This is a genomic window from Bifidobacterium callitrichos DSM 23973 (assembly GCF_000741175.1).
Classification (GTDB): domain Bacteria; phylum Actinomycetota; class Actinomycetes; order Actinomycetales; family Bifidobacteriaceae; genus Bifidobacterium; species Bifidobacterium callitrichos.
In genome coordinates, this window is sequence record NZ_JGYS01000006.1 from 57,672 (window position 1) to 115,197 (window position 57,526).

General features: G+C 64.0%; 53 protein-coding genes, 4 tRNA genes and 1 pseudogene (1 of these 58 running past the window's edge). 39 read left to right on the top strand and 19 right to left on the bottom strand.

Going from position 1 to position 57,526, the window contains the following annotated elements; genetic code table 11:
* The 6 genes from BCAL_RS04455 to pstB form a co-directional block, all read left to right on the top strand.
* On the top strand, positions 1-555 hold the end of the coding sequence (locus BCAL_RS04455; RefSeq protein WP_043164621.1) for a sensor histidine kinase. 825 nt of this gene lie to the left of the window's left edge; the window shows 555 of its 1,380 coding nt (coding positions 826-1,380); its start codon lies off the left edge, out of view; it ends in the stop codon at positions 553-555.
* A 216-nt stretch (positions 556-771) separates the two neighbouring features.
* Positions 772-1,482 carry a response regulator transcription factor gene (locus BCAL_RS04460; RefSeq protein WP_043164620.1) on the top strand — a complete coding sequence of 237 codons (711 nt, stop codon included), beginning with the start codon at positions 772-774 and terminating at the stop codon, positions 1,480-1,482.
* Positions 1,483-1,713: 231 nt separating this feature from the next.
* Positions 1,714-2,847, top strand: coding sequence for a phosphate ABC transporter substrate-binding protein PstS (pstS, locus tag BCAL_RS04465; RefSeq protein WP_043164619.1), 1,134 nt, complete (start codon positions 1,714-1,716; stop codon positions 2,845-2,847).
* A gap of 192 nt (positions 2,848-3,039) precedes the next feature.
* A complete protein-coding gene (pstC, locus tag BCAL_RS04470) occupies positions 3,040-3,993 on the top strand; it encodes a phosphate ABC transporter permease subunit PstC (protein WP_043164618.1) in 954 nt (317 codons plus the stop codon).
* Complete coding sequence (pstA, locus tag BCAL_RS04475; RefSeq protein WP_043164616.1) at positions 3,990-4,985, top strand: phosphate ABC transporter permease PstA; 996 nt, start codon at positions 3,990-3,992, stop codon at positions 4,983-4,985. The genes pstC and pstA overlap by 4 nt, the downstream gene beginning before the upstream one ends.
* Before the next feature lie 52 nt (positions 4,986-5,037).
* Positions 5,038-5,817 (top strand): phosphate ABC transporter ATP-binding protein PstB, encoded by a 780-nt coding sequence (gene pstB / locus BCAL_RS04480; protein WP_043164614.1) that lies wholly within the window; start codon positions 5,038-5,040, stop codon positions 5,815-5,817.
* Between the two features lie 575 nt (positions 5,818-6,392).
* Here pstB and BCAL_RS04485 read toward each other — a convergent pair.
* The gene (locus BCAL_RS04485; RefSeq protein ID WP_043164612.1) at positions 6,393-7,787 is read right to left on the bottom strand and encodes an NCS2 family permease; all 1,395 of its coding nucleotides are present in this window, start codon (positions 7,785-7,787) and stop codon (positions 6,393-6,395) included.
* 289 nt (positions 7,788-8,076) lie between these two features.
* On the opposite strand from BCAL_RS04485, the gene BCAL_RS04490 reads away from it, so the two are divergent.
* The 6 genes from BCAL_RS04490 to BCAL_RS04515 all read left to right on the top strand — a co-directional run bounded on the left by BCAL_RS04490 (position 8,077) and on the right by BCAL_RS04515 (position 15,509).
* Complete coding sequence (locus BCAL_RS04490; protein WP_043164611.1) at positions 8,077-8,790, top strand: alpha/beta fold hydrolase; 714 nt, start codon at positions 8,077-8,079, stop codon at positions 8,788-8,790.
* 255 nt (positions 8,791-9,045) lie between these two features.
* The gene (rplJ, locus tag BCAL_RS04495) at positions 9,046-9,567 is read left to right on the top strand and encodes a 50S ribosomal protein L10 (protein ID WP_043164609.1); all 522 of its coding nucleotides are present in this window, start codon (positions 9,046-9,048) and stop codon (positions 9,565-9,567) included.
* A gap of 124 nt (positions 9,568-9,691) precedes the next feature.
* The gene (rplL, locus tag BCAL_RS04500) at positions 9,692-10,075 is read left to right on the top strand and encodes a 50S ribosomal protein L7/L12 (protein ID WP_043164607.1); all 384 of its coding nucleotides are present in this window, start codon (positions 9,692-9,694) and stop codon (positions 10,073-10,075) included.
* Between the two features lie 280 nt (positions 10,076-10,355).
* Positions 10,356-11,702: a variant leucine-rich repeat-containing protein gene (locus tag BCAL_RS04505; RefSeq protein WP_043164726.1), complete on the top strand. Its 1,347-nt coding sequence runs from the start codon at positions 10,356-10,358 to the stop codon at positions 11,700-11,702.
* Positions 11,703-11,709: 7 nt separating this feature from the next.
* Positions 11,710-15,309: a helicase gene (locus tag BCAL_RS04510; protein WP_043164605.1), complete on the top strand. Its 3,600-nt coding sequence runs from the start codon at positions 11,710-11,712 to the stop codon at positions 15,307-15,309.
* Complete coding sequence (locus BCAL_RS04515; RefSeq protein ID WP_043164604.1) at positions 15,309-15,509, top strand: hypothetical protein; 201 nt, start codon at positions 15,309-15,311, stop codon at positions 15,507-15,509. Before BCAL_RS04510 ends, BCAL_RS04515 begins: the two co-directional genes overlap by 1 nt.
* Positions 15,510-15,538: 29 nt before the next feature.
* Here the strand turns inward: BCAL_RS04515 and BCAL_RS04520 are convergent, their stop codons facing one another.
* The 4 genes and pseudogenes from BCAL_RS04520 to BCAL_RS14070 form a co-directional block, all read right to left on the bottom strand.
* Positions 15,539-16,198, bottom strand: coding sequence for an SAF domain-containing protein (locus BCAL_RS04520; RefSeq protein ID WP_052401189.1), 660 nt, complete (start codon positions 16,196-16,198; stop codon positions 15,539-15,541).
* Between the two features lie 88 nt (positions 16,199-16,286).
* Positions 16,287-16,472 (bottom strand): FmdB family zinc ribbon protein, encoded by a 186-nt coding sequence (locus BCAL_RS04525; RefSeq protein WP_043164602.1) that lies wholly within the window; start codon positions 16,470-16,472, stop codon positions 16,287-16,289.
* 121 nt (positions 16,473-16,593) lie between these two features.
* Positions 16,594-16,908, bottom strand: a complete 315-nt coding sequence (locus BCAL_RS14065; protein WP_052401190.1) for a 5-formyltetrahydrofolate cyclo-ligase — start codon at positions 16,906-16,908, stop codon at positions 16,594-16,596.
* A gap of 70 nt (positions 16,909-16,978) precedes the next feature.
* Positions 16,979-17,218 (bottom strand): annotated as a pseudogene (locus BCAL_RS14070) (5-formyltetrahydrofolate cyclo-ligase); the annotation flags it as partial.
* A gap of 92 nt (positions 17,219-17,310) precedes the next feature.
* On the opposite strand from BCAL_RS14070, the gene BCAL_RS04535 reads away from it, so the two are divergent.
* From BCAL_RS04535 to dapC, 14 genes are all read left to right on the top strand, one after another.
* Entirely contained in the window at positions 17,311-17,982 is a 672-nt protein-coding gene (locus tag BCAL_RS04535) for a GNAT family N-acetyltransferase (RefSeq protein ID WP_043164599.1), read from the top strand.
* A 185-nt stretch (positions 17,983-18,167) separates the two neighbouring features.
* Positions 18,168-19,664, top strand: a complete 1,497-nt coding sequence (locus tag BCAL_RS04540) for a hypothetical protein (protein WP_043164597.1) — start codon at positions 18,168-18,170, stop codon at positions 19,662-19,664.
* A gap of 189 nt (positions 19,665-19,853) precedes the next feature.
* The gene (gene groES, locus BCAL_RS04545) at positions 19,854-20,147 is read left to right on the top strand and encodes a co-chaperone GroES (protein ID WP_034527158.1); all 294 of its coding nucleotides are present in this window, start codon (positions 19,854-19,856) and stop codon (positions 20,145-20,147) included.
* Positions 20,148-20,268: 121 nt separating this feature from the next.
* Entirely contained in the window at positions 20,269-20,979 is a 711-nt protein-coding gene (locus BCAL_RS04550; RefSeq protein ID WP_202961940.1) for an AAA family ATPase, read from the top strand.
* Positions 20,980-21,005: 26 nt separating this feature from the next.
* The gene (locus BCAL_RS13555) at positions 21,006-21,239 is read left to right on the top strand and encodes a hypothetical protein (protein ID WP_202961942.1); all 234 of its coding nucleotides are present in this window, start codon (positions 21,006-21,008) and stop codon (positions 21,237-21,239) included.
* Between the two features lie 142 nt (positions 21,240-21,381).
* Positions 21,382-25,671, top strand: coding sequence for a transglutaminase domain-containing protein (locus BCAL_RS04555; protein WP_043164592.1), 4,290 nt, complete (start codon positions 21,382-21,384; stop codon positions 25,669-25,671).
* A gap of 255 nt (positions 25,672-25,926) precedes the next feature.
* A tRNA-Tyr gene (locus BCAL_RS04560) sits at positions 25,927-26,008 on the top strand.
* Between the two features lies 1 nt (position 26,009).
* A tRNA-Thr gene (locus tag BCAL_RS04565) sits at positions 26,010-26,081 on the top strand.
* 4 nt (positions 26,082-26,085) lie between these two features.
* Positions 26,086-26,159: transfer RNA gene (locus BCAL_RS04570), tRNA-Met, on the top strand.
* Positions 26,160-26,214: 55 nt separating this feature from the next.
* Complete coding sequence (gene rpmG, locus BCAL_RS04575; RefSeq protein ID WP_007053013.1) at positions 26,215-26,382, top strand: 50S ribosomal protein L33; 168 nt, start codon at positions 26,215-26,217, stop codon at positions 26,380-26,382.
* Positions 26,383-26,458: 76 nt separating this feature from the next.
* Positions 26,459-27,727 (top strand): UDP-N-acetylmuramate dehydrogenase, encoded by a 1,269-nt coding sequence (locus BCAL_RS04580; RefSeq protein ID WP_043164587.1) that lies wholly within the window; start codon positions 26,459-26,461, stop codon positions 27,725-27,727.
* Positions 27,728-27,915: 188 nt separating this feature from the next.
* Positions 27,916-29,442 (top strand): amino acid permease, encoded by a 1,527-nt coding sequence (locus tag BCAL_RS04585; protein ID WP_043164585.1) that lies wholly within the window; start codon positions 27,916-27,918, stop codon positions 29,440-29,442.
* Between the two features lie 105 nt (positions 29,443-29,547).
* Positions 29,548-29,871 (top strand): ferredoxin, encoded by a 324-nt coding sequence (fdxA, locus tag BCAL_RS04590; RefSeq protein ID WP_043164583.1) that lies wholly within the window; start codon positions 29,548-29,550, stop codon positions 29,869-29,871.
* Positions 29,872-30,056: 185 nt separating this feature from the next.
* The gene (dapC, locus tag BCAL_RS04595; RefSeq protein WP_043164581.1) at positions 30,057-31,247 is read left to right on the top strand and encodes a succinyldiaminopimelate transaminase; all 1,191 of its coding nucleotides are present in this window, start codon (positions 30,057-30,059) and stop codon (positions 31,245-31,247) included.
* A gap of 12 nt (positions 31,248-31,259) precedes the next feature.
* Here dapC and dinB read toward each other — a convergent pair whose 3' ends face one another.
* On the bottom strand, positions 31,260-32,531 hold the full coding sequence (gene dinB / locus BCAL_RS04600) for a DNA polymerase IV (RefSeq protein WP_043164579.1): 1,272 nt from the start codon (positions 32,529-32,531) through the stop codon (positions 31,260-31,262).
* Between the two features lie 276 nt (positions 32,532-32,807).
* On the opposite strand from dinB, the gene BCAL_RS04605 reads away from it, so the two are divergent.
* A complete protein-coding gene (locus tag BCAL_RS04605; RefSeq protein WP_043164578.1) occupies positions 32,808-33,755 on the top strand; it encodes an EamA family transporter in 948 nt (315 codons plus the stop codon).
* Between the two features lie 825 nt (positions 33,756-34,580).
* Here the strand turns inward: BCAL_RS04605 and BCAL_RS04610 are convergent.
* The 12 genes from BCAL_RS04610 to BCAL_RS04670 all read right to left on the bottom strand — a co-directional run bounded on the left by BCAL_RS04610 (position 34,581) and on the right by BCAL_RS04670 (position 42,251).
* Positions 34,581-34,967, bottom strand: coding sequence for a hypothetical protein (locus BCAL_RS04610; RefSeq protein WP_152600305.1), 387 nt, complete (start codon positions 34,965-34,967; stop codon positions 34,581-34,583).
* Positions 34,964-35,206, bottom strand: a complete 243-nt coding sequence (locus BCAL_RS04615) for a hypothetical protein (protein ID WP_193350933.1) — start codon at positions 35,204-35,206, stop codon at positions 34,964-34,966. Before BCAL_RS04615 ends, BCAL_RS04610 begins: the two co-directional genes overlap by 4 nt.
* Complete coding sequence (locus tag BCAL_RS04620; protein ID WP_043164575.1) at positions 35,203-35,436, bottom strand: hypothetical protein; 234 nt, start codon at positions 35,434-35,436, stop codon at positions 35,203-35,205. The genes BCAL_RS04615 and BCAL_RS04620 overlap by 4 nt, the downstream gene beginning before the upstream one ends.
* A gap of 132 nt (positions 35,437-35,568) precedes the next feature.
* Positions 35,569-35,760, bottom strand: a complete 192-nt coding sequence (locus BCAL_RS04625; RefSeq protein WP_043164573.1) for a helix-turn-helix transcriptional regulator — start codon at positions 35,758-35,760, stop codon at positions 35,569-35,571.
* Between the two features lie 439 nt (positions 35,761-36,199).
* A complete protein-coding gene (locus tag BCAL_RS04635; RefSeq protein WP_043164569.1) occupies positions 36,200-36,835 on the bottom strand; it encodes a hypothetical protein in 636 nt (211 codons plus the stop codon).
* A gap of 3 nt (positions 36,836-36,838) precedes the next feature.
* Entirely contained in the window at positions 36,839-37,171 is a 333-nt protein-coding gene (locus BCAL_RS04640) for a hypothetical protein (protein WP_043164567.1), read from the bottom strand.
* Complete coding sequence (locus tag BCAL_RS04645; RefSeq protein WP_043164565.1) at positions 37,152-37,403, bottom strand: hypothetical protein; 252 nt, start codon at positions 37,401-37,403, stop codon at positions 37,152-37,154. Before BCAL_RS04645 ends, BCAL_RS04640 begins: the two co-directional genes overlap by 20 nt.
* 300 nt (positions 37,404-37,703) lie before the next feature.
* On the bottom strand, positions 37,704-39,221 hold the full coding sequence (locus tag BCAL_RS04650) for a hypothetical protein (protein ID WP_043164563.1): 1,518 nt from the start codon (positions 39,219-39,221) through the stop codon (positions 37,704-37,706).
* Positions 39,218-39,853: a hypothetical protein gene (locus BCAL_RS04655; protein ID WP_043164561.1), complete on the bottom strand. Its 636-nt coding sequence runs from the start codon at positions 39,851-39,853 to the stop codon at positions 39,218-39,220. Before BCAL_RS04655 ends, BCAL_RS04650 begins: the two co-directional genes overlap by 4 nt.
* A gap of 7 nt (positions 39,854-39,860) precedes the next feature.
* Positions 39,861-40,073: a MerR family transcriptional regulator gene (locus tag BCAL_RS04660; RefSeq protein ID WP_043164559.1), complete on the bottom strand. Its 213-nt coding sequence runs from the start codon at positions 40,071-40,073 to the stop codon at positions 39,861-39,863.
* Between the two features lie 401 nt (positions 40,074-40,474).
* Entirely contained in the window at positions 40,475-41,956 is a 1,482-nt protein-coding gene (locus BCAL_RS04665; protein WP_043164557.1) for a tyrosine-type recombinase/integrase, read from the bottom strand.
* A 208-nt stretch (positions 41,957-42,164) separates the two neighbouring features.
* A tRNA-Ser gene (locus tag BCAL_RS04670) sits at positions 42,165-42,251 on the bottom strand.
* Positions 42,252-42,310: 59 nt separating this feature from the next.
* Between BCAL_RS04670 and BCAL_RS13930 the strand changes: the two genes are divergently transcribed.
* The 8 genes from BCAL_RS13930 to rpsI all read left to right on the top strand — a co-directional run bounded on the left by BCAL_RS13930 (position 42,311) and on the right by rpsI (position 50,218).
* Positions 42,311-42,436, top strand: a complete 126-nt coding sequence (locus BCAL_RS13930) for a hypothetical protein (RefSeq protein ID WP_274518247.1) — start codon at positions 42,311-42,313, stop codon at positions 42,434-42,436.
* Between the two features lie 147 nt (positions 42,437-42,583).
* Positions 42,584-43,999 (top strand): CapA family protein, encoded by a 1,416-nt coding sequence (locus tag BCAL_RS04675; protein ID WP_081887252.1) that lies wholly within the window; start codon positions 42,584-42,586, stop codon positions 43,997-43,999.
* A gap of 166 nt (positions 44,000-44,165) precedes the next feature.
* Positions 44,166-45,200 (top strand): D-2-hydroxyacid dehydrogenase family protein, encoded by a 1,035-nt coding sequence (locus BCAL_RS04680; protein ID WP_052119025.1) that lies wholly within the window; start codon positions 44,166-44,168, stop codon positions 45,198-45,200.
* 8 nt (positions 45,201-45,208) lie between these two features.
* Entirely contained in the window at positions 45,209-45,850 is a 642-nt protein-coding gene (locus BCAL_RS04685) for an IMPACT family protein (RefSeq protein ID WP_043164555.1), read from the top strand.
* Positions 45,851-45,867: 17 nt separating this feature from the next.
* Positions 45,868-46,506: a HEAT repeat domain-containing protein gene (locus BCAL_RS04690; RefSeq protein WP_052119012.1), complete on the top strand. Its 639-nt coding sequence runs from the start codon at positions 45,868-45,870 to the stop codon at positions 46,504-46,506.
* Between the two features lie 162 nt (positions 46,507-46,668).
* A complete protein-coding gene (malQ, locus tag BCAL_RS04695) occupies positions 46,669-48,834 on the top strand; it encodes a 4-alpha-glucanotransferase (protein WP_043164552.1) in 2,166 nt (721 codons plus the stop codon).
* 422 nt (positions 48,835-49,256) lie between these two features.
* Positions 49,257-49,706, top strand: a complete 450-nt coding sequence (gene rplM / locus BCAL_RS04700; RefSeq protein ID WP_043164549.1) for a 50S ribosomal protein L13 — start codon at positions 49,257-49,259, stop codon at positions 49,704-49,706.
* Between the two features lie 20 nt (positions 49,707-49,726).
* On the top strand, positions 49,727-50,218 hold the full coding sequence (rpsI, locus tag BCAL_RS04705; RefSeq protein WP_043164548.1) for a 30S ribosomal protein S9: 492 nt from the start codon (positions 49,727-49,729) through the stop codon (positions 50,216-50,218).
* Positions 50,219-50,323: 105 nt separating this feature from the next.
* On the opposite strand, the gene glgX is transcribed toward rpsI, so the two are convergent.
* A complete protein-coding gene (glgX, locus tag BCAL_RS04710) occupies positions 50,324-52,999 on the bottom strand; it encodes a glycogen debranching protein GlgX (protein ID WP_043164546.1) in 2,676 nt (891 codons plus the stop codon).
* 199 nt (positions 53,000-53,198) lie between these two features.
* On the opposite strand from glgX, the gene BCAL_RS04715 reads away from it, so the two are divergent.
* The 4 genes from BCAL_RS04715 (at position 53,199) to BCAL_RS04730 (ending at position 57,448) form a co-directional block, all read left to right on the top strand.
* Positions 53,199-53,600, top strand: a complete 402-nt coding sequence (locus BCAL_RS04715) for a VOC family protein (protein ID WP_043164544.1) — start codon at positions 53,199-53,201, stop codon at positions 53,598-53,600.
* Between the two features lie 257 nt (positions 53,601-53,857).
* On the top strand, positions 53,858-55,171 hold the full coding sequence (locus BCAL_RS04720) for an MFS transporter (RefSeq protein ID WP_043164542.1): 1,314 nt from the start codon (positions 53,858-53,860) through the stop codon (positions 55,169-55,171).
* Between the two features lie 119 nt (positions 55,172-55,290).
* Positions 55,291-56,331, top strand: coding sequence for an NAD(P)-dependent alcohol dehydrogenase (locus BCAL_RS04725; RefSeq protein WP_043164540.1), 1,041 nt, complete (start codon positions 55,291-55,293; stop codon positions 56,329-56,331).
* Between the two features lie 190 nt (positions 56,332-56,521).
* Entirely contained in the window at positions 56,522-57,448 is a 927-nt protein-coding gene (locus tag BCAL_RS04730) for a helix-turn-helix domain-containing protein (RefSeq protein WP_052119011.1), read from the top strand.
* Positions 57,449-57,526 lie beyond the last annotated feature (78 nt).

Consider the following 57,526-nt stretch of genomic DNA (forward strand, 5'->3'; position numbering starts at 1 on the left):
CAGGCCGATGCCAGCCATATCGAGCTCGATCTGTCGTTCGGAGGGGAGCCGGTTCCGCGCGAACATGCCAAGGGCGAGCCGGATGCGACGATCTCGTGCGATGAGGAGTCGATCACCACTTCGGTGAAGAATCTCATCGAGAACGCGATCCACTATTCGCCCGAACACACCACGGTGCGCATCGCCATCTCGGCGCACGACGGCAAGGTCAAGATCCGCGTCATCGATCAGGGCATCGGCATTCCGGCCGAATCGGTCGACCGTGTCTTCGAACGCTTCTACCGGGTCGATCCGGCCCGTTCCCGTCAGACCGGAGGCACGGGGCTCGGATTGGCGATCGTCAAGCACTGCGTGGCCGATTGCGGCGGCACGGTGTCCGTCTGGTCGCGTGAGGGCGAGGGATCCACGTTCACGATCGAACTGCCTATGGCCGAGGAGGAGGACGCGGGCACGGACGCCGAGACCTCTACGGACGATGTGCAGGACGCGGATGAGACGGCCGTAGCTTCCGGAACCGCGGATGCCTCCTCGCAGACTGCGCAATCGGCCGAATAGGCATCAAAAGGAACGTAGTCGCCATTTCTGGACGACGAAGTTGAAGTAAGGCACAGCCGGTTGAAATTCCTGTACTGAAGGTTCGTGGCCTGCCAATACGCCCCCAGAAGTTACGTAGCGCAAGACGAAGAGCGGATGAACATGCGGCGAACGGCTAGGATGGCTTAGGTAAGCTCACAGGATTTCCAGTGGTACCACTGGCAATGAAAGGTGATCATGACGCGCATTCTCATCGTGGAAGACGAGGAATCCTACAGGGAACCGCTGGTCTATCAGCTCACACGCGAGGGGTATGACGTGTCCGCCGCGGCCACCGGTGAGGAGGGTCTCGAGCTGTTCACCAAGGGCGGCATCGACTTCGTGCTGCTCGATCTCATGCTTCCCGGCATCGACGGCACCGCACTGTGCCGTCGCATCCGCGAGCAGAGCCGGGTTCCGATCATCATGCTCACCGCCAAGAGCGCCGAGATCGATAAGGTCGTCGGCCTTGAGATCGGTGCCGACGATTACGTCACGAAGCCGTACTCCTTCCGCGAGCTACTCGCCCGCATCCGTGCGGTCATGCGTCGCAACCAGCAGGCGGGCGGTGCCGCGGACGGCTCCGCCGCCGGCGACGACGTGCCGCTGACCTGCGGCGACATCTCGATGCAGGTCGGACAGCATCAGGTCACCGTGCGTGGCGAGAACGTGTTCTTCCCCCTGAAGGAGTTCGAGCTGCTCGAATACCTGCTGCAGAACAAGGGGCGAGTGATGACCCGTCACCAGCTCATCGATCGCATCTGGGGCTCCGATTACGTCGGCGACACCAAGACCCTCGACGTGCATGTCAAGCGAGTGCGCGCCAAGATCGAGGAGGACCCGAGCCATCCGAAGTACCTGACCACCGTGCGTGGCCTCGGCTACAAGATCGATCAGCCGGTCGCCTGAGGCGCTTCTTCTTAAAGATGCTTCTGACCGCGCCCTTGGCGCTAAGACGGCGCTAAGGGCGCAAACTACGCCGGTGCCCCTGAAAACGACGTAGGCACATATCTCGGATTGTTCATCATCCGTTCACCGGTTTCGGCCCTCACGACTTCCCAACGCCAATAGGCTTGTAGATGTCAAGAATTGACGGGCGGCCCTCTCATGGCCGTCAAGTTAGTTGAATGAGGGAAAGAAATGCGTAAGAACATCTTCGTGCGTACTATTGCCGCGATTTCCGGCATTGCTATGCTCGCTGGTCTTGCCGCCTGCGGCGACAACACGACCGCCAGCACCAGCAGCTCCAGCTCTTCCGACAGCTCCTCCAAGACCGAGCCGATCTCCGGCGACTTCCAGGGTGCTGGCGCCTCCTCCCAGCAGGCCGCCGTTGAGGCTTGGATCGCCGGCTTCCAGGGCACCAACCCGGACGCCAAGATCGCCTACAACCCGACCGGTTCCGGCGCTGGTGTCTCCACCTTCCTGACCGGCGCCACCGCGTGGGCCGGCTCCGACAAGGCCCTGTCCGACGACGAGGTCACCAAGTCCGAGACCGTGTGCGCCTCCGGTGCCGCCTTCGACGTCCCGGTCTACATCTCCCCGATCGCCGTCATCTTCAACCTCAAGGGCATCTCCGACGCCGGCAAGCACGTCAACATGGACGCTGCCACCATCGCCAAGGTCTTCGACGGCAAGATCACCAAGTGGAACGACCCGGCCATCGCCGATCAGAACAAGGACCTCAAGCTCCCTGACACCGCGATCACCGTCGTGCACCGCTCCGATAAGTCCGGCACCACCCAGAACTTCGTCTCCTACTTCAAGGATGCCGCTCCGGACGCCTGGACCTACGACCTGTCCGAGAACTGGCCGAACAACGTCGGCCAGGGCGCCAAGGGCACTTCGGGTGTCGTCTCCACCGTCCAGCAGGCTGATGGCACCATCGGCTACGCCGACTTCTCTCAGGTCGGCAAGCTCGGCACCGTCGCCGTCAAGGTCGGCGACTCCTACAACGAGATCTCCGCTGAGGGTGGTTCCAAGGTCATCGAGGACTCCAAGCAGGACGACACCGCCAAGGGTGACAACCGTGTTGTGATCAAGATCAACCACGAGACAACCGCCGAGGGCGCCTACCCGATCGTCCTCGTCTCCTACGCGATCGCCTGCCCGGCCTACAAGGACGCCAAGCAGGGCGAGTTCGTCAAGGCCTGGCTGACCTACATCACCTCCGATGAGGGCCAGAAGACCGCTCAGGATGCCGCTGGCTCCGCTCCGCTGCCGGCCAGCCTGACCTCCCAGATCTCGAAGTCCATCGAGGCCATCAAGACCAAGTGATGAGACTTCCGGCCGCAAGGCCGGAACGTACGAATCTTCGACAGACCACATAATCAAATAGCAACCACCAAGCAAGCCGCAGTCGTTCATAACGGTTGCGGCTTGCGGTCGGTCGAAGGTTCCCAACTCATTGCACACGTCTTTTCAATCCCATTTCCTCCACACGCAATTCCATTTCCGTAAGGAGATTTCGTGACTTCGCAAGACAAACCGGTTGTTGAACCGGTTACCGGCAAGACTGCCGACAAGGTCTTCAAGGGTGTGGCCTACGCCTGTGGCATCCTGATCCTCGTCGTGCTCGCCGCCGTGTTCCTCTTCCTGTTCTTCCGTGCGTGGCCGCTTATCGGCGGCGACCAGAAGGCGAATTCCGAGACCGTCGCCAACTTCACCGGCGGTGCCACCAGCAACTTCTGGGGCTATGTGCTCCCGCTGCTGTTCGGTACCGTGCTCGTCTCCGTGCTGGCACTGATCATCGCCTTCTTCGTTGCAATCGGCATCGCACTGTTCATCTCTCACTACGCGTCCAAGAAGGTCGCCACCGGCCTGAGCTACGTGGTCGACCTGCTCGCTGCAATTCCTTCCGTTATCTACGGTCTGTGGGGCGGTCTGATCCTGGTCCCGGCCATCTACCCGTTCTGGAACTGGGTGGCCACCTACCTCGGATGGATCCCGCTGTTCCAGGGCCCTGCGGCGAATCCGCAGCGTACCATCGGCACCGTCGCGGTCGTGCTGGCCGTCATGATCCTGCCGATCATCACCTCCATGTCGCGTGACATCTTCCTGCAGACCCCGACTCTCCAGCAGGAGGCCGCCTATGGTCTGGGTGCCACCAAGTGGGAGATGATCAAGCTCGCCGTCATCCCGTTCGGCAAGTCCGGTATCGTGTCCGCCTCCATGCTGGCACTCGGTCGTGCACTCGGTGAGACGATGGCCGTCTTGATGATCCTGTCCCCTGGCCTCACCTACTCCATCAAGCTGCTGCAGGCTTCCCAGAACCAGACCATCGCCGCCAACATCGCCGCGCAGTACCCGGAAGCCAACGATCTGGGCGTCTCCGTCCTGATCGGAACCGGTTTGATCCTGTTCCTCATCACCTTCGTGGTCAACTACGCCGCGCGTAAGATCACCGAGAAAGCGAGCGCATGATGGCTGAAGAAACCAAGCAGAAGAACCTCGACGGCGCTCCCGTCATCGACTTCGACAAGTTCGCTCCGAAGACCTCGTACTCCAACTACCGCAAGTACAAGGACTACTTCATGACGGGGCTCATCGTCCTCGCCTTCGTCATCGCCTGCATCCCGCTGGTCTCCGTCCTGTGGACGACGATCGTCAACGGTCTCAAGCGTCTGAACCTCAACTTCCTGTCCTTCAACATGACCGGTGTGGTCGGCGGCAACCCGACCCCGTCCGGCGGCTACGGTGGTGTTCTTCACGCCATCATCGGTACGCTGGAGATCACCGGTGGTGCAATGGTCATCTCCATCCCGATCGGCATCATGTGCGCCGTCTACCTCGTTGAATACGCGAAGGGCAGCAAGCTGGCGATGACGGTCTCCATGCTCGTCGACGTCATGAGTGGTATCCCGTCCATCGTCGCCGGTCTGTTCGCATTCTCGATGTTCACCATCGTGTTCGGACCTGGTACGATCAACGGCTTCGAAGGCTCCGTGGCATTGTCCCTGCTGATGCTGCCGACCGTCGTCAAGTCCTGCGAGGAAATGCTCAAGATCGTTCCGAACGATCTTCGTGAGGCCTCTCTGGCGCTTGGCGTCACCAAGCAGCGCACGATCACCAAGATCGTGCTGCGCACCGCACTGCCGGGCATCGTCTCCGGCTGCATCCTCGCCATCGCACGAGTCATCGGCGAGACCGCGCCTCTGCTCATGACCGCAGGCTACATCTCCTCGACGAACGTCAACCTGTTCTCGGGCCAGATGACCACCTTGCCTGTGTATGTCTACCAGGAGTACAGCAAGCTGCACGCCAACTGCCCGGCTGCCGCCACCTCCGCCTGCGTGGCCGACATCCCGATGGAACGCTCTTGGGCTGCCGCCCTCGTCCTGATCGTGATCGTCCTGCTGCTCAACCTGATCGGCCGTCTGGTCGCCAAGGTGTTCGCCGTCAAGACCGAGCGCTGATCGGTTAACCCGTTCGAATCGCTTCGAATTTCAAGGAATTAAGGGAAATATCATGGGACAACGTATTGACGTCAACCACGAGAACATCTACTACGGCGACTTCCTCGCCGTCGAGGATGTGAACATCAACATCGAGGCCAACAAGGTCACCGCCTTCATCGGCCCGTCCGGCTGCGGCAAGTCCACCGTGCTCCGCACGCTCGACCGCATGCACGAGCTCATCAACGGCGCTCACGTCGAGGGCGAGGTGCTGCTCGAGGGCAAGAACATCTACGACAAGGACATGGACCCGGTCGCCATCCGTCGTGACGTCGGCATGGTCTTCCAGCGCCCGAACCCGTTCCCGACGATGTCCATTCGTGAGAACGTGCTCGCCGGTGTTCGTCTGAACAACCGCCACATCTCCAAGTCCGACGCCGACGATCTCGTCGAGTGGGCCCTGCGCGGCGCCAACCTGTGGAACGAGGTCAAGGATCGTCTTGACAACCCGGGCATCGGCCTGTCCGGTGGTCAGCAGCAGCGTCTGTGCATCGCTCGCGCCGTCGCCGTCCACCCGAAGGTGATTCTTATGGACGAGCCCTGCTCCGCTCTGGACCCGATCTCCACGCTCGCCGTCGAGGACCTGATCAACGAGATCAAGAACGACTACACGATCGTGATCGTGACCCACAACATGCAGCAGGCTGCTCGTATCGCCGACTACACCGCCTTCTTCAACCTGAAGGCCGTCGGCCAGCCGGGCCACCTCGAGTACTTCGCGGACACCACCACGATGTTCAACAACCCGCAGAACGAAGAGGCCGAGCGTTACATCTCCGGCCGCTTCGGCTGATCGCGCGACGCGACTAAGCCGTCCCCTCAACGGGAAAGCCCTCGTACCGGTCCTCACCGGTGCGGGGGCTTTCCCGTTTGTTGGGGGCTCCCCGGTCTTCCCTGTGCGAGTGATCCATGTCGCCAGAAGGTAATGTGCGTTCTCCGAGGCTAATTACTTCACTCCCACAAGCAACGTATGCTGACTTCCTCCATTCGTACGGCCTTTGTGGTCGTAGGCCGGTAGTCACCCGTTTTCGTACGAATAGTGACTGTAAGCGTACGAAATAGGGTGATTGGGTTGCAATAGCCACTATCACCGTACACCTGTGTCGTCTCAGAGTACGTTGCCGGTGGGCTTCAACTGGTTGGCAACCATGTCCGTCCGGGATTGTCTCCGATCCTGTAGGATCGAACGTTTTGCACGTTTGACAGGCCACTTCAGCGTCCGATCCTGTAGGATCCGTCGAGAATATGGCTCTGGACTTGGCGTAAACATTCGATTCTGGAGGGTCCGTCGCGTACTGAAAAGCCCCCCGTGTGGCTCATGGCCATACAGGGGGCTTGTGAAACTGTGTCGATCGGACTAACCGACTATCAGAGCACCGCCATGCACACGAAGTCGATGACGAACAGCGCGGCGACGACCCAGATGAGCGGGTGGACCTCCTTGGCCTTGCCCTTGCAGGTCTTCACGATGCAGTACATGATGAAGCCGCCGGCGATGCCGTAGGAGATGGAGTAGGAGTACGCCATGAAGGCGGTGGCGAAGAACGCCGGAATCGCCTCGGAGATGTCGGCCCAGTCGATCTCCTTGAGGGAGGCGGCCATCATGCAGCCGACGATCACCAGCACGCCGGCGGTCGCGGCTGACGGCACGGCGGAGATGACCGGAGCGAAGAAGATGGACAGTGCGAAGCAGATGGAGACGACCACGGAGGTCAGACCGGTACGGCCGCCCGCTGCGATGCCCGCGGAGGACTCGACGTACGTGGTCGTGTTCGAGGTGCCGAAGATCGCGCCGATGGAGGTGGCGATCGAGTCGGCGAACAGGGCCTTGTCCATCTTGGAGGAGAAGCCGGAGCCGTTCTCCAGAGCTTTCTCATCCTCGAGGGAGAAGATGCCGGTGCGGCGTCCGGTGCCGAGGAACGTGCCGAGCGTGTCGAACGTGTCGGACATCGAGAACGCGAAGATCGTGACGATCACGAGCGGCAGCTTGGCCGGATCGGAGAACAGCGCCGGGAAGCCTTCGGCGCTGAAGATCGCGCCGAACGTGACCGGCAGCTCGGAGAAGGTCTGCGACAGCGACTGGGAGGAGCCGAAGTTGGTCACGCCGAACGGGATGCCGATGATCGTGGTGATGACGATGGCCAGCAGCATGCCGCCCTTGACCTTGAGCACGGTGAAGACGATCGCGAGCACGAGGCCGATGAGGAAGACCCACAGGACTTTGTCGTTGAAGTTCGCAAGCCCCGGGGTGGCGGCGACGGCACCGCCCTTGGCAGCGGCCTTCGGGTCGCCCGGCGTGAACTTGATCAGACCGACGTTGAGCATGCCGACGTAGGCGACGAACAGGCCGATGCCGCCGCCGATCGCCTGCTGCAGCGATTCGGGGATGGCCATGATGATCATCTTGCGGATCTTGGTGACGGTGATCACGATGTTGATCAGACCGCACAGGAACACCATGCACATCGTCTGCTGCCACGGGAAGCCGAGACCGAAGCAGACCGTGTAGGTGAAGAACGCGTTGAGGCCCATGCCGGCGGCCTGGGCGTACGGCACATTGGCGAACAGGCCCATGATGAGCGTGCCGATGATCGCCGCGATGATCGTGGCGAGGAAGACGCCGCCCCACGGCATGCCGGTGGACGACAGGATCTGCGGGTTGACGACGATGATGTACGCCATCGCGAAGAACGTGGTCAGACCGGCCAGCACCTCGGTCGAGACCGTCGTTCCGCTCTCCTTCAAATGGAAGAACTTCTCCATGTTTTCTTTCTTTTCCTTGGGTTGTGCGGGATCTCCGTCCGCCACGGTCACGTTCGCGCTGTCGCGATGGGTGGGGATCCCGGCGAGAATTGCGACTCGCCCCGGCCCTGCTTGCGGCGTGTCGATATGCGAGAAGCATATTGACAAACCGTCTTCGGCCGGAACCGAAGGTGATTATAGCGCGGCCCCATTGCGCGAAATCCGCGGGTCGAGAGATGGCCAGCATGGTCAACATGACAACTAGACTTGGGTCTCGGATATGCCGGAAGCACGACGAGGGGAGTGGCATATGGCCAAGCAGCCGGTCGAGGTGTCGATTCGCGCGTGGAAGAAGAACACGGTCAAGCCGGGGCAGGAGCACGGTCGCGTGCTGCTCATGCCCGGCACCGGCTACAACTGCGATCGCCCGCTGCTGTACTGGTCGGCGCAGGCGCTTGTCGAGGGCGGGTGGCGCATCGACCGTATGAACGTGGCGCATGCGTCCGACGATCTGTCCACCGTGATCCCCGTCATCAATCAGGCGATCGACGAGTGGGTGGCCTCGGTGCGTGCGGAGTCGCCCGATGTCAGGCTCCTGCTGATCGGCAAGTCCCTGACGACGATGACCTACCCGCATGTCGCCACGCGCTATGGTCTGCCGTTTGTGCTGCTGACTCCGGTCCTGCATCACGCCGACTTCGACCCGTCCGCCCGGGTGATCCCGGTCCCGCGCGTCGGCGACGACATCGTGGCCGAGTCGGACGCGCCGTCCGTGGAGGTCGCCAAGGCTTTGGTTTCCGGCGAGTCCAATGCCGATTCGCGTTACCCGGGCCCCGCTCCGCTGGTATGCGCCGGCACTGCCGACCCCTTCTACGACCGCGCCCGCGCCAACGCCCTGACCCCGCACGTCCACGAATACCCCGACGCCAACCATTCGATCGAGGTCCCCGGCCACTGGCGTCGCTCCCTCGACTACTTGAAGGAGGTCTCCGCCTCCGTCTCCCAATACGCCGCCACTTTATAGACGCGACACGCCGAAGCTTGTCGTTGTCGCAGCCAAGTCGTAATTTATCCCTTCGTAAACCACAGACCGTTGGTTGGAGCGTGCACGCGCTCCCGAAGTTTGGTTCGCCAAGCCAGCGCAGGTTGAGAGATGTAAGCCCGTTACGGGCAGCCGGAAACGGCCTTATGTTGCTCTGCCTGCGTGCAGGGCTTTTTTTCATGCCCGAATGGCGTGCCGGACCGGAACAGATCAACGGCCGATCTAGGAAGGAACGCCATGAAGAGGCCCGAAAAGGAAGCGGTGGTTGCCCAGCTTACGGCTCAGTTCCGTGCTGCTGACGCGATCTACCTCACCGAGTACCGCGGGCTTACCGTTCCGCAGGTCAGTGATCTGCGCGAAAAGCTAGGCCGCGATACTTCCTACACCGTGGCAAAGAACACGCTGGCACGCATCGCCGCCAAGGAAGCGGGCATCGAGGGTCTCGACGAGATCCTTTCCGGCCCGACCGCCATCACCTTCGTGAAGGGCGACTTCATCGAGGCTGCGAAGACCATCCGTGACTTCGCCAAGACCAACAAGGCCCTTGTCATCAAGGGTGGTTACGCCGACGGCACCGTGTACGATGCCGAGGGCGCTACCAAGCTGGCGGATCTCAAGTCCCGCCCGCAGCTGCTCGCCGAGTTCGCCGGCGACATCAAGGCTACGATGTCCAAGGCCGCGTACCTGTTCAACGCCCTGCCGACCAAGGCCGTGCGTACGATCGATGCGCTGCGCGAGAAGCAGGAGAAGGCTGCCTGATCATCCTGCCGGTCCGCGTGGCCGGCGCCCGATCGCACAGTCGGAACCATAAAGAGAAAAATTTTTTAGGTGACGGGCAACCTCTTCAACCCCAACCCGTCGCCATGATTGAAAGGAAGCCATTATGGCTAAGTTCACCCAGGATGAGCTGCTGGAAGCCTTCGGTGAGATGACCCTCGTCGAGCTCTCCGAGTTCGTGAAGGCCTTCGAGGAGAAGTTCGACGTTGAGGCTGCCGCCCCGGCCGCCGCCGTCATCGCCGCCCCGGCCGCCGGCGCTGCTGCCGAGGAAGAGGAGAAGACCGAGTTCGACGTCGTCCTCTCCGCCGTCGGCGACAAGAAGATCCAGGTCATCAAGGCCGTCAAGGCCATCACCGGTGCCGGCCTGGCTGACGCCAAGGGCATGGTTGACGGTGCTCCGACCACCATCCTCGAGAAGGCCAAGAAGGAAGACGCCGAGAAGGCGAAGTCCCAGCTGGAAGAGGCTGGCGCCACCGTCGAGCTCAAGTGATTGTCGCGGCTTGAAGCCGCACATCATCGCTCTACCTAGCGCAGGAAACCCCGCATCCGCTTCGTGCCGATGCGGGGTTTTTAGTTGATTCATGGGTGGATACTGCATCAAATGCGGCAAATGCCGGTGCGGCATGACACAATAAGAAATAGTGTGTGGATGCAGTTCATGCCTAACGCATACCCGTACGTGCCTGCACGAGCGTGCCCGTGGACGTGATTTAGGCGTGTGCGCCAACGCATGTGCCGTGAAGATGCAAGAGGAAAGGAAGGCCGACACCGTGAGTGACCATACGACGAGCCAGTGGCGGGTGAAGGTCAGTGGCGGCACCCAGGTCGGCGTCCGCCCGGGAGAGAGCCTGGAGATCGGCCGTAAGCCGTTGCGTCCGTTGCCGGATACCGGCGTCGCGCGCCTTGAGGTGGAGGATTCGGCCAAGTCCATGTCGAAGCGGCACGCGCTGCTCACCGTCACCGCCGAGGGTGACGCGCTGCTGCGTGATCTCAATTCCACGAACGGCTCCTATGTCGTCAACCCCGATGGCGAGCTGATGCGTCTTCCTGCGGGGCGCGACTTCCCGCTGCCGACGTCTCCGATCCGTCTGCAGTTCGGTGATGTGCCGGTCGATTTCGTGCGCGTCGACAAGCCCGAACCTGCGGTCAAGCCGTTCACGCCGCATGTGCCGAATCTGTTCGACTATTCGTCGCCGACGGCCACGCATCAGGAGCCTGATGCGGCCGATATGTCCGTTGCGGACATTCTTGATCTGCGTGCCGGCGAGCCGACCGCGGTGTTCGATGCGCAGTCCGCGCGTCCGGCCGCGCCGCTGACGCCGCTCAAGTCGTTGGCCGGTGTCGGTCCGGAGCATGACGAGCCTGTTCAGCATGCTCCGTCCGATGCGTCCTCCTCGTCAGCCTCCGATGACGAGCCTGCGTCCGATTTCCATATCGATATCGATTTTCCGACGATCGCGTCCGGTCCGGTGATCGCACCCGCATCCGGTGACGGCGACGCCAGTGACGCCGGTGACGTCGATGCCGCCGCGCCCACGGCCGAGAGCGGCGTCGCGTCCGCCTCCACGCCCGAGACGCCTTCCCTGTCCGATCAGGACGACGACCATGCCTCCGATTCGATGCCGCTGCGGTTGGGCGACGCACACGGCGGATCCGCGCCCCGCGATCTCTTCGCCGATGCCCGCGGCGTGGAACAGACTGTGGAACATGCCGTGGAACAGCCCGCTGAGACTTCGGAGACCTTCACCACACAGGACAACACGATGCCGCTGGTCAATCAGGTGGTGAACCAGAACGTCGTCGCCGACAACGCCTCCACCTTCGAGCCGGAGCCGGGCTCCGTGTTCGAGAAGGTCTCCAACGGCGACTTCGACCGTCCGCAGCCGCGCATCATCGAGGCAGGCGGATACACCTCCGAGGACGCCCGGCACACCACCGACATGACCAAGCAGTTCGAGATGGCCCGTCACCGTGAACTGCTGCCGTTCCTTGCGATGAACCCCGCCCTCTACGACGACCTGTACGCATGGCTTGCGGCGCAAGGCAACGCCGACATCGACGAGGCGCTCGCGCACAACGCGGGCTACCAGGATTACCGTGAAGCGGTAGGAAAGTGAGCGCACGATGAGCACACAGCTGACGCTTGACCGTCTGCAGGAGTGGCACGACAAATACCGTGCCTCCCTGGTGCCCTCCCCGCTGGAGAACATCAACCAGCTCGCGGCGCAGCTCGACCTGACCCATGCGCATCCCTCTGGCATCGCGCAGCTGTTCGCGTCCGGACATGTCACGCTCGAATCGCTGTTCCGCGACAACGGCATGCTGCGCGCCGCCGAGCGTCGTCTCGGTCGCGTGCTCGACGATCGCGCCGCGAAGAAGCGCGTCAGCGGCGTCGCCGAACTCTCGCTCGTCGTCGGTGTGGCCACGTGGAAGGGCAACGCCCTGCCAGTGCTGCTCTACCCGGTCTCCGCCGAGGCCAGCAATACGCTCGGCCATTCGTCGATCACCTTCACCGGCAACGTCGCGCTCAACGCGTCGTTCGTCTCCGTCATGCATTCGATCGGCGTCGATCTCGATGAGGACTATCTGTTCGACGGCTCCCACTACGCGTCCGGCACGCCGGAGACGTCGGCCGTGTTCGCCGCGATCACGAGCCAGATCAAGTCGCGTATCGCCGACTTCTCGATCGAACGCCACATCATCCTCGGCTGCTTCATGGAGCCCGCCGCGCAGATCCTCACCGAGACCCAGCACATCATCGACGATCTCGGCGACGGGCCCAGCGGCAATACGCTCCTCGACGCGATCGCCGGCGATGAGGACGCCGCCAAGACGCTGCGCAATGCCGCCATCCCCGAATACAGTCCGTTCGATGCCGATCCGCACACCGAATACGAGATCGGCGACGTCGACAACACCGTGCGCTATGCCGCGCAATTGGCCGCATCCGGCCATTCGATCAGCGTGGATGGCGCGCTCGGGCGCGACACCGCGGAGCAGGCGGCCGCCATCGCCTCCCGTTGCGTGATGAACGGACGCTCCGTGCTGTACGTGCCGGGCGTCGCCGAGCAGAAGCGCCGCTTCACGCAGGTGATCCGATCGAACGAGATGCAGGGCATGCTGCTCGACATCGCCGACGAGAACGCGAACGCAAGCATCGACCGTCAGCTCATCACCGCCGTCGGATTCCAGGAGGGCGTCGCCACCCAGCATTTCGACCAGCTGGCAGACGAGCTGGTCGGCGTGCGATCCCGCCTGACCCGCTATCTGGGCGACCTGCACGGTGTGAGCGACAAGTGGGGCGTCTCCGCCTACCAGACCATTCAGAACCTCGCCGCGATCTCCATCGCACCGACTCATCCGGCCACGCGCGTGCGCCTGACCGAGGCGGCCGCGCGCGGCATCAGCGGCCATCTGGATGAGTGGACCGCCAAGCTGCAGCGCGCCGGCGAAGTCGGCGAGTACACGATCGGACCGGACGACACCGCTTGGTACAAGGCGTCCCTCACCAGCGAGAAGGATGCCGTCGCCACCTACCAGCGCGTCATGGATCTGCTGCAGAAGGTGCTGCCGGCCGTGCGCGAGCATGTCGCCTCCACGGTGCAGACCTGCGGATTCCCGGTGCCCGAGACCGCCCGCGACTGGGGTCTGCAGATCATTGTCCTCAAAAACCTGCGTCGTGTGCTCGACGTGTTCCAGCCGGAGATCTTCGAGCGTGACGTCGATTCGATGATCGAGGCCACCAAGTCGAAGGCCGATCGCAAGGCCGAAGGCACCACGATGGGCTTCTGGGAGCGCCGCCGCCATGCGCGCGAGGCCAAGTCACTGCTGCGCGTCGGAGCTCAGGTCGAGGACATGCACGCCGCCCTCGTCGTCGTCAAGAAGCAGGCCGAGCAGTGGCATTCCCTGGTGCCGCACGGCGGATGGCCGGTGCTGCCGCCCAAGCTCGACCAGATGATCGCCGCACAGGAGACCATGGCGCAGGACATGGTCGCGCTCGACGCCGTGCTGAGCACCACGCCGGCCGGCGGCGAACTCGAGACCCGCAACTTCAACGACGTCGAGACGAGACTCAAGGCGCTGCTCGACGATCGCAAGGCGCTGGACACGCTGCCGGAGCGCTGCCGTCTCGAGAACGAGTTCCAGTCCGCGGGGCTCAACGATCTGGTCGCCGACTTCACGAACCGTCATATCTCCGGCGAGGCCGTCGGCGCCGAACTGCAGCTGGCCTGGTGGACCACCGTGTTCGAGGACATCGTGCGCTCCTCGCCGATCATCTCGAACCAGGATGGCTCCGTGCTGGCCAACGCCACCGAGCGGTTCGAGCAGGTCGACGTCGAGCATGTGCGCTCCGTCGGCCCGATGGTCGCCCAGGAGTCGATGCGCAGGCTGTGCGACATGCTGTTCGCCCGCACGCAGGAGGCGAATCTGCTGCACACGCAGCTCGCCGGCCGCGGACACGTCACGCTCGACCACATCCGTCGTGACCATCCGGCGATTCTGGCGGCCGCCAAGCCGATCCTCATGGCGACTCCGGACACGCTCGCCTCGCTCACGCATCCGCATCTGCTCGCCGACGTCGCCATCGTCGATGCCTGCGCGCACATTCCCGCGATCCAGCTGCTGAGCGTGCTGGTGCGCGTCAAGCAGGTCGTCGTCATCGCGCATCGCGGCACCGTCACCTGCCCGAGCCTGAAGCAGCTCATCGACATGCTGCCCGCCGTCGAGGTCGGCTCGCATCCGGTACGTCGCGCGCCGCGTCTGACCGCGTTCCTCGAGACCGAGGGCTACGGCGCCGTGCGCTACGACGTGACGACCGAAGGCGCGGTCGGACGCGTGGCCTACCACAAGGTCGAGGCCAGCGGCACCCCGGTCTTCGCCAGCGGTCTGGTCGAATCCAGCCAGACGGAGATCGACGAGGTGGTACGGCTCATCACCGAACGCGCCGCCAGCTTCACGATCGTGCCGGCGGGCTACATGCTCACCGTCGTGACGATGACCGAGGGATTCCGCGTCCGTCTCGGCTCCGAGCTGAAGGCCCTGGCCGGCAGGAACAAGTCGATGGGCAGCTTCCTGCGCCACGTACGCATCGTCGGCATCCGTGAGGTCGCCGGAGCGCAGGCCACCGATGTGATCTTCTCGATGTGCTATGCGAAGACCGCGTATGGCAAGCTGCTCCAGCAGTTCGGCGCCATTGAGGAGCCGGGCGGCAGGAACCTGCTGCTCGACGCGCTGGCCCTCGCCGATCGCAATGTCGACATCGTCTGCGCGTTCACCTCGGACGAGATGCTCGACGAGCGCATCCACTCGGCCGGTCCGCAGCTGCTCAAGACCATGCTCAAATGGGCCGAGCAGCTCACCGACGACAACGTGCGCCCGAGCGAGACCCAGAGCGGCAACAACACGCTGTTCAACGATCTGGCCGATCGCATCCGCTCGCGTGGTCTCAAGGTGGCCATCGACTACGGCTTCGACAAGGGCCTCAAGATCCCGATGGTCGTGGGGCTGAAGGACCAGCCGTATGCGCTGGCCGTGCTGACCGACGACGCCGGATACATGTCCATCCAGTCCACGAGGGAGCGTCACCGCATGCTCGCGGCCGACCTCATGACCCTCGGCTGGTCGGTTACCACCGTGTGGAGCGTCGGCGCGTTCGTCAACCCGGAGAAGGAAGTCGATCGCATCGTCGCCAAGCTCGGCGAGATCTACCGGGAGATCAAGTGATGGCCGAGTATTCCGCGCAACGTCGCACACCGCGCAAGCACAGGCGCGTCGTGCGGGAGGGCACCGAGCGCTTCGACGCCGACGGCGTCAAGCTGGAGCCCTCGGACATGATGACCGAGGGCCAGCGTGACGCCGATGACGACAAGCGGATCCTCGGGGAGCTGCCGCCTCACTGGGCGGTGTTCAACACCAACCAGTGAGGCGGCAGTGAGGCTCGTCTTTCGCTGCTTCACTGCTCCACCGCGACGATGGCACCGGCCTCGGCCGATTCCATGATGCGCAGCGCCGCATCCGGTTCCACCGCCACCTCGATCGTCGTGACGCCGGAATCCTCGGTGACGGCCCGTCCCATTACCAGCGCCTGATTCGTCAGCGTGCACAGTTCCGGCTGATCATCGGATCCATGCGGATCGAGGGTGTCCGACTGTCCGACGGCACAACCGACCGCGGACACCAATGAGACCACGTCTCCCGGCAGCAGCATCGACACGTCATTGGAGACCTCCACCTCAAGGGCGCTGCGGCCTCGGGGAATCACCGGGGCGTCGCGGACAAGCGGGGCATACAGCGGCTGATTGGTGCCGATATCTACCTGAGCGACCAGACCGACCGCATCGTCGGTCCTCGTCATCGCATCGGCGAAGGCCTGGGACGCGGGCACTTCGAGTATGGTCACGTCCTTGCGGCCGATGACGCTGCCGCGTTCGATCGAGCGGGACGCCACGACCACGGAGACGGTGGCGGTGACGGCCTTGAACGCGGACAGCGTGACGAACACGGCAAGCCCGACGCACAGCGCCGCGGCGAGCCGCACCAGACGCACGCGAATGCGGCGTCCGTACAGAGTGGGGCGCATAAGCCGCGCCCAGGGCGGGGTGTTCTTCGTCATACCCGCCATCGTCCGAGCGGCGCCGACTCCCCGTCAAGCCGAACGGACGATGTGGACGGAACCCCTCGGAGTCTTCACATAAGGCTGATCACTTCTTGCCCGAGTCGGTGCGGTAGAAGCCGCTGCCCTTGAACTCGATCGGCACGGCGGAGAAGACCTTGCGCACCTGCTCCTCATGGCATTGAGGGCACACGGTGATCGGTGCGTCATCGAACGACTGGTGCTCGGTGAAATCGTATCCGCAGTTCTTGCAACGGTAATGATAGGTAGGCAACGTGATCCTCCTGAATAACTGAAATAGCAGCGTCTGGCATGACGGCGCGGATGGCGTCCGTCGCGTGCGATGGCAACCGTACATATCCTAATCGCCGTCCGGACGCGTCGTGTTGTGGTGTTCAATCGAACAGCATGATCCCGCCCGGAGTGAGCGCTCCGTCCACCGGCAGATCATGCGCCTCGCGCGGCAGCGGATCCGCGTCGAGGGCGCGCACCTCCCAATCCCAGCACACCGCAAGCACAGGGCAACCGGGGGAGCGGTATCCGAGCGCCCGGTCGTACCAGCCTCCGCCGCGGCCCAGCCGGGTGCCGGAACGATCCACCGCCAGCGCCGGCACCAGCACCAGCGAGGCGTCTTCCAACGACTGCGGCGGCAGCGTCTCCCCTTCGGGCTCGTCGGGGCGATGATGCGCCGGCGAACCCGGCGCGTCCATACGGGCGAGCAGCCCGGTGGCGGCGAGCTCGCCCCAGCCTCACGTCGAGCCCCGCGCCCAGTCGCGGCACGAGCACGCGGTATCCGGCTGCGAGCAGCGCGTCGAGCAGCGGCCTCGTCTCGATCTCCGACCCCATCGACACGTATGCGGCCACCGTCACGCGTGTATCCGGCCCCGCAGGTGCCGGCAGCGGCAGCCGATCGGCCAGTGCGGCGAGCCGTTCGCCCGCCGTCATGCGTGCGGCGGGATCCACCAGCTTGCGACGTGCGATCGCCTCGCGACGCAACGTCCGTTTGCTCTCCTCATTCATGCGTCACAACATACGCATCCGTCGTTGCCCATCGATGTCGGAACGCGCGTCACTGAACGTGCGCTACCCCCGTGCGGTGGCACAATGGATCCGTGTCAGTATTCCAAACGCTCCGTGAAGTCTTCGCCCCGGAGGACCCGCACGCGATCCGCACCCCGATCATGCTCAGCGCACCGATGGGAGCGGTGCCGATCACGCTGCGCACGATGAGCCAGGACGATGCGGACGCATGGAACGAGGTGCGCTGGAGCAACGACGGCTGGCTGCGACCATGGGAATCGGGTGACCCGATGCATGGCCCGGGCATCACCTTCAACCAGTGGATAGCGGGCCAGCGGCGCAACGAGCAGCGCGGCGTCGGCATCGTATTCCTCATCGAGCTCAACATGCGCGTCGTCGGGCAGATCTCCCTCGGCGCCATCAACTACGGGGCGATGCGCACCGGCGTCGTCGGCTACTGGGTGTCGCAGGATCACGCGGGCCGCGGGATCGCCCCCACCGCGCTCGCGATGCTGGCCGACTGGGCGCTCGCCGACCCCACCGGGCCGCGTCTGCACCGTCTGGAGATTGCGATCCTGCCGGAGAACGAACGGTCGCTCGCCGTCGTGCGCAAGGTCGGCGCCCGGCATGAGGGATTGCGGCCGAACTACATGTACGTGGCCGGACGGTGGCGCACGCATGAGACGTTCTGTCTGCTGGCCGAGGATGTGGGTGAGGGGTTCGCCGCGCGACTGGTCTCTCGCCTCTCCCGCAAAGCGGCCTGATTCGTCCCTGATTCGTCCGATGGTGGTCGGATAATGGACAAGTTTGGGTGGATTTGGTGATGATCGTGTGATGTCCGTTCGGCGGGGCCGAGGATTCGATGCGAGGCGAGTCGCGGCGTCGCGTCGACCGACACGCCGAATTTCAATCTGGTGAATGTGACGGGCGTCTCCTATTGTATGTGCATATGGGTTACGAGCAGTTGAGCACCGTCATCGTGCTGATCATCGTACTCATAGGAGTCGTGGTCTGGCTGCCCATTCGTACGTCCAACAGCATGCGGCACGTGGAGGAACACCGGGATGATCGGTATTCGACGTCGCTGCATCTGGTCGACGAGCACAGCGGGACTCGATTCAGTGACGACACGACCTTTGCGAAAGGGGTACAGATGCAGCCGAGTGAGAGGCGCGCGAGCAAGCTCACCCCGGAACGTATAGCCGAGGTGCGGCGCTTGCGTCATGCCGCTGTCCGTCGTCGTCAGATGATCGTAGCCGCGTTGCTGGTGATCACCGTTGTCGTGCTGGTGCTCGCCATCACGCTGCATTTCAGCACGCTGTTCGCATTGATTCCCGCCGCCCTGACCGCCGTTGTGCTGGCGTTGGGCGCGCATGCCGCAAGTCAGGCCCGCGCATGGGAGCGCAAGGTGGCCGAGGCGAAGGCCCGGGAACGCAAGTCGAAGGCCGCGCGCGCCAAGGCTCGGAAGGCGGCTCAGGCGCAGGCGGCTCAGGCGCAGGCGGCTCAGGTCGGGTCGTCGCCGAGGGGCGAGTCCGCGGGCGATGCCGCCCCGACCGACGAGATGACCAGCCTCGAGATCCGCAGGGCGTTGCGTCAGGCGCAGATCGAGCAGAAGCGCGCGCTTGCCGAACGCGCCCGCAAGATCGCCGAGGCGCAGGCGCGTGTGGAGGCCGAGCAGGCCCGTCTGGCCGCGGCGCAGGCCGAGGCCGAGGCCCGCGCGGCCGCGCAGGCTCAGGCTGTTGCGCAGGCTCAGGCCGCTCAGGTTGCGCAGGCCGCCCAGGACCAGCAGACGTCCGCCGCGCCGACTGCATCGCCGGAATCCTCCGCCCCGCATACGCAGTCCGCGCCCAATGTCGGTGCTCCCGTCATGGTCGCACCTCAGCAGGCGGTCTCCGGTGCCACCGGCTCCCCGGTCGTCTCGAAGAACACGTCGAAGACGAAGGATGCGGCTGCCTCGCAGTCGGATGCCTCCGACCACACCACCGAACTTGCCGAGGTGCATCCCGCCCGTGCGCTGGACGCCTATGACATGGCCACGAGTCAGGACCTCATCTCCTTCTCGCTGGGCGAGGCACGTAACGTCGAGGCCGAGCCGGTGGCTCCGGAGAGCCGCGAGATCAAGTCGATGCGCCAGGTCGCCAAGGCCGAGCCGGTCGACGCCGAGCGCGAGCGCGAGCTCGCCGAGGAGGCCAAGGTCGAGACCGCGCCGGCGCAGCAGGCCGATGCCCATGTTAAGCATGAGGGCCAGCAGCCGGCCGAGGAGACTCAGTCGGCCGAGCCGGTCGCCGAGACGAACGGTGTCGGCGCGACCGAGTCCGATGCCGGCATGAGCGATGTCGAGGCGTTCCACGAGTCCGAGGAGCAGGCGAAGGTCGCGGTGCCCGCGGCCACCTCCGATTCGCTGGGCAACAACCTCGCCGCCATCCTCGCGCGTCGTGGAGCGTGAGCCGGCGTCGGTGAACCGGCTGGACCGGTCGCGATCTTTTCTCTCACAGCGTTAGCACTCGAGTTGGCAGAGTGCTAAAAAGCGCGCTACCATGTGAACCAGTGCTTGGGATCGCGCAAGTGATCGTCAGCCTCTTGGGCAGTCCTGGCGCAGAGACATCGAACTACGAGAAATACGAGGTGACCCACAGTGTCGATTAAGCTCACACCGCTGGAAGACAAGATCATCGTCAAGCAGGCCGAGGCCGAGACCCAGACCGCGTCCGGTCTGTACATCCCGGACAACGCCAAGGAGAAGCCGCAGCAGGGCGAAGTCCTGGCCGTCGGCCCGGGCCGTCGTGACGACAAGGGCGAGCGCATCCCGGTCGACGTCAAGGTCGGCGACAAGGTGCTGTACTCCAAGTACGGCGGCACCGAGGTGCACTACGAGGGTGAGGACTACCTCATCATCGGTGCTCGCGATGTCCTCGCCATCCTCGGCTGAGATCCAAGCCTCACGGACATATCGGGAAACCCCGTACGCCATCAGCGTACGGGGTTTCCCGTCTTTTCCGCTAGACTGTGCGCGTAGAGGGAACTCATCACATTCGTTGAAGTGAGGCATCATGGCGATCGCACCCGAGTCCGCAGGCATCGACGAGATCGCGCGTGTCCCCGCCCGCATCGCCGATGAACTGGAACGGGCGCTGTCGTGCTCCCGTGAGGTCGTCGATCTCGCCGTCACCACGTTCGCGGCCGGCGGACATCTGCTGCTCGAGGACGTGCCCGGAGTCGGCAAGACCACGCTGGCGCGCGCCCTCGCCCAGGCCGTCGGCGGACAGGTGCGCCGCATCCAGTTCACTCCGGACATGCTGCCCAGCGACCTGACCGGCGTGAACGTCTGGTCTCAGGCCGAGAACCGCTTCGTCTTCCATCACGGTCCGCTGTTCGCCAACGTCGTCATCGCCGACGAGATCAATCGCGCGAACCCCAAGACCCAATCCGCCATGCTGGAGGCGATGGGTGAGGGCAGCGTCAGCGTCGACGGCGTCTCCTACGACCTGCCCGACCCGTATTTCGTCGTAGCCACGCAGAACCCGATCGAACTGGAGGCACGTATCCGCTGCCCGAAGCACAGCTGGACCGTTTCATGGCGTGCACGAGCTTCGGATACCCCAGTGCCGAGGCCGAGTCCCACATGCTCACCGCGGCGGACTGGTCGCACCCGTTGGGCCGCGTCGAGCAGGTCTGCAGCCCGGACATCGCCATCCGCATCCGTAGCGCGGCGCGGCGCGTCACCATCGCCGAGCCGGTCGCCGACTATATCGTCGCCCTGACTCGTGCCACGCGCGAGCATGACGGCGTGAGGTACGGCGCATCCCCGCGTGCCAGTCTGTTCCTCGGGGCCATGGCGCGTGCCCGCGCAATGTTCGACGGGCGCTCCTACGTGCTGCCGGACGATGTGCAGCAGCTTGCCGTGCCCGTACTCGCGCACCGTCTCGTCCTCGACGATGCAGGCTATGGCAGCGAGACGCTTGCCACGGCCCGTGCGATGATCGCCGAACTCGTGCGTACCGTTCCCGCGCCCAGGGTGTAGACGCATGGCCGGCGCAACGGGGATGTCGACGAAGACGTCGGCAACGAGGTCTCAATCGACGGCGGCGTCCGCAACGGCGTCGGCCTCCGCGTCGCCGTCACCCCGATTGCGCAGGCACGGGCTGATCCGCCCTGCCCTGCCCATGCTGTGGCTGGTCCTGATCGGCGGCGTCCTGTGCTACATGGGGATGCTGCTCGACGAACGGACCCTGATGGCGGCTGCCGTCGCGTTGTGCGCCATGACCGTCGTGTCCCTGATCGGCGCGCTCGCGCAATGGCTATGGGGATTCCCCGCCGGCGAGCGAACCGTCACCGCGCAGTACGAGCGTCTTGATCATCACGGCAATGTGGTCTCTCATGTGATCGGCGAGCTTCCCGACCGGCGCGGTCTCTACCGCACGCACAGCGTCGTCGTGCGCTGGTACTCGCCGTTCGGCCTGTTCGCCGCAAGCAAGGTGGAAAAGGCGGCGGGAGAGACCCTGATCCTGCCTGATGACGAACGGTCCGTTCCCGCGGACGCGGCACGGGCGATCGGCAGACGCGTGGCGGGGTTGGCGCAATCCGAACAGATGGGCAGCGTGCGCGGCTATACGCCCGGAGATCCGATCAAGCTCATCTCCTGGAAGCACACCGCACGACGCGGCAAGCTGATGACCCGTGAGACCGGCCGGGATGAGCGTGCCACGCTGCTGCTGGCCGTGAACACGCGCGGTGCCGACGGTCTGGACGCTGAGCGCATGGACAGCGAGGTCGCGGCATTGGTGCCGTTCCTTGCAGGTATGGGACCGGGTATGGTGCCGGGTGCCGTGTCCGGTGCCGGCATGCGCGTGGTCGTCACCGACGGCGTCACCTTCCATGAGGGGGAATCCGCGGCAAGACGGTTTCTTGCCGCCGTATGCGTAGATGGCGATGCTGCTTGCGCGCCCACCGACACCGCTTGTGCGGCAGGGGTCAGTAGATTCGCCCAGAATCAGAGCGGCCCCGTCACGGTCGTGATCTGCGATGCCAGTGATTCCAAGGGTTTTGAGCATGCGCTGGAATCCACGCCGGTCGCCGATCGGCTGCGGATACTGACCCCCATGCGTCAGGCGACGGAACGATTCGCGCAAACGGTCCTCTCCGGCGCCCAGGCGTCCTCATCGACTGCGCAGACGGCACCGCGAACCGTGCAAACGCCGGTTCGGATCGCGCAGGCATTCGCTCGGATTGGGCGTCTGGCAGACAAGGTGCGCTCGATGGAGGCCGGCCCGATACTGCCGATCGTGATCTGCGCGCTGATGCTGCTCACCGTCTTCGCCCTCACCCTCAAAGGCCTGAGCGGCCTCGTCTCGCCGAGTGGAGCATGGATCTGGTTCGCGGGCGCGCTGCTGGCCGTCGCATCCATTGAGGCAAGCATCCCATGGAGCGTATTGCGGGCGCAGCGCACATGGCGCAGCCGCCTCCGTCTCGAGCTGATCCGTATAGGTGCGTACGCGCTGCTGACGGCGCTGGCCACCGCGATCCTGCTCGTCATCCGTCTGCATGATCTCACCGGCGAATGGCTGTTCAGCCGGGAGCAGGGTATCGGCGGCAGCTGGGCGATGGTCAAATACTCAGTCCTCGAAGGATTCAACGAACTGAACCTGCAGCTGCCGCCGCTCAAGGTCAGCATCCTCGGCGACATATTCCTCATCCTCGTCGTGGCCATCTCGGCCATCGTCATCCGCTGCCTGCTGACCGTCAGAGCCCTTATGCCGGCGATGGGTCTGCTGGCCGTCACGGCGCTCGCCGCCGACTATGCGATCGTTGGACATGTGACGCCATGGTGGCAGATCGCCGTGCTCGTCATGGCGTTCGCGATGGGCGTGTGGGCGCTTCGCCCGCGCCGGATGCGTCCGCCTGCGGCGATCGTCGCATCCATCGTGGTCGTCGCCATCACCTTGGCCGGCGGACCGAGCGCCGAGACGCTCGCCTATGACGTGCCGTTGTCGATCGGCGAAGGCGGCGGCATGTTCACGTCGAACACCGTCAGCCCGATGATCGACCTCAAACGCAATATCGCGGCCGGCTCCGACACCACCGTGCTGCGCTACCGCTCCTACCGGCGCATGTACCTGCGCATGACCACGCTCGACCAGTTCGACGGCGACACGTGGGGCTACAACAAGAATCTCGCCCTCGACGCGGGACTCTACGGCGCCGGCATCCAGCTCGGACGGAACGCGTCGGACGATCTGCGCATCGAGCAGCGCCGGGTGAACTCACCGCTGGCCGCATACATGCAGCTGCTCGGCTACTTCGGCTACGACGTGGCCGGCGTCAGCCAGGACACGCTCGAACGGTTCATGGGGTATGCGCGGGTGCGTGTCGACACGCTCAGATCCCGGTTCCTGCCGATGCCGGGATTGACCACCGACGTCGACGGGCTCGGCTCCGACTGGCTCAAGTATCAGGACGGCAGCGTCTACAACCGATCCGGATCCACCTCCTCGGACACCGCGTACACTGCATCCGGCTCCTATATCGACCCGATCCGCTCGTCCTCCGGGTTCAGTGAGCTCAACGTCATCGATGATACCGTCGCCAAGCTGAACAGCCAGAACGCGAACGAGGACGCCAATACGCAGCAGTGGATTCAGGCGCGCAGTGCCCTGCCGGGAGCCGGTCTGGGCGAGATCCGGCAGGACAGCGTGCTCATCCACGCCACCATCGGCTCCGATGGTGTGGTGCGTGGGCCGAACGACTGGGAGCTCGGCAGGGTGAGTACCTACGACATAGTTTGGGGCGCCGATGCGGGCCGGAACGGTCAGGACGGGCAGAGCGGTCAGGACGGTCAGGACGGCGACGGCCACACCGTCATCGGCGGCGCCGGCCGTCCCAGTGACATCACCTTCAACTCCACCGTCATCGAACAGCTGGGCATCGGCGAGGACGGCGTCATGCTCGGCTTCTCCGACGACGGCAGGAGCGTGACCATCGCCATGCCGATCAAGCAGTTCGACATCGGCACGATATGGAGCGACGAAACCAGCGAATACTATTCCTCGGGCGAGGACGGGCTGTCCCAATGGATGGGGGAGGCCTCCCAGCTGTTTGCGTCGATGGGCCTGAACAACATCAACGGCCGCTCGGAGAGCGGCCGTGCCAGCGCCACCAACCGCATGCTCAGGTGGATCCGCGACGCCGTCAAAGAGTCCGATGAACAGGCGCACTCCTCCCAGTACACCGCGTTGCCGGAGAGTCTGCCCGCCAACGTGAAGGCGATCATCGCTCAGGCGCAGGCCGCCGGAATCCCGATCAAGGGCTCCGGCTACGACAACCAGATTCGCGTCATGCGCTGGCTCGTCGACTACTTCACCAGCGCCGACAACCACTTCACCTACTCGCTCGACGCGCCCGACGGCGACGGCCGGTCGAACATGGAGGTCATCAACGCTTTCCTCGACCCGGACTCCGGCCATGCCGGCTACTGCCAGCACTACGCCTCCGCGCTTGCGGTGCTGGCGCGTGCGATGGGCGTGCCCACCCGCATCGTCCTCGGCTACAACTCCGGCTCCGACGACGAGAAGGATGCAGACGGCTATATTGCGGTCAAGTCCCGCCAGCTGCACGCGTGGGTCGAGGCCTACCTCGACGGCGTCGGCTGGGTTCCGTTTGACGTGACTCCCGCCAGCGAGCAGAACGGCACGCTCGGCGATGCGGCGTCCGCGACCGCGCAGCAGTCCCAGTCCACCGGCTCCTCCGATCAGGCCACCACCGACACGCAGTCCGATCAGAGCGACGCGAACGATTCCTCCTCCCAGTCGTCCTCCGATTCCGCCTCGTCCGATTCCTCGCAGGAGACCGATGGCCAGACGGAGGAGCAGACGGGCACGCGGAGGAAAGCATCCTCTTCCTCGGCCTCCGAGAAGTCCATATGGTCGCGGGCGTCCGCGTGGTTCGGCTCCCTGCCGATGTGGGGGCGTGCGTTGTTCGGCACGGGAGGCGCCGTGGCGCTGATCATGCTGCTTGTGTTCGCGCCCCGTGGCGTGCGCTGGTGGCGTCGTCGGCGGTGCATCGCGTTGACGCGCGCGTCCGCTGAGCAGCCGGATGACGCGGCGTTGCGCGCCCGCGCGTGGCGTGCGGCGTGGGAGCAGCTCAAACGCGAGGGGCGGCGCCGTGGCGTGCGCTGGTCCCCGTCCGATACGGACATGGCGATCGCCGCCCGCATCGCCGATGCATATGGACAGCAGTCCAGTGGGCGACGGCCGGATGGCAGTGCGAATGGCAGCACCTCCGTAGGCATGACCGGCGATGCGCCTGCCGGTGTCTTCGACGACACGCCGAAGACCGTCCTGCGCGTATCTCGAAACGCCGTCGCGGCCGCTTTCGGCGGTGAGACCGAACACGTCGGGAGGCTCCCGCATGATCTCCGACGCCTGTTCGTGGCGCCGCGACACGCCGATGGGCGATGATTCCCGGTCCGATTTCAGCTGCTCATGAGGCGCGTATGAGGCCTCGAAACCCTGTTTTAAGGCCTCGCGACACGCCGATGGACGCTTTTCGCCGAAAATTCATCTTTCGTTGGAATTCCAACGATTTGAGGATGTCAAAATGATGTTTTTAAACCCGATTCGCCGACACCGACTTGCGCGCTCGGAAATCCCATGGCATGATGTTCGAGTTGCCTGACGAGGTCAAAACAAACAAGACCTCCGAGAGTGACGACTGGCGGGTTTCCCAAGCGGTCAAAGGGAGCTGACTGTAAATCAGCCGCTTCGTGCTTCATAGGTTCGAATCCTATACCCGCCACGCCCCGATAGCTCAGTGGTAGAGCACTTCCTTGGTAAGGAAGAGGTCGTGAGTCCAATTCTCACTCGGGGCTCTCTGGCGGGGTAGCTCAGCTGGCTAGAGCGTACGACTCATAATCGTAAGGTCAAGAGTTCGAGCCTCTTCCTCGCTACAAATGCGCCCGTCGGCTGACGGGCGTTCCTTTTAGACTACAGAGGTGAATGAACATGGCTAAGAGCGCCGACATCCGTCCCGGCATCACGCTGGCATGCACCGAGTGCAAGGAGCGTAACTACATCACGACGAAGAACCGTCGTAACACGCCCGATCGCCTCGAGCTGAAGAAGTTCTGCCCGCGCTGCGGCAAGCAGACCGTGCACCGCGAGACCCGCTGAGCACGCTAAGGCTTTCCCAAGGAACCCGGCCCCAACAGGCCGGGTTCCTTGCGTTTTGCAAGTACGATAGTCAGTTATGACCAGCTTTGCAGAGATCACCACGATCGGAGTGGGCGGGCACATCGCCCGTTTCGTAGAGCCGACCACCCGCGTCGGCGTCATCGAGGCCGTTGAGGAGACCGATTCCAAGGGACTGCCGCTGTGCGTCATCGGCGGCGGCTCCAACATGCTCGTTTCCGATGAACCGTTCGAAGGCGTCGTCGTGCGCGACGCCCGCCGACGCATCACCGTGCCTGACGAGGCCGCGCCCGTCGAAGGGGAGGACCGCACCGTCCATGTCAACGCCGAGGCCGGTGCCAACTGGGACGATTTCGTGGCGTTCACCGTTTCACTCGGCCTCGAGGGCGTCGAGGGCCTGTCCGGCATCCCCGGCACGGTCGGCGCCTGCGTGGTGCAGAACATCGGCGCATACGGCCAGGAGGTCGCGACCTGCGTCGAATCGGTCGAGGTGTGGGACCGCGAGACCAAGACCACCTGCGAGCTCACGCCCGAGGACCTTCACTTCGGATACCGCTCCTCGGCGCTCAAGACGAGCATGTATGCCGCTCCGGCGACGCCCGCCGACCGGTTCTTCCCCACGCCACGCTACGTGGTGCTGTCCGTCACGTTCGCGCTCAGGCATTCGGCGAACGGCACGGTCGGTTTCGGACAGCTCGCCAAGGCGCTCGGCGTCGATGTGGGGGCGCGGATGAGGACGACCGCGATCCGCGACGCCGTGCTCGCCGTGCGCGCCTCCAAGGGCATGCTCGAGGATCCGACCCGCTATGTCGAGACGGCCATGATCGGCACCAAGCGCGAGGAGAACATCATCGCCGACTTGAGGCGTCTCGCCGACGGCGCCGCACCCGCCGGCCGGGACGGCCGAGACGGCCATGCCGGCCGGGACCACTCCGGACTGCCTGCGGCCGACTACGACCGCCACAGCTGCGGCTCGTTCTTCATGAATCCGATACTGACGCCCGAGGAGGCCGCGAAGCTGCCCGAGGACGCGCCGCGGTTCGCGGCGACGCTGCCCGACGGGGGCGAAGGCGTCAAGACCTCCGCCGCGTGGCTCATCGATCACGCCGGATTCCACAAGGGATTCGCGCTCGCCGGTGCATCCGGGAGGGACGGCGTCCCCGCCAGCCTGTCCACGCGGCACACGCTGGCGCTGACCAATCGTGGCGACGCCTCCTCGGACGACATCGTCGCCCTCGCCAAGGCCGTGCAGGCGGGCGTCAGGGAGCGCTTCGGCGTCGCGCTGGTCCCGGAGCCGGTGTGCGTGGGCATCGATCTGCGCCCGTGACATCGTGATCGTCCGTGGATCGTCCGTGGATCGTCCGTGAACGCTCCGTGAGCGCTCACGGACGATCCACGGCGTCCAGCATCCGGAAGGCTTGATACATTCCCGTAACGTTGTCTTCCGCAATGAACGGTTTTCGGCCTATACTCTCTACTCGAACAAATTCCGGAGAGCAGAAGGCCATAACCAACATGCAACTATTCCGAACCAAATCCGTCGAGCAGACCATCGCCGAAACCGGCGAGGAGGGTCGCACGCTCAAGCGCAACCTCACGTGGTGGGATCTGTCCATCATGGGCGTCGCCGTCGCCGTCGGCGCCGGCATCTTCTCGGTCGGCGCGCAGGCGGCCGCGTTCCACGCCGGCCCCGCCGTCATCATCAGCTTCCTGATCGCCGGCATCGTGTGCGGCGCGGCCGTCATGTGCTACGCCGAATTCGCCTCGATGATCCCGGTGGCGGGCTCCGCCTACACCTTCACGTACACCACGGTCGGCGAGATCATGGCGTGGATCATCGGCTGGGACCTGATCCTCGAGATGCTCATGGCGGGTTCCGTGATCTCCAAGTACTGGGGCGTCTACCTCAACGACTTCATGCGTCTGATGGGTTGGGACGCCAACACGAACATCGCCATCGGCTCGTTCAACCTCGACGTCGCCCCGATCATCATCGTCGCGTTCTTCACCACGCTGCTCGTGTTCGGCACCAAGATCGGCGCCCGCGTGGACGGAGCGATGACCGTGCTCAAGATCGCGATCGTGTTCTTCGTCGTGATCGTCGGCTTCTTCTACGTCAAGGCGTCCAACTTCACGCCGTTCATCCCGCCGAGCGAGCCCGCCTCCAACGTGCAGAGCTCCGCGGCCGTCGCCGGCGTGATGGGCCAGCCGCTGTGGCAGTGGGCCACCGGCATGACCCCGTCCATCTACGGTGTGCCCGGCATCCTGTCCGGCGCGGCGCTCGTGTTCTTCGCGTTCATCGGCTTCGACGTCGTGGCCACCGCCTCCGAGGAGACCAAGAACCCGCACAGGAACGTGCCGCTCGGCATCGGCGTCGGCATGGCGCTGATCATCGTCATGTACATGCTCGTCGCCGTCGTCACCACCGGCATGGTCTCCTACAAGGATCTCGCCAAGCAGGACAGCCCGTCGCTGGCCACCGCGTTCGAGCTGGTCGGCGCCAACTGGGCCGCCAAGATCATCAGTTTCGGCATCGTGCTGGGGCTCGCCACCGTCGTCATGGTGCTGCTGCTGGGCCTGACCCGCATCGTCTTCGCGATGAGCCGTGACGGCCTGCTGCCGCGTAGCCTGTCCAAGACCGGCAAGCACGGCACCCCGGCCGGCCTGCAGATCGGCGTCGGCGTGGTCGTCGCCCTCGTCGCCGCATGCTTCGACATCGGTGTCCTCTCCGACATGGTGAACATCGGCACGCTTTCCGCGTTCACGCTCGTCGCGATCTCCATCCCGATCATGCGAGCCAAGCGCCCCGACCTGCCGCGCGCCTTCAAGATGCCCGGCAATCCGTGGATTCCGATCCTCATCGGTCTGGCGAACCTGTGGCTCATGCTCAACCTCACGGTCCTGACCTGGATCCGTTTCGTCGTGTGGCTCGTCGTCGGCTTCGCGATCTACTTCGGCTACGGCTACTGGCATGCGCGACTCGGCAAGGGCGACCTGACCGACAAGCTCTCCGCCGAAACCGACAAGGCGGTCAACGGCTGAGTCAACCTGAGTCAACGGTTGACGCGGCAAGGGGCGCGGCGAATGCAGCACAGCGAGTCCGCGCGCGAGACTATCCTTAGAGCAGTTTGATCTAAGGAGGATCCGATGCCATACGTTGTCGCCCAGCCTTGCGTTGACGTCAAGGACAAGGCCTGCGTGGACGAGTGCCCGGTCGACTGCATCTACGAGGGCTCCCGCTCGCTGTACATCAACCCGAACGAGTGCGTCGACTGCGGTGCGTGCGAGCCGGTCTGCCCGACCGAGGCCATCTTCTACGAGGATGATCTGCCGGACGAGTGGGCTTGGTACAAGGATGCCGCCGCCAACTTCTTCGCCGAGGTCGGTGATTTCGGCGGCGCCTCCGCCCACGGCCCGATCGGCAAGGACCCCGAGCAGGTCGCGGCGCTGCCCCCGCAGAATCAGGACTGATCGCCTCCGATCGCAAGCGGGTACGGGCGTTTCCGTATCGAAATCCTCCCCATCTCGGGGAGGATTTTTCGTCAGGCGGCTATCCTTGTTGCACAACCGTTCCCGCTTTTCCGGTCCCGGCGCTCCATCGCGAACGCCCGGCAAGCCGGCGAGGCGGGACAAGCAGAGAGAAAGGCTTCACGCCCATGGGTTTCCACGCGTATTCATCGCCGTATGACTGGTCCCGCATCGCGGGCTACAAGAAGACCGCGCAGACGGTCGAAGGCGGCATGATCGACCTGTCCGTCGGCTCCCCGGTCGATCCGGTCCCGGCATCCGTGCGGGACGCCCTCGCGGGCGGATCCGACGCGGCGAACGCCCACGGATACCCCGTCACCGCAGGCACCGCCGACCTCAAGGGGGCGATCGACTGGTGGTTCCGCCACCTGCGCGGCGTGGACCTGAAGTCGATCAACGCGGCCGTCGTCCCCACCGTCGGCTCCAAGGAGGCCGTCGCGCTGATGGCCTCGCTGCTGCATCTGGGCGAGGGCGACGTCGTCGTCCAGCCGAAGGTCTCCTACCCGACGTACGAGATCGGCACCCAGCTGGCCGGGGCGACGGTGCTCAAGGTCGACGACGTGGCCGACGTGGAGTCGTGGCGGCACGTGCCGAACGTGAAGGCCGTATGGGTCAACTCGCCGTGCAACCCCACCGGTGAGGTGCTCGGCGCCGACTGGCTCGCCGACATCGTGGCGGCCGCTCGTTCGATCGGCGCGGTCGTCCTGTCCGACGAATGCTACGCGCTTATGGACTGGCGGTCGGCCACGACTGCCTCGATCGCTCCGGCCGCCGAATCGAACGAAACCACCGCGGCCGACGCATTCAACCTCTCCGCCACACCCTGCGCGCTGAACTCGCGCGTGTGCGAGAACAGCGCCGACGGCGTGCTCGTCCTCTACTCGCTGTCTAAACAGAGCAACATGGCCGGCTATCGCACCGCGCTCATCGCCGGCGATTACCGGCTCGTCACGGACATGGCCGAATACCGCAAGCAGATCGGCCAGATCATCCCCGGCCCGGTGCAGGCCGCCATGGCCGCCGGCCTGCGTGATGTCGAATCGGTACGCGAGCAGTGGCGCCGCTACCATGATCGGCTGATCCGACTCGTCGACGCCCTGCGCGCGCATGGCTATGACGCGGCGATGCCGTCCGGCGCACTGTACGCGTGGGTCAGGGCCATCACCGGCGACTGCTGGGCCGACATGGCCGATCTCGCCCGCATCGGCATCATCGCCAGCCCCGGCGAGTTCTACGGCGCTCCCGCATACCTGCGTTTCTCCGCCACCGCCACCGACGAGGCGATCGACGCCGCCTGCGCCCGCCTGCGCGCTGCGTGAGTGCCTTGCCTGCTACGCGCCGAACTTGACCGCTTGATTGCCGAACCGTTGCCGCACCGCATCCAGTGCGGCCTCGGCCCGGCGTCTTCGATCGCTCGTCGTGCTCGCATCGGCGCTTTCCGCCTCCTCGATCATGTCGTCCAACGAAGGCTGCACCGCCGTCGCAGCCGTGTCCGACAGACCGCTGGCGCTCATCCCCGCCAGCCGGATCAGCTTCGGCAATGGGGCGTCGCCCGCATCCATATCCATCCCCAGCATCTCATGCAGCAGACGCACGCACTGCGGATACAGCGCGCTCGCCGTATCCACCGGGCGCTGCAGCGTACGCGACCGCGTGCGATAGCTCAGGTCGGCGAACCGCAGCTTCACCGTGACCGTGCGCGCCACGAAGCCTCGGCGGCGCAGCGAGCCGGCCACTTCATCGCACGCCTCGCGCAGCAGACGACACACCACACGCTGATCGGTGGTGTCCTCAAGCAGCGTCTCCTCCGAGCCGATCGACTTCTCCACGCGAACCGGCGTCACCGTGCGATCATCAAGACCGCGCGACGCCATCCACAGGCCGTGCGCGGCCGCCGGAGAGCCGGTCGCCCGTTGCAGCGTCTCCATGCTCGTCGCCGCCAGATCGGCCACTGAATCGATGCCCCACGAGTTGAGCCGCTTCTCCAGCGACGGGCCGATGCCGGGAATGCCGCGCAACGGCATCAGCTGCACGAACTCGGCCGACCGGGCCTTCGGGATCAGCAGCATGCCGTTCGGCTTGGCGTTCGTCGACGCCATCTTCGCCACGAGCTTGTTCGCCGCGACACCCACAGAACAGGTCACATGGAACCGGCGCTCCACCTCGGCGCGGATCCATGCGCCGATCGCGCTCGGCCGTTTCCAGGCGAGCAGCGCGCCCGAGACGTCCATATACCCTTCATCGACTGACACCTGCTCCACCTGATCGGTGACGGCGTGGAAGACGGTGGTCATGATCTCGCGTGACACCGACCGGTAGTAGCGCATGTCCACCGGCAGGAAGACGCCGTCCGGGCACAGCTGACGGGCGCGGGCCGAAGGCATCGCCGAATTGATGCCGTACCGTCTCGCCTCATAGCTGGCGGCGGACACCACCGAACGCGGGCCCGTGCCGATGATCACCGGTCTGCCCTTGAGCTCCGGATGACGTGCCACCTCGAGCGAGGCGTAGAACGCGTCCATATCGATATGCAGCACGGTGCATCCGGTCTCGTCGTGCCCCCAATCGCGTTTGGCGGCGGCCAGTCTCGGTGCGGTGCTCATATCGCCGATTGTAGCTGTATGCTGAGGCTCCTCTCTTCGGATCTCGGTACCGCGGTCGGCCATGCCGTCCTGTTCACGACACGCTCAAGGCCGCTCGGCCAGGCCTACGGTCGTGAACAGGACGGCACGGCCGACCGCTCGTGTGTCTGGATTTTCTACCTTCCTACGTGGTTCGATCGTGGACTTCGTCCACTTTTCTGTCCGTATCATGACTGCGTATCGTGGGGGATCGGTGGCATTAGGCGGGGGAGCGCGGCTCGTGTAGCGTTGACGGATATGAAGAGAGCTGTGGTCGATGTGCTGAACCGTGTGCCTGTTGTCGTGATCGTCGTATGCGAGGCGATCATTATCTACTCGGCGACCGCCATCGCCAAACTCGCGTTCACGCAGCTCGACCCGCTGTACGCGGTGTGGTATCGTGTCGGATTCATGGCGGTGCTGTTGCTGCTATGGCGTCGTCCTTGGTCCGCGGCCAAACGCGCGCACCTGTTCCACCGCGATGCGCGCAGCTGGGGCTGGGTGGTGCTGCTCGGCGTGTCGCTCGTGCTCATGAACACGATGTTCTACGTCGCGATCAGCAACATGGACATGGGCATCGCCGTCGCGATCGAATTCGTGGGTCCGCTGTCGGTTGCCGTGATCACCGGACACAGCTGGCGCGAACGGGTCGGCATCGCCATCGCGGCGGTCGGCGTCGTCCTGCTCGCGGGCATCTCGCTCGCCAACCCGGACGGCAACGGCAACTTCCTCATCGGCCTAGTCGCGATCCTCATCGGCGGATCGATGTGGGGCGTGTACATCGTCACCGGCCGGCACATCGCCTCCGGTGGCAACTCGCTCGACAACCTGTGCATCGCGATCGCGATCGGCTGGGCTTTGCAGTCGCTGTTCCTCGGCGTTCCCGCAGTCCGGCATCTGGTACATCCCAAGGCGAGCGCCACGTGGGCGCTCGAACCTGCAGGGCCGCTGAAGCTGTTCGGTCTGTTGTTCGTCGTCTCGCTGCTCGCCTCGTTCTTCCCCTACGTCATCGAACAGGTCACGATGCGTCGCGTGACGCCGGCCGCGTTCTCCGTCATGCAGTCCATCAATCCCGCGGTCGCGATCGCGGTCGGACTGTTCCTCGGCGAGATACCGGGCGTCGCCGAGATGATCGGCGTCGGACTGGTCATCCTCGCCGTGATCGTCACCTTCTCCGGTGACAACACCCCGGCTCCGGGCGACTGATCATACCTTGGGAGATTTCAGGGTCATCATCCCCGAAACAGGGGGCGGCCATCCGCTCGGACTGGACAAGGATACCGGTGCCCTGAGCCGTCCTGAGCGTCCTGAGCGTCCTGAGCGTCACTTATTCCCGAAGTTCGTCCATTGCTCGGGAATAAGTGACGCCCAGAAATCGCCAGCGTCACATATTCCCGAGCAATGGGGTGATTTCGGAAAAAAATGACGCTGAGGAGCGAGAGAGGGGTGAAGGGAGCGCTGTGACGGTCGATTGAACGTGTGTCGGTTGGTTTGACGGGTGTCGGTTGGGTGAGCAGAGGGGCGATTGGCTGAAAGGTTGAGCCATGGGAACTTTTGTGGTGCTTTTGGGGCTCCGTGGCGAGCGCTGGAAGGCCTTGAAACCGTTGGAATACCGCCGTTTTCGGCATGAAAAAAGGGATTCACGGTTTCCCGTAAATCCCTTGATCGCGGAGTGAGGGGGATTCCACACTGACATGCCATGAGGTATTGGAAACATTGGTGTTGTGGCATTCGGTGAAAAACCGTTACCACTCTATTTCCCACTTAACACGCCGAAAACCACGCGCGGCCACGCGCCGTTACGCTTCTCCATTGCTCCTACGATACCCTCGTCGCGCTCGCCGACGGATTGCATATCCTCGCGCGCGACCCCCGGTCGATCGGTCGGAGGGGGAGGCCCACCGCATGCGGTACAGTGGGCCGGCCTTGGCTGTCTCGGATATTCCACCGCCCTATCCGCGTCGCGCTCGCCGGCGGGTATGGTGCGGCCCGGCGTCCGTGTGGATCGCCGGGCCGTTGTGGTGGGATGGGTCAGTGTGGTGTTATTGGCAGACCGACATTTTGCTTGCTTGTTGGTATCATTCCTGCGAGTTCGGCGCGATGCTCGTCGGTCCATGCGGCGACCACGGCGAGGTCGTTCAGCCATGCCCGCAACCGTCCCGTGTGGTCGGCGAGCTGGTTGAGCTGTTCGACTGTGGGGTCGGTTATCTCCGAGGTGCCGCCGGGGCTGAGCGAGCTGGACACGGCACCGTCGGCGAACACGTCGATATTGAAGTCGAGGTTGAAGTCGTCGTTGTCGCTGGAGAACACGACGAGTTCGGTATCCTTCGAGTCGCGTTCGGGGTATACGTCGAACCTCCAGCCGGGCGTGTGCTGCAATTGGAGGCGGGGGAGCGGGGGAGTTGTCCGCGTGTTCATGCCGTCGCCTCCCCCTTGAACGGTACCCACGCGCGGCCGTCGGGCAGGATCGCGCCGTGGGCGTAGTCGAGCGTGGCTTCGTTCACCTGTGCCTCCAGTCGTTCCTCGTCGCTCTGACAGTCGGGGCATAGGTAGCCGGTCACGCGGCCGGCCTTGAAGACGACGTTCCACTGTGCCGCGTCGGCCGCGTTCTCGCGGAAGCGGCGACGGCAGCGGCTGCATTTAACGACTCGGCTCATCGCGTCGCCTCCCCGGTCGGGCGGGTGTGAGGCTTGCGCGTGCGGCCGTTGCCGTGCTCGGGGTTCGGTTCGGCGTGTGCGGAGCCGTCCGGCGCGTGCGCGGCCGTGTAGTTCGCGGCTATGGCCTTGGCCTCGCGCAGGTTGTTGGTGTGGTAGATCGCGGCGCGCGTGTTCCCCGTCGCGTCCGTGGCGACCACGCGGTATCTGAATGCGGTGGTGATGATGCTCATGGTGTGTTTCCTTCCTGCCGGGAAGGGGTCCACGGTATGATCGTGAGCGCCCTTCCGGCTGATTTTCCAGTGTGTTTCCGGTTCGGCGTCGGCCTCGGGGTGGTTCCAGCGCTCCGGGGCCTTTTCCGTTGGTTAGTCTCCGATGTGGCGCAGGTCGTCGCAGTCGAGCGCGTCGGCGAGCGCTATGGCCCGTTCCAGTGGCATGTGTCTCCAGTCCTTCGCGCCCCGCTCGTACGCGCTGATGACCTGTTGCGGTACGCCGCTCGCCTTGGCGAGTTGCGCCTGCGTCCAGCCCTTCGCCTCACGGAGCTCTCGTAGTGTCATTGATCACCCCCTTTCGGGTTTACCTTCCCCCATTATACATAGTTAACTATGTATTGTCAAGTAGTTAGGTATGTACCGTGAGGCGGGGTCGGGTATGGGGCGGACGCACCCGTGACGGAATGTTTGATTAGCGAAAACCTGCGAGCCGCCTCGCCGGCGGTCCGACGCATGACGTTGGGGGATACCCGCCCCGTCGCGCTCGCCGACGGCCTCGCGCGATGGGGCGACTTCGTTCGGAGGGGGAGGCCCACGGCCATGCGGACAGTGTTTCGCCGGCCGGGCGGCTTCGGGATTCTACCGCCCCTTTCCCTGCGCGTGCTCCCGGTGACGTGGGATCGCGCGCGGGAGAGGATCTAATGCGATGCCGGATCGCAGCGTCTGCCGGCTGTTTTCAGTGGTGCTGCTCGATCCATTCGGTGGCGTCGGCGCAGTCGTTCAGCTATGGGGCAAGGCTTCGTTCGCACTGTCGAGTGATCCGTGCGAGCTCGTCGGAGCCGCGCAGGTCGAACGCGCCCACGGGTTCGAGGGGGACGATTGTCTTGTACATCGCGCCTTTGTCTTCGTCAGCAGCGGTCAGGCCGGCCGTGAACTTCATTCCGAGTGGTTGGAAGGTGGAGGCGAAGCGCAGTCGCGCGCCTCCCAGCTCATAGTTCGTGAAGCCGGGCGAGTGCAGGGCGAAGAGCGGACGGCCGCAATCGTTGTCGGGCGTGTACTCCGGGCGTACTTCGAGGTCCAGTGGCGGCTCGATCCCCGGATTGTCGGTCTCGAAGCGTCGGACGACGTTAACGAGGTCTGTGAGCCATGTCAGCAGCGCGGGGGTTGTACCCGCGAGCTCCCGAAGGCGGGCGGGGTTCATATGATCGAAGTCCGGTATGCACACTTCCGAGCCCGTGAGCGTGCACCACAGTTCCTTGCGGTCGTCGTCCATTTCGACGACGAGCGACATGCCCCATTCGGGGAGGTCGCTCTTGAACACAGTCTTGGGGTTGTCGGCCCCCGAGAAGAAACCGCAGTCCCAATTGACGTATCCGGGGGTGTGCCTGTAGGCCGTGGTCGTGTTGTCGTTGTTGTTCATGATTCAGTCCTTTCGGTTGTTTTGCGTGTGTCGCGGGTCGGGCCGGTCCCATTTCGGATCGGCGTTGCGGGTGATGGGCGAGAGCTGCTGCGCGAGCTGGAGCATGCTCGCGGCCTGCACCGACGCGGCGAGCGGGTCGGCGGGCACGTGGAACGTGAACGTGTCGGCTCCGGCCGTGATCGCGTGGGCGGCGGCGCGCAGCAGGGAGCCGGCGAGCCGGCGGGCGTCGCGTCGCTGCTGCTGCACGTCGCCTATGAACATGGCCTTGACGTCGCGCGTGTCGGCGAGCGCGAGGGGATCGCGTCCGGCGTCCGGCCTAGAGGCGTTCGTCGTCATGGTGACCTCCGTCGTCCCGTGGCGTCGCGTCGGGGTCCATGCCTTTGAGTTCGTTCAGCATGGCCTCGATGCGGGTGAGTAGTTCGACCTGCCGGTCGGCCTGCGCTGAGATGTGGTTCACTGTCTCGGCTATGCCGATGATTGCAATGGCGATGACGGATAGTATCTGTCGGTCGGTGGCTACGTTGTCCGTGTGGTCCTCCAGTCGTTGCCGGATAGTCTGATAGTCCATGTGGTTTTCCTCTTTTCGTGGTGTGTGGTGGTTGTGTCGTGTGGTGGTTGGGGGTGGTGTCGGGTAGGTAGGCGGATGCCGTGTGCCGGTTGGGGGTGTGCCTACCTGCCTACCTGCCTACCCGTTGCGGGAGTAGGGTTCACGGTTGCCTACCTGTTTGGCCTACCTGCCTACCGCGTGGCGTCGGCGCGTTTCGAGTAGGCGGGTAGGCGGATATGGTAGGCGGGCGGGAGGCTAGTGTTTCCAACGGGTAGGCGGGTAGGTGGGTAGGCGAGGCCCTAACTATCTCGGCTATGCGGCCTACCTGTTGGGCAACGTCCACATGGATGTGAGCGTGGTTCCACCTGCCTGCGTGCATACGATGCGCGGCGGCGACGCCTTCGCCATGTCCTCTATCGCATGGACTACGTAGGTTCTCCATTTCTTGCCCACGCTGTTGCGTATGGCCTTGCCCGTGTACGAACGCCCCTGCCGCTCCCGTTTCGATAGGAACGCCGTGACCTTCGCGGGGGTCTCGGCCTCTAGGTCAGCTTGATCCTCCTCGGCCTCGCGGATCGCGGTCCGTTTGAGTCGCGCCCGGTCGGTCTCGCGCGCCTGCCGGCTCTCGCGTTCCATGTCGAGGCAGCGGCGGCGTACCGACTGCGAATAGGCGAGCACTTCGCCGGCGAGCGCCCAATCGTCTTCCGTCACGGTCATGGGGTCCTCGCGGTCGGGGTCCAGCCACGGCAGCAGGGCGGCGACCTTGAGGCGTACGAGGTTGCCGTGTGCGTCGAGGTCGTCGCCGGCCTCGCCCACAAGGTTGCGGCGTCTCGCCTCGAACGTTTCACGTCTCACCGTCTCGGGGTATCGGATCATGACGAGCGGGTACGTGCTCCCGTGGTCGATCATGTTCCACCTGTCGCCCTGCCGGTACAGCGACTGTATCGACTCCGGGCTGTCGGGGAACCGTGATGTGTCGTCTATGAGCGGTTTGACGTCGCCGGGGGTCCATTGGTCGTATGTGATCGCGTACCGGCGGTCGTCCTGCGTGTCCGCACATAGGAACCGTTGCGGCAGACCCATATCGGCCTCGTCGAACAGTATCCCGGCCTTGCCGTACTGGACGCCCACTATGAGGTTCAGCCGGTATCCGAAGGACGGGGCACGGAACGTGCCCGCAGAGTACTTCGTGCGGCTCCCAAGCGGCTCCCCGCTCCACGCCTTGGTCAGCTCGCCGGCCAATGTGCTTCCCTGTCGGGCCATGACGGCACCCAACGAACTCACCTCCGGCATGGACAACAGTGCGCGCGTGTTGGCGCAGCGTAATAGGGTGCGCGCCTGCCGGCCGTCGGCGTCTCCGCTTTCGTCGGCCACGCGCTCGCAGAACATGGTGACTATGCCCTCGCCCGATCCGGGCGGGTCGATCACGGCACCCCGCATGTCCGGTATGAGCTTGGCCGCGACGCTTTCGGACGCGCCCTTGCCCTTGCCGCTCGGGCCGACCAACGCCACGAACAGGTTCAATGAAGCGCAGCGCGCCCCCACGAACGGCGGTATCACGACATGGGGCGGCAGTAGGTTGGACACTCGGGCCAATACCGCCATGAACGAACTCCACGGCGCGGCCTGCGATTGCCGGGCCGTGTCCCGTATCTGCCTCAGATACGGAGCCCGGTCCCAAAACGCCTCGAACCTGTCGGTGTCGTCGTCCGTCATGTCGGCGAGTGCTGCGGCGTTCATGTCCTGTTGTTTAGCCTCGGGCGGCAGTGTGGCGAACGTCTCGCGCATCATGATCGCGCTCGTGGCGTCGTCGGTGTCGTTCGTATATGGCGGCGTCATATGGCCTCGCCCCCGGTCAGCATTTCGGCCACGGTGGGCCATGTGTCGCCGGCGAGCGCTCCTATGGTCTCGGGGATACGCGCGTAGCGCTCGCCGACGGTCTGGAGGATCGCCGGCCGGTATCGGCGTGCGCTGTCTGCGATGCGTTCGCGTACATAGGCCGCGTCGTATCGGGAGCGGTCGGGGAGGTTGATCGCGTCGAGTATGCCGTACATGCGCCGGTCGGTGTCGGTGCCGGTGATGCGGATACGGCGATGGCCGGTGGCGGGTGAGGCGTCCACTCCTATGATCCCGTTGGGTAGCAGTTGGGCTATCCCGCCTATGAGGCAGCATGCGGCGGGGTCTCCCAGCCATGCGTCGAACCGTACGGGCATGGCGTGTATGTGGCTTGCGTACACGTAGAGTGCGGCCATGCGGGCCGTCTCGTCCAGTTTCGGGGAGATGGTCAGCAGGTAGGGGCCGTAGGCGCGTTCGATGAGATGGCCGGCCGTCATGGTCAGCACGTACCCGATCCCGTTCGGATCGGAGTCGTCGCGTGCACGGCCGTCCGCGAGCGCTGCGCGGGTGATTTGGGTGTGTTCGTCCAGCCCCTTGAAGTTGTTGGCTTCAGGGGTTTTATTCGTGGTCGTCATGGTTGGTTCAGGCTCCTACGAACTTGTCGAGGGAGGCTGTGGTGACCATGATCCGGTTACTGATCTTGATGGCCTTGAGCTTGCCTTCGCGGATGAGTCGCATGGTCACGCGGTCGTCAGTGAATCCGAGTGATTTGGTGGCGGACTTCAGCGGTTCGAGCCTGACGCGGGATGTACGGCCGTTCGGCTCGCCGTATGAGGCGGTGGTTGTATTATTCATGGTTGACCTTCCTAATGGGTAGTGGGGCGCGTTTTCGCGCGCCCCGGTGGTGGGTCAGAACGCTCCGGAGGGCCTAATCTCCGGGGCGTTCACTTTTTCTGTGCGTGATGTTGCGTTTGTTAGACGTAACATCGCGGCGAGGCATATATTAGTGCATCGTGCGCGTTTGCTGAGAGCCAGTCGGGGGTGAAGAGCGTAATTCACGGTAGATAGGGCAGTGAATCAAACATTTTCCATGTTCGATTCTGCGTCCAGTTGCGCTTATTTGTGTCATATCGCGTGACAAAGTACCGTTTTGGGGGTACTTTGTGACGAATCGTGCAGCATGTGTTAAGAGTGTTTTACACTCGTGAATTGTTGCGCTTCACATTCAAGAATCTATCCGGTTTCGGCGTGTCGTCTCATACGTGTCCTTCCTCCGATCCAATCGCATTGGCCGACCGTCCGATGCTGGACATGGCGGCGAGCACCGCCCCGCGCCTCTCGGGCGGCAGTGACGCGAGCACCACGCCACGCGCCACCGCGTCCATCCCAGCAAGCACGCCGGCGAGCGCGACGGGGTTCGCGTCCACGGTGTCACCCGAAGCCGTTCCCCCGATGTCGGGCGCTGTCGCGCTCGCCGACGGTGTGCTCCTGCCGGTCTCGTAGTCGTTCATCCTTGTCATGACGTCGTTCATGTGGTCCTCGCCGGTGACCTGATAGCGTGATGCGACGTCCATGCTCACGTGCCGGCCCTGCCGCATGATTTCGGGTATGGTGGCACCTGCTTCGGCCATGCGGCTAAGACAGTCCTTGCGCAGGTCGTGCGGGCGCATGGTCTCCAGCCCCGGCACCTTCCTGCGGGCGTCCGCGAAGGCGTTCCGATAGTTTTGCGGGGTTATCCATGTGCCGGTCCGCTTGGATGTGAACAGCGGGGCGTCGGGGTTCGTGATCCTATGGGAGTCGATCCAGTCGGCGAGCGCGTCGGCGAGTGCCTGCGTCATGGGCACGTCCGCGACGCTTGAAACGGTCTTGGGCGTGGTGATAACCGTCTCGTACCTGCCGGTCTTCGCGTTCCTGACGCGCTGGACCTGCTGTCGCACGTGTATTTTCAGCCCCTTAAGGTCGATGTGCCTGCGGCACAGTCCCAGCGCCTCGCCCTCGCGCAGGCCGGTGCTGTCGCAGATGCGCGCCACCATCCGAACGTATTCGGGGAGGGCGTCCAGTAGGGCGTCGAGCTGTTCGCGGGTGGGACGTACCGGCGTATGCTTCACCTGCGGCTTGCCGACCCTGATCCGGCACGGGGATATGGGGATGAGCGTGTGACCCTCGTTGTCGATGGGCTCGGCGGCGGCGCTTCGCATCATGGTTTGCAGATGACGGTACACGTGCGCCCTGCGGTTGCTCAGGTCCGCGTCGAGCCGGGCCGTGGTGAACGAATCGAACCACGCCTGAACGACCTTCGGCGTGATGTCCGTCAATGCCATGTCGCCGAAGTATGGCAGTAGGTACAGGTCCAGCGACTCCCGGTATTTCTGTTTCGCGGTTTCCTTCAGGTCCGATCCGTCGGTCTTCTTGCGGTGTTCCACCCAGTCGGTGGCGAACTCGCGGAACGTGATCCCCTCGCGCTTCGCCTTGGCTTGCTTCAGCTTCTCAGGCATCCACGTGCCGGCGTGCACGGCCCTAAGGCTCTCGTTCAGCCACGCCTCGCCGTCCAGTGTTCGATCCAGCGCGAACAGCTTGGAAGTACGTGCGGGCAGTTTCACATCCGGCCATTTGGTGAACGCCCACAACGGCGTCACAAACGAGTACTCGACGTATTCGTACACCTTGCCGTTTCGCCTCACGCGCTTCGCGGTGCGCTTGCCTTCGCTCGCCCGCAGTCGCTTCCGTGGCCGTCCCATATCCGATCTCCAAACACCTAGGGTGGGAAACGGTTTGCACCCCGTTTCGTTACCACTTTGTTTACCACTTCCCCTGTGCATAACCACGCGCCCCTACGCACCCTCACGATACCCGTCTGCGAGCGCTGGAAGGCCTTGAAACCGTTGGAATACCGCCGTTTTTGGCATGAAAAAAGGGATTCACGGTTTCCCGTAAATCCCTTGATCGCGGAGTGAGGGGGATTCGAACCCCCGAGCCGCTAACGCAACTAACACCTTAGCAGGGTGCCCCTTTCGGCCACTCAGGCATCACTCCGTGTTGCATCAGACAGGCGTTGTCGCAGTCTGAAGCGCAACAGCATGTAACTATACACCATGATCGAGGTGCGACCCGCCAAATCGAAGAAAAAACAAAAAATCCGTCAGACGAATCAGAAATTCATGCGTCTGACGGCGCTTGCTATGAAGCTCTCCGGCACCGCCCTGTGTAAACACTTGTAGGCGGAGCCGGAGGTACGCCATTGTCCGTCCGTCTCCGCGGACTATTCTAGACCTAAACAACCGACGACACCCCCCGAATCGCTGTGATCGTCATGACGCAGTCTCATATCGGGGCGAGCCGTGAGGGCAGAGAGAGTGGGAGTCAGAATGGTCCGGAACAGTCGCCATAGCGGAAGATATACCGGTCGTCATACCGGTGAATACGGTCGTCACGCCCGTACCGGAGGCGGGAGCAGAGCGGCATCGCGCGCGATCGCCATATTGGCGGCCGTGCTCGCCGTCGCGCTTGCGGTCGCGCTCGGCGCCGGGGCGAGGGCGATGATCGAACGCTTCGGAACCGCACCCGCGCCGAGCGCCGCGAACGGGGCTGGATCCTCCGCCGGCGCGCTCGACCGCCCCCAGACCGCGCCCAAGCCGGTCGCCATCGAACACCACGGCAATTCGCCCGACTGCCCCGATAGGGACTGTATCGCGATGCTCGTCAACGGCGACCTGCTCTTCCATCCCAACCTGTGGAAGCACTTCGCCTCCGCCAACACCGCGGCGACCGACGGCACGGCGTTCGACTTCGACCCGCTGTTCGAGCCGATGCGCAAGTACATCCAGGCCTCCGACATCGCCGTATGCGAGTTCGAGACGCCGATCGCCCAGCGCGGCGGCCCCTACACCGGATACCCGGTGTTCAACATCCCGCCCGAGGTGGCCGATGCGGCGCGGCATGTCGGCTACCACGCGTGCACGCATGCGACCAACCACTCCTGGGATCAGGGCGCCGCCGGCATCGACCGGTTGTGGGACACGCTTGCGGCGAACGGCATCGCCCAGACCGGCTCCTACAAGACCGAGGAGGACTCCCTCAAACCTCTGGTCATCGACTCGCCGACCGGCGGCGGCAAGCTGGGACTCGTCACCGGCACCGTCTCGCTCAACGGCATGACCGCGGACGCCGATTGGCGCGTGGACCGTCTGCGTCAGAGCGGCGACCCCAACCACGATTCGGACATCCGCCGGCTCGTCGACAAGGCGAACAAGGCGCGCGAACAGGGCGCCGACGTGGTCGCCGTCGCCATGCACTCCCTGCAGGAGTACCTCGACTATGCGGACTCCTACCAGCAGTCCGAGGCGCACGCGCTCGCCGACACCGGCGCGTTCGACGTCATCTACGGCGCCGGATGCCACTGCGCACAGCCGATCGAGCATTACAACGGCACCTGGATCATCTACGGACTGGGCAATGCGGTGAGCGTCGTCAGCACGATTCCCGGCCATGACGTCAACAATCAGGGCGTCACCGCACGCATCCAGTTCGCGGGCCGCAAGGGCGTGAAAGGCTCGTGGCGGGTCAATCGCATCGATTGGGTGCCCAGCGTGAGCATGCGTCAGGGCTCCTATGCATGGTGCCCGATATCCTCCGACAAGCCGGACGGCGTATGCAATTCCGAAGCGGCGGACACGGCGCAGCGTCAACGCATCTCCAAGGTGATCTATTCGATGGGCGCCGATCCGAACGTCGTACGCGAATGGCGTCTCACCGACGAAACATCGTCGACATCGACCAAGTAGTCCAAATAGGCCGGATGAAAATACTAAGGTGGAGACCATGACCGAGAAGACCACGATCACACAGAGCAACGGCATACAGAGCAACGGCATCGGCGGCGCCGCAACGGCGTCCGCTCCGAGGGTATTCGAAACGCAACCCGAACGCGACGACCTACCGCTGGTCGTCATGCCGTCCGCCATCGTCTCGATCATCGCACCGTTCAAGGCAAGACTGGAGGCGCTGCGCGACATCGCCCGGGTGCGTATCTTCGAGGAGTTCACCGAGGACGCCGACACGATCGCGCGACGCGTGGCCGACGCCGACGTGATGATCAACGCCGGTCCGCACATTTCCGACGATCTGCTGCGCCGCATATCGGCAGGCGTTCGCGCAGGCGGCGAGGAGGGCGGCCATGTCAGGTGCATCGTCTTCTCCGGCACCGGCGTCGCCAGCTACATCAACCTCGCGCTCGCCCGCGAACTCGGCGTACGCGTCTGCAACGCCGAACACTACGGCGACAATGCGGTGGCCGAACACACGTTCGCCCTGCTGTTCGAACTGCTACGCCACGTCGGCGAACTCGACGACCGTATGAAGCGAGGCGGTTGGGGTGGGCCCCACGCCGACGGCCTCCAGCTCGCCGGCCGCAGACTCGCCATCATCGGACTCGGCGGCATCGGCTCCACCGTGGCGCGCATCGCGAAGGCCTTCGGCATGGAGGTCACGGCGTGGAGCAGCGGACACACGCCCTCCGCCCGATTCGCCGAACTCGGCGTCACCCCGATCGCGGATATGAACGAGCTCATCGCCGCGGCCGACGTCGTCTCCATCCACCTGCCGCTCATCGACGGCGCCACGCGCGGACTCATCACCGCCGACAATCTCGCGCATCTCAAACCCGGCGCGATGCTTGTCAACACCGCCCGCGCCGAGGTCATCGAACCCGGCGCGCTCGCGGCCCGTCTCGCACAGGGCGACGTGGCCGCGGCACTCGACGTGTACGATCGGGAGCCGCTGCCCGCCGACGACCCGTTGCGTGCGATGCCCGGGGTCGTACTCACCCCGCACGTCGCATGGCGCACCGATGGCGCGTTCTCGGACCTCACGCGCCAGATGGTCGAGGCCACGCGCGCCTTCCTCACCGGCGGCGAGGTCAACGTCGTCGTCTCCGAGCATGACGCCGAGCATGACGCCGTCGAATCCGGCGCACGGCGGAACTGAGCCGGCCGATGCAGACGATCCTTGACCCCGTGAACGAACCCGCGCATGACGCGTTCGTTGAGAAGAAGTCCGAGTTCATTGGCGACGCCGCGCACGTCGACACGCTCGACGAGGCGCTCGCCTTTGTTGAATCGATCCGCGAACGTCACCCCAAATCCCGTCACGTCGCCTATGCGGCCGTCACCGGCGGTGCCGACGGGCGTGTGGCCGAACGCATGAGCGATGACGGTGAACCGTCCGGCACCGCCGGCAAGCCGATCCTCGACGTGCTGCGTGCCAACGATCTGACCGACTGCGTCGTGGCTGTCACCCGCTATTTCGGCGGCATCCTGCTCGGCTCCGGCGGGCTCATCCGCGCGTACTCGACCGGTGCCTCGATCGCCGTCAAGGCCGCGCGCAAGGCCGCGATCGTGCCGTGCCGACGCTATCTCGTCTCCCTTGAGTACCCGCAGCTCAAGCGATTCGGGCAGATCCTCGCCGCCGTCGACGGCACGCAGTCCGACGAGACGTACGCGGCCGACGTCACGCTCGTCGCCTCGATGCCGCTCGACAACACCGCACGCTTCGAGGAACTCGTCACGGAGACCTTCAACGCGACCGTGACCCCGGAGCCTATGGACGTGGTGAACCGCGCGGTCGCCCTCGACTAGGAACTAAGCTGATACCCATGACCGATCAACAAGCCGACCAATCGACCGACCAGTCGACCGAGCAGCAGTTCGAACCGCTGACCGTCACCTACGAGCATCTGCGCCATTCCACCGATGCCGCCGAACTGTCCGAGTTCGCGCGTCGTGATCTGCCGGACCGGGCCGATCAGGCCGCGTTCTCCCGCGCCACCGCACTGCTGGAGGCCGTGGGCGGCAATCCGAACACGCCGGTCGAGGACCGTGTCTTCCTGGCGCAGACCATGCCGTTCCCGAACGTGCTGGTCAAACTGGCGAAGGACCCCGATCCGGCGGTGCGCAAGGCCGTGGCGGGCAATGCCGACGACAAGAACTGGCTGGTCGGACGCCTGACCAAGGACCCGGTGCCCGAAGTGCGCGACACCGCCCTGCGCAACAAGAAGACCTCATGGAAGATGCGTCTCGAGGGCGCACAGAACCCCGAGGTCGATGCCGCCACGCTCGCCTTCCTCGCCACTCTCGGCACCGAGATCGAGGAGGGGGCGCCCGCGGTGCTCTCCTCGATGGTACGCCGGGCGGTCGCGCTCAACCCGAACACCACCGACGAGACGCTGAACAAGCTCGCCGACGATCCTTCCGCAGAGGTGCGTCACGCTGTCGCCAAACGACGTAACGCGTGACCGTCTCGCCATAGTGCATCGCCAAGTTTCACGCGGTGTTTCACGCCGGTTCATCTGCCGTCCAGCGGAGTGTTTCCAAGACGTTTCCGAAGGCGTTTCTGCGGTCTCGCGCACGGTCGTGGCATAGGGCGTTTTTTCCGTGCGGGCGCTACACTTGGAACCATGACAGAGAGAACGGAAAGTGCGGAGCGTCTTGAGCGCCCGCTCATTCAGCTGGCCAAGCTTGTAGGCATCGGCACCAGTTATGTCGGCATGAGCAACGACTACCACGAGATCGATGATGACGTCCTCGTGGCGGTGCTCGCCGCACTCGGTGTCGACGCCTCCAGCGACGAGGCGATCGCGCAGTCAAGCAAGCGCATCCGTGATGCGCGTCGCACCCGACTGGTCGCACCGACGCTGCTGCACACGGTGGGTGAGGAGACCCGCATCCCGGTGAATGTCGGCGTGTTCGACATCCCGTCCGCCAAGATCACCCTGGAAGACGGCACGCGCTACCCCGGCAGGATCGCCTACGGTCCCGGCGACGGCTCCAAGGCCTACGTGCTCAACGACAAGTTCATCACCACCGCGGCGCTCATCATCCCCGCGGACCTTCCCGCCGGATACCACACGCTGCACGTCAGCGTGGCCGGCCGCAAGCAGGACGCCACGCTGATCAGCGCCCCCGCGCGAGTCGAGCTGCTCGACCAGATGAAGTACGGCCACCTGTGGGGATGGATGGCTCAGCTGTACTCGATCCGCTCCGCGAACTCGTGGGGCGTGGGCGACTTCGAGGATCTGTCGAATCTGCTGGTGGATTCCAAGAAGCACACGGGCAGCGACTTCATGCTCATCAACCCGGTGCACGCCGCCGAGCCCGTCTCTCCGCTCACTCCGTCCCCGTACCTGCCGATCTCCCGCGGTCTGGTCAACTTCACGTACATCCGTCCCGAGGCGATCGAGGAGTACCGGCTGCTCGGCAAGGAGAGCCTTGACCAGATCAACCAGCTGCACGCCACCGTCGAACCGCTCAACGGCGATTCCCAGCTGATCGATCGCGATGCGATGTGGCGCGCCAAGATGCACGCCCTGTGGATCATCTTCAAGGTCGGCCGCAGTCCGGTGCGTCAGCAGGAGTTCGACGATTTCGTGCATGAGGGCGGCGATGCCCTCGAAGGCTACGCCACATGGTGCCTGTGCTACGACAAGTGGGGCGCACCCAGCCGTGAGTCCACGAACTGGGAGCAGCGTCTCGACAAGAACTCCGCCGAAGTGGCCGCGCTGCGCCAGCAGTTCCCCGACACGCTCAACTTCTACCGCTGGCTCGAATGGATCGCCTCCCAGCAGCTCGACCGCGCCCAGAAGCGCGCCCGCGAGAACGGCATGCGCATCGGCATCATGGCCGATATGGCCGTCGGCGTCCACCCGCTCGGCTCCGAGGTGTGGTGGAACCCGGAGAGCTTCGCCAAGGGTGCCACAGTCGGCGCTCCGCCGGACATGTTCAACCAGCAGGGTCAGGATTGGAGCCAGCCTCCGCTCAACCCGATCGTGCTGGAGAACACCGGATTCGCCGCCTACCGCAATCTGGTGCACAACATGTTCTCCCACGCCGGTGCCGTGCGCATCGATCACATCCTGGGCCTGTTCCGCCTGTGGTGGGTCCCGGCCGACAAGAAGCCGATCGACGGCGCATACGTCTACTACAACTCCGACATCATGCTCGGCATCCTCGCGCTCGAGGCGTCCCGTGCCGACGGCGTGGTCGTCGGCGAGGATCTGGGTGTGGTGCCCGACTATGTGGCCGACTCCCTTAAGAAGCATGGTCTGCTCGGTTGCGCGGTCGAATGGTTCGAGCAGTTCGACGGCACGTTCCGCGCCCCGGCCGACTGGCGTCCGTACGCGCTCGCCTCGGTCAACACGCACGATCTGCCGCCGGCAGCCGGCTATCTGGAGTTCGAACACGTCAACATTCGCGAACGCCTCGGTCTGCTGACCGGCCCGAAGGAGGACTTCGAACGTTCCGCCAAGGCGGAACAGGATGCGATGCTTCGCATGCTGGTGGAGCAGGGCTACCTGCAGGATGCGCTCGCCGAGGACGTCAAGACCAACGAGGCTGCGGTCATCGAGGCGCAGTACCGTGCGCTCAAGGGCTCGCCGTGCAAGCTGCTCGCCGCCTCCATCACCGATGCGGTGGGCGAGAAGCGCGCGCAGAACCAGCCGGGCACCAACAACGAGTATCCGAACTGGCGCATTCCGCTCGCCGACGGCGACGGCAACGTGGTGCCGGTCGAGGGCCTGTTCGCCCGCGAGTCTGTCCAGCGCATCGCCAACATCATGCGCGACTAGCGTCTGCCCCGCCGTCCGGACAGCTTCGTCCCGGAGCCAGACGGGCACAAGGAAAACGAGAAAACGTCCGATCCTATAGGGTTGGACGTTTTTCGTTCATCCGGACGTCTGTTGGCGTCCGATCCTGTAGTATCGGACGTTTCATGTCACGTGCAGAGCCTCTTTTCGTCCGATTCTGCAGGATCGGACGCGCTTCGGCGTGTGTGGTGTGTCTCGACACGCCCGGTGCGATGTCATGCCCGGCGATATACTAGTGGATTGTTGTGTTTCCCTAAGGGGTCCTTCAAAGCGCTTTCCCACTCGCCATCGAGGACTTTCAGGGAGCCCACGGATAAAGAGGTCTGAGGCCTCTCGGGCCGCGCGTCTCCTACACGCACGCCGAGCAGCCGAAGCCCGGAACACAATATAGAAAAGGTAGAACAGTGAAGACTTTCACTCCGAAACCAGCCGATCTGACTCATGACTGGTACGTCGTCGACGCCACCGACGTGGTGCTCGGCCGTCTCGCCTCCCAGGTTGCTACCCTGCTGCGTGGCAAGAACAAGCCGACCTTCGCGCCGCACGCCGATTCTGGCAACTACGTTATCGTGATCAACGCTGACAAGATCGCGCTGACCGGCAACAAGATGGGCAAGGAACTCTACGCGCACTCCGGCCGCCCCGGTGGTCTGCGCCGTGACACCTACGCCCAGCTGCTCGCCAACAAGCCCGAGCGCATCATCACCGCTGCCGTCAAGGGCATGCTGCCGAAGAACCGTCTGTCCAAGGTGCAGCTCACCCGCCTGCGTGTCTTCGCCGGCGCCGAGCACCCGCACACCCCGCAGAAGCCGCAGGTCTTCGAGATCCAGCAGGTTTCTCAGCAGGCTAAGTGAACCGAAGGGAGATAGAGAACATGGCTGAAAACACCAACAACTCCGCGGTTCAGGAAACCGAAGAGGAGCTCACCAGCTACACCACCGAGACCAACGCCGGCGCTGGCACCGGCACCTCCGCGATCGAGCCGGGCTACGGCACCGGTCGTCGCAAGGAGGCTGTCGCCCGTGTCCGTCTGGTTCCGGGCTCCGGCAAGTGGACCATCAACGGCCGCACCCTGGAGGAGTACTTCCCCTCCAAGCTGCTGCAGCGTGAGGTCAACTCCCCGATCGTCCTCCTCAAGCTTGAGGGCAAGTTCGACGCTATCGTCCTCGTCGACGGCGGCGGCACCACCGGTCAGGCCGGCGCCATCCGTCTCGGCGTGGCCCGCGCGCTGAACGCCATCGATCGCGACGCCAACCGCGCCGCGCTGAAGAAGGCCGGCATGCTGACCCGCGACGCCCGCGTCGTCGAGCGCAAGAAGGCCGGTCTGCACAAGGCCCGTCGCGCCCCGCAGTTCTCCAAGCGTTGATTTCTCGCGCTTGTCGTATTGCGAGCGACATGCGAAACCCCGTCACCGTTTCTTCGGTGGCGGGGTTTCGCCATTTTCGGAGCGTCCGCTCCGTAGCTTTGCAGCTCAGTAGCTCAGCTGTTTCATCAGCGAGATGCTGAGCGCGGGGAACGTCCACACGTTCTCGTCCGGAGCCGATTCGTCGGCGGATTCCCGCGCGGGCTCCTGATCCGGCAAGGGCTGCGTCGGGGATTCCGTGCTTGCGGCTTCGGTCCCGGTGGTCCCTGTGGTCCCGGCGGTCCCGGCCGTCGTGTCACCCGCGCCATCCGCGGTATCCGTGACGTTCTCCGAGTTCTTCGCCGCCTCCTGCGCGGCCGCCAGCGCCGCAGCCGCGGCATCGGCCTCCGCCTTCGCCACCGCCCGCATATCCGCGTCGAACGCGGTGGTCAGATCGTTCCGGCGCTTCATCGTGGACGGCTCGGCCTGCATCCTCTCGACGAGATCGTGGATCTCGCTGTCTTCCGGCACGCTGTGCGTCCACGTCGACTGCTGGCCTTCGAGATGAATGTCCATCACCTTGCGTCCATGCCCCGGCAGATGTCCGGTGCTTTCGGCCGAGCACCACGCCGGCGTCCACGCGTTGTCGGAGGGAAGGCGGAACTGCTTGTCCTCCGGCACGCCGTTGATGACGATGAGCACATCGGTCTCGCTCGCGTCGAGCAGCTGCATCACGAAGCTGCGCTGACCCAGATCGAACCAGTCGCGTTCCATCGGCGTCGTGCCGTCCGGCAGGAACCATTGGATGCGGCTCGAGGGCTTGAGCAGTCCCAGCTGCGTGAGTCGGGTGAAGAATCCCTCCTGATGGTAGAGGTCCAGCGACTTGCGCAACGCGATCAACTTCGAGACGGTCTCGAGCCGGTGCATGTGCCAGCCCTTTTCCGGCGTGTACAGCCAATCCCATTTCAGGTAGCTGATCGGACTGTCCTGGCAGTAGGCGTTGTTGTTGCCGCCCTGCGAGTTGCCGAATTCGTCGCCGGCGAGCATCATCGGCGTGCCGAGGCTCAGCAGCAGTGTGCCGAGCATGTTCATCGCCGCACGTTCGCGTCGGGCGATGATCGTCATGTCGTCAGTGCGGCCCTCCACGCCGAAGTTGGTGGAGTTGTTGACGTTCGATCCGTCGTTGTTGTTCTCGCCGTTTTCCTCGTTGTGTTTGTTGGTGTATCGGGTCAGATCGGTGAGTGTGAACCCGTCGTGGCAGGAGACGAAGTTGATCGACGACGCGGCGCCACGCCCCGGATCGGTGGCGAACAGGTCGGCCGATCCGCATAGTCGCGTCGCCATCTCCTGCATGCCGATGCGTCCCATGCGCCCGCCGCCGGCCACGTCGGTGAGCCAGAACTGGCGTGCGGTGTCGCGGAACCGGTCGTTCCACTCGGCGAACGGCAGGGAGAACTGGCCGGTGCGCCAGCCCAGATTGCCCAGATCCCACGGTTCCATGATGAGTTTGAGATTGCCGAGCAGCAGGTCCGAACGCAGCGCGTACAGGAACGGGTGATGCTGCGTGAACTCGCCGTTGAGCCTCGCCAGCGAGACGCCCAGATCGAAACGGAATCCGTCGATGCCGATGCGCTTGGCCCAGTATCGCAGCGAGTCGATGGCGAAGGTCACGACGTGCGTGTTCGTGAAGTCGAAGGTGTTGCCGCAGCCGGTCGTGTCCTCCAGTCGGGCGATGTTGTTCTTCTGACGTCGGTAGTAGGAGATCGCGTCGAGTCCACGCCAGCAGACGGTCGGCCCTTCGACGCCGCCCTCGCATGAGTGGTTGTAGACGACGTCCATGATGACCTCGAAGCCGGCCTCGTGCAGCGCGCGCACCATGTGGAGAACCTCCTCGCGCACCGCCTCGGCGCCCTTCTCCTGTGCGGATTTCGTCGCGTAGGAGGGCTCGGGCGCGAAGAACCCCAAGGTGTTGTAGCCCCAGTAGTTGACGCGTCCGCGCTCCTGGAGGAACACCTCGTTCTGCTTGGCCTGGATCGGCAGCAGCTCGATCGAGGTGACGCCGAGCCCCTGCAGGTAGGCGAGCGTGGTCGGGTGGGCGAGTCCGGCGTACGTGCCGCGCAGCTCCTCGGGCAGCCACGGCGCCTGCGCGGTGAAGCCCTTGACATGCAGTTCGTAGATGACGGTCTTGCTCCACGGGATGTGCGGGTGCACGGGGTCGTCGTCGTGCTTGCGCTCGTCGCGGTCGTCGATGGCCACGGAGATCGGCATGTGACCGAGCGAGTCGACGGTGCTCATCGCGCCGAACGCCGAACCGGTCACGCGGTTGTCCTTCACCTCGCATTCGTAGGAGAACGCGGCGGGGGAGAGCTCCATTTTCCCGTCGATGCCCTTCGCATACGGGTCGAGCAGCAGCTTGTACGGGTTGAACCGCACACCGTGCTGGGGGTCCCACGCGCCGTCGACGCGGAACCCGTAGTGCATGCCGCTCCACGCCTTGGGGATGTGCACGTACCACAGGCCGTAGTTCGGACCTTCCATGCGGAACAGCGTCTCTCGCACATACTGGTCCTCGATCAGGCGCATGCAGACCGGGAACTCGTGGATCTGGTCGACGAACGACACCCCCGGTGTGTCGAAGAGGCGGATCGCGTCCTGATAGAAGGCGGTGGGATCATCCAACGACTCGATGACGCTCAGCCACACCTGATCGGCGGTCTCGGAACGGACGATGACGTCCGCGCCGCCGTCCTCGGTGAAGTAGAAGCCCGGACGTGTGGCGAAGCGATGCAGCGATGGATTTCTCATACAGCCATTGTAGACGTGACCAGTTACCACCCCATTCACCGCTGTACCATGCGGCCGTATCGCGGTGACCGGCGGTGCTCGGCGGTGTTCGGTTGCGGATAAAGTACCGGCCTCTGACGAAAAGCGCGGTGGTGTCCGTTGGTGGCATCCGCCGGCCGGCCGTACACTGAAGCCACATTCAATGCAAAGGAGAACCATCATGGCCAAGCCGATGACCGCATTCACCACCGATCTCCAGCATTCCGGCATGATCGCCAGGGATCTGGATGAGACCATCGCCTTCTACCGCGGCAAGCTCGGTTTCGAGCTGGTCGGTCTCTACCTGAACGGCGGGAACCGTTGCGCGTTCCTGCGCTACGGACACCTGACCATCGAGACGTGGGAGGGGGAGGAGGCCCCGATGGCGGCCGGTGCCATCAACCACTGGGCGCTCGACACCCCGGACATCGAGGCCGCGTGGAAGAACGCCAAGGAGCTGGGGCTCGAGACCCGCGAGGACGAGATCGCCTCGATCCCCACGTTCTGGAAGAAGGGCATCCGCTACTTCAACGTCTACGGTCCCAACCGCGAGACCATCGAGTTCTGCGAGATCGTCAAGTAGATTCGATTCACTCCCCCATCGACTGATCCTTCAACTAACAACGGCGGACGGCCGGCATCCCCACACTCTGGGCATGTCGGCCGTCCGTCGTTTAGTCATACTCCTGTCTGTGATTCCGGCTTGCAAGAAAGTATCAATTGTTGCCGATTGTCACGGAGAAAGACCGTGATTATTCGCTGGAAAATATAACTAACGCTCCAAAGACGAGCGGAAGTTGACAGTGATGTTGTATATGTTCTTGCAGGTAAGGAGAACGCATGGCACAGGGGCTTATGCGAAAGCTGTTGCCGGGATTCTTGGCGATAGCGGTATTCATGACAGGCGATGGTTTCGAATTGACGTTCCTGTCGAAATATGTGGTGGATCAGGGGTTCTCATCGGCGCAGGCGTCATTGATGTTCACCCTGTACGGTCTGGTGGCGGCGCTTGCTGGTTGGTCGTCCGGCGTGCTGGCCGAGTTGTTCGGAGCCAAGCGCATCATGATCGTCGGCGCTGGATCCTGGATCCTGCTGCATCTGGTGTTCATCGGCGTCGCCCTCCCGAGCCACCTCTATCCGTTGATGCTGGGTACGTACATGCTGCGCGGCATGGGGTATCCGCTGTTCATCTACTCGTATGTGGTGCTGTTGGCGCAGACCGTCGATCCAGGCAAACTCGCGTCCGCCATGGGATGGTTCTGGACTGCCTATTCATTCGGCATCGGTGTATTCGGCGCTTACCTGCCTGCATTCATCACGCCGGTGATCGGTGAGTACTACTCGCTGTGGTTGTCTCTGCCGTTCGCCATCGTTGGCATGCTGATCTGCATCATGTTCGTGCCGACGACAGCCAACGTCGAACTTGAGACGATGAGCACGGCCGATAAGCTGCGTGAACTTTCCCGCGGTGTGACCATCCTCAAGGACAATCGCCAGATTGCCTTTGCCGCCGTGCTACGTGTCATTTGCAACTTGACCTTGTACGGATTCCCGGTCATCATGCCCCTCTATCTCTCCACTTACACCAATGGTGGTGGCGCATGGTTCAAGGTCACCGAATGGTCGACGATCTGGGGACTGCTGTTCGTGGTCACCGTATTCGGCAACGTGTTCTGGGGTCGTATGGGAGACCGTTTCGGATGGATGCGGCAGATGCGTTGGTGGGGATGCTGGCTCTCCGCGATCGGTACCCTTGCCATGTACTACGTTCCACAGTTCCTTGGACATAATCTGCCGGCGATGTACGCATGCGCGGTCGTACTTGGTCTGGGCATTTCGGCGTTCGTTCCCATGGGGGCTGTGTTCCCTGCATTGGAACCCGACCACAAGGGTGCCGCCGTTTCCGCCCACAATCTCGCGTCGGGTCTGACGACCTTCTGCGGCCCGTTCATCGCCACGCTGCTGCTGGAAACCGTGGGATTCGCCGGAGTGTGCTGGGCGTATGCGATCTGCTATATCGGAGGATCCGCTATTTCGCTGTGGATTCGCCCCCGGCAGCCTGGGTTCGATGAACGCGGCCGTCGCGTCGCGGTCAAGGAGCCTGTGGCCGACGCCGACCCGATGATCATGGTCGCGGCTCCGCAGACCGTCTGACCTCGCGTACAGACGCGGACGGTCAAGTCGACGAGCCGATACTCAACGAAGCTAATACTCGACAAACCAACAACCAACAAACCAACAACCAACAAACCAACAACACAAGGAGAAACATCATGAAGGCAGTGGTTCTGGAGAAGAAGGGCGTGATCAACGTTCGCGAGGTCCCGGATGTGCAGGCGCCCGGCCCCGGTGAGCTGCGCATTGCACCGCATACCGTGGGCGTGTGCGGATCCGATCTGCACTACTACACGCATGGCCGAGTCGGCAAATACGTTGTCGAGAAGCCGATGATCCTTGGACATGAGGCCGCGGGCACCGTGTTGGAGGTCGGTCCCGGCGTCACTGGATTCAAGCCGGGCGATCGTGTCGCTCTCGAGCCGGGCATCCCGGATATGACCTCGCGTGCGAGCCGTCTGGGCATGTACAACGTCGATCCGGCCGTCCGTTTCTTCGCCACTCCGCCGATTGATGGTTGCTTGTGCGAGGAGGTCGTCCACCCCGCCGCCTTCACCTACCATCTGCCTGATACCATGAGCTACGGCGAAGGTGCCCTGCTCGAGCCGACCGCCGTGGGTATGTGGGCTGCCACCAAGGCCCGTATCAAGCCTGGTGATGTGTGCGTGGTCACCGGTTCCGGCACCGTCGGTATGCTGACCGCGTCCGCGGCGCTCGCCGGTGGCGCGTCCAAGGTGCTCGTCTCCGATGTCTCTGCCGTCAAACTCGGCATCATCGGACAGATTCCCGGCATCATCCCCGTCGATCTGACCAAGGAGGATCTGGTCGAACGGGTCCGTGAGGAGACGGCCGGATGGGGTGCCGACGTGGCGTTCGAATGCTCCGGCGCGCCGAAGGCGTATGAGACCTTCTGGAAGCTCATCGCTCCTGGTGGCTGTGCCGTCTTGGTAGGCATTCCGGTCAATCCGGTGTCCATCGACATCACCGAGTTGCAGGCCACCGAGGTGCGTATCGAGAACATCTTCCGCTATGCGAACGTGTATCAGAAGGCCATTGATCTGGTCGCCAGCGGCAGGCTGAACCTCAAGCCCTTTATCACCGACACGTTCGCGATGGACGATGCCAAGGCGGCCTTCGATCGTATGGACGAGGGGCGTCCGGGAGACATCAAGCTGCAGATCACGGTCGATCATCGTTGATGTGTCGAATGTCGTCCTTTTGGGCGCTGTCTCTTTGACGGCGGGTGAAACGGAGTCCGAGTGTTCATTCGGTTGACGGTGATCACCAAAAAGATTCCAGTTGGTGTTCGCCGTCGCCGGTCGACGCTCGAACTCCGTTTCGTCATATGCAGGGCGTACGCCGACAATATATAAGCTGTGGATCAGCGGAATGAGGAGGTTGGCTGTGACTGGTTCGGAAGGATTCGTCTCGTCGGGTACAGGTGCGGGTGCCGGTTCTGGTTCCCTGGAGGTCATTGTTCCTGATGCCGGTGCGGCGATTCGATGGGCGTGCCATGGCTATCCGAATTCATTGGCGAAATGGCATTACCATCCCCAATTCGAGATCCACCTGATTCGTGAGGGGACCGGTCAGCTGATGGCCGGTGACGGGCTGTTGCCGTTCGAGCCGGGGCATGTGGCGTTGATAGGCTCCAATTTGCCGCATAATTGGCTTTCCGATCTCATGCCAGGGGAGCGGCTGGTGAACCGTGATGTGTTATGCCATGTCAGACCGCAGACCATTCGTATGCTGTCGTCGGCGTTCCCCGAAACCTCCGGCTTCGAGCAGGTGCTGCGGCGGGCGTCCCACGCGCTGGTCCTTTCCGGAGAATCGGCCCGTGACGTCGCTGATGTGCTGGTGGGGATGGGTGATCATTCGCCATCTCGGCGTGTGGCCGATTTGATCACCATGCTTTCGGTCTTTGAACAGGCTCCTGCGGGTGAGAGCCGAACCGTGGTCACTCCGGAATACAACCCGGCAGTAGCGGTGGGTGCCGAAAGCGGCGTCAATGCCGCGATCACTTATATTTCAGCGCATCTTGACGATGTGAGTCTGGAGGGTGCCGCCAACGCCGCATCGATGAGCGTGTCCACGTTCTCACGCTTCTTCAAACGTGTGGCGGGTGTCGGGTTCGCCGACTTTGTACGGCGTCTGCGGGTCGGTCGCGCCTGTCGCATGCTGATTTGCACGGACATGCCGATCTCTCGTATCCAGCGGATCAGCGGCTATGACAACGCCTCTAATTTCAACCGTCGTTTCCGTGATGAAACCGGCATGACCCCTTCCGCGTATCGGAAGATGCACGCGATGCGGTGATGGATTTCTCATGCAGCCGTTGTTGGTGTGACGTGGTCAGTGATACGTCACGCCCGAACCGGTGAAGTGCGGGGCGCA

Bases quoted from the DNA above. Each gene is read 5' to 3' on its own strand.
- BCAL_RS04725 (WP_043164540.1), top strand. From the start codon at position 55,291: ATGAAGGCAGTGGTTCTGGAGAAGAAGGGCGTGATCAACGTTCGCGAG.
- BCAL_RS04625 (WP_043164573.1), bottom strand. From the start codon at position 35,760: ATGACACTACGAGAGCTCCGTGAGGCGAAGGGCTGGACGCAGGCGCAA.
- dinB (WP_043164579.1), bottom strand. From the start codon at position 32,531: ATGAGCACCGCACCGAGACTGGCCGCCGCCAAACGCGATTGGGGGCAC.
- BCAL_RS04720 (WP_043164542.1), top strand. From the start codon at position 53,858: ATGGCACAGGGGCTTATGCGAAAGCTGTTGCCGGGATTCTTGGCGATA.
- BCAL_RS04555 (WP_043164592.1), top strand. From the start codon at position 21,382: ATGCTGTGGCTGGTCCTGATCGGCGGCGTCCTGTGCTACATGGGGATG.
- BCAL_RS04660 (WP_043164559.1), bottom strand. From the start codon at position 40,073: ATGAATAATACAACCACCGCCTCATACGGCGAGCCGAACGGCCGTACA.
- BCAL_RS04620 (WP_043164575.1), bottom strand. From the start codon at position 35,436: ATGAGCATCATCACCACCGCATTCAGATACCGCGTGGTCGCCACGGAC.
- BCAL_RS04580 (WP_043164587.1), top strand. From the start codon at position 26,459: ATGACCAGCTTTGCAGAGATCACCACGATCGGAGTGGGCGGGCACATC.
- rplJ (WP_043164609.1), top strand. From the start codon at position 9,046: ATGAAGAGGCCCGAAAAGGAAGCGGTGGTTGCCCAGCTTACGGCTCAG.
- BCAL_RS04510 (WP_043164605.1), top strand. From the start codon at position 11,710: ATGAGCACACAGCTGACGCTTGACCGTCTGCAGGAGTGGCACGACAAA.
- pstA (WP_043164616.1), top strand. From the start codon at position 3,990: ATGATGGCTGAAGAAACCAAGCAGAAGAACCTCGACGGCGCTCCCGTC.
- dapC (WP_043164581.1), top strand. From the start codon at position 30,057: ATGGGTTTCCACGCGTATTCATCGCCGTATGACTGGTCCCGCATCGCG.
- BCAL_RS04610 (WP_152600305.1), bottom strand. From the start codon at position 34,967: ATGAACACGCGGACAACTCCCCCGCTCCCCCGCCTCCAATTGCAGCAC.
- BCAL_RS14065 (WP_052401190.1), bottom strand. From the start codon at position 16,908: ATGGACGCGCCGGGTTCGCCGGCGCATCATCGCCCCGACGAGCCCGAA.
- rplL (WP_043164607.1), top strand. From the start codon at position 9,692: ATGGCTAAGTTCACCCAGGATGAGCTGCTGGAAGCCTTCGGTGAGATG.
- BCAL_RS04685 (WP_043164555.1), top strand. From the start codon at position 45,209: ATGCAGACGATCCTTGACCCCGTGAACGAACCCGCGCATGACGCGTTC.
- BCAL_RS04615 (WP_193350933.1), bottom strand. From the start codon at position 35,206: ATGAGCCGAGTCGTTAAATGCAGCCGCTGCCGTCGCCGCTTCCGCGAG.
- BCAL_RS04655 (WP_043164561.1), bottom strand. From the start codon at position 39,853: ATGACGACCACGAATAAAACCCCTGAAGCCAACAACTTCAAGGGGCTG.
- BCAL_RS04650 (WP_043164563.1), bottom strand. From the start codon at position 39,221: ATGACGCCGCCATATACGAACGACACCGACGACGCCACGAGCGCGATC.
- BCAL_RS04640 (WP_043164567.1), bottom strand. From the start codon at position 37,171: ATGACGACGAACGCCTCTAGGCCGGACGCCGGACGCGATCCCCTCGCG.
- BCAL_RS04460 (WP_043164620.1), top strand. From the start codon at position 772: ATGACGCGCATTCTCATCGTGGAAGACGAGGAATCCTACAGGGAACCG.
- malQ (WP_043164552.1), top strand. From the start codon at position 46,669: ATGACAGAGAGAACGGAAAGTGCGGAGCGTCTTGAGCGCCCGCTCATT.
- glgX (WP_043164546.1), bottom strand. From the start codon at position 52,999: ATGAGAAATCCATCGCTGCATCGCTTCGCCACACGTCCGGGCTTCTAC.
- BCAL_RS04715 (WP_043164544.1), top strand. From the start codon at position 53,199: ATGGCCAAGCCGATGACCGCATTCACCACCGATCTCCAGCATTCCGGC.
- BCAL_RS04515 (WP_043164604.1), top strand. From the start codon at position 15,309: ATGGCCGAGTATTCCGCGCAACGTCGCACACCGCGCAAGCACAGGCGC.
- BCAL_RS04635 (WP_043164569.1), bottom strand. From the start codon at position 36,835: ATGAACAACAACGACAACACGACCACGGCCTACAGGCACACCCCCGGA.
- BCAL_RS04645 (WP_043164565.1), bottom strand. From the start codon at position 37,403: ATGGACTATCAGACTATCCGGCAACGACTGGAGGACCACACGGACAAC.
- BCAL_RS04665 (WP_043164557.1), bottom strand. From the start codon at position 41,956: ATGGGACGGCCACGGAAGCGACTGCGGGCGAGCGAAGGCAAGCGCACC.
- BCAL_RS04490 (WP_043164611.1), top strand. From the start codon at position 8,077: ATGGCCAAGCAGCCGGTCGAGGTGTCGATTCGCGCGTGGAAGAAGAAC.
- BCAL_RS04605 (WP_043164578.1), top strand. From the start codon at position 32,808: ATGAAGAGAGCTGTGGTCGATGTGCTGAACCGTGTGCCTGTTGTCGTG.
- BCAL_RS04585 (WP_043164585.1), top strand. From the start codon at position 27,916: ATGCAACTATTCCGAACCAAATCCGTCGAGCAGACCATCGCCGAAACC.
- rpsI (WP_043164548.1), top strand. From the start codon at position 49,727: ATGGCTGAAAACACCAACAACTCCGCGGTTCAGGAAACCGAAGAGGAG.
- BCAL_RS13930 (WP_274518247.1), top strand. From the start codon at position 42,311: ATGATCGAGGTGCGACCCGCCAAATCGAAGAAAAAACAAAAAATCCGT.
- BCAL_RS04690 (WP_052119012.1), top strand. From the start codon at position 45,868: ATGACCGATCAACAAGCCGACCAATCGACCGACCAGTCGACCGAGCAG.
- BCAL_RS04485 (WP_043164612.1), bottom strand. From the start codon at position 7,787: ATGGAGAAGTTCTTCCATTTGAAGGAGAGCGGAACGACGGTCTCGACC.
- BCAL_RS04675 (WP_081887252.1), top strand. From the start codon at position 42,584: ATGGTCCGGAACAGTCGCCATAGCGGAAGATATACCGGTCGTCATACC.
- BCAL_RS04540 (WP_043164597.1), top strand. From the start codon at position 18,168: ATGGGTTACGAGCAGTTGAGCACCGTCATCGTGCTGATCATCGTACTC.
- BCAL_RS04730 (WP_052119011.1), top strand. From the start codon at position 56,522: ATGAGGAGGTTGGCTGTGACTGGTTCGGAAGGATTCGTCTCGTCGGGT.
- pstB (WP_043164614.1), top strand. From the start codon at position 5,038: ATGGGACAACGTATTGACGTCAACCACGAGAACATCTACTACGGCGAC.
- BCAL_RS04520 (WP_052401189.1), bottom strand. From the start codon at position 16,198: ATGACGAAGAACACCCCGCCCTGGGCGCGGCTTATGCGCCCCACTCTG.
- BCAL_RS04680 (WP_052119025.1), top strand. From the start codon at position 44,166: ATGCCGTCCGCCATCGTCTCGATCATCGCACCGTTCAAGGCAAGACTG.
- fdxA (WP_043164583.1), top strand. From the start codon at position 29,548: ATGCCATACGTTGTCGCCCAGCCTTGCGTTGACGTCAAGGACAAGGCC.
- BCAL_RS04550 (WP_202961940.1), top strand. From the start codon at position 20,269: ATGGCGATCGCACCCGAGTCCGCAGGCATCGACGAGATCGCGCGTGTC.
- pstS (WP_043164619.1), top strand. From the start codon at position 1,714: ATGCGTAAGAACATCTTCGTGCGTACTATTGCCGCGATTTCCGGCATT.
- rpmG (WP_007053013.1), top strand. From the start codon at position 26,215: ATGGCTAAGAGCGCCGACATCCGTCCCGGCATCACGCTGGCATGCACC.